Source organism: Phocaeicola acetigenes, assembly GCF_027529745.1.
Taxonomy (GTDB): Bacteria; Bacteroidota; Bacteroidia; order Bacteroidales; family Bacteroidaceae; genus Phocaeicola; species Phocaeicola acetigenes.
This window is the reverse complement of the sequence record NZ_JAPZVM010000006.1, coordinates 1-57,671: the sequence shown is the minus strand read 5'-3', so window position 1 is coordinate 57,671 and position 57,671 is coordinate 1. Positions and strand designations below refer to the sequence as shown.

The following is a 57,671-nucleotide window of genomic DNA, read 5'->3' as shown; positions in this document are numbered from 1 at the left end:
TATAAGCTTCATCAATTTTGTCTGTTTTGAATAAGTCTACAAACGTTGGAATTTCAGCGAGGAAAAATGTTCCTTCTCCTGTGCAGTTTCCTGTAATTGTGATTTGGTCGGAAGATACATCGATATTAGTAATACGACAAGGATAATCTTTGGTCAGATAATCTTTGATAGCCTGTTCATATTTCGATTTTTCGTTCTCAGCATTATCCTCTTCTTCTTCCGCTTTTTTCTCTTCTTCGTTCATTGCGCGGAGTTTCATGTCTTTAATCTGCATTTTTGTACGGTCTGTACTTCCGATGTCAAGGCGCAGTTTTTCGTCAATGAATCCCCAGTTGAATTCTTTACGTTTCTTTTTTAGCCGGAGAGCATATGTGGCCCACTCGTCAGAGGATTTAATGATTCCGAAGCTGGATGAACGGGCTGGTTCTATGTTACCTGTTTCATCAATAAAAAATATTTCATAATTATCGATGTCTTCGGTTAGCGTATAGGTAAACTCCAGAACACAACACTCTTCCGGTGCATCTGACTCGAGTTTATTGATGAAAAAATAAGGGTCTGTATTTCCTGTCTTACCGGTAATTGTATAAATGCTGTCTTCGGATACTGATAAATTCAACTGACTATCCTGTTGGGTGTTGATACTAAGCGTTACCGGTGGTACTTGTGGCTCTTCAATAGAAGGTACATCTGGAAAATTTTCATGGTCCTTACAGGAAGGGAGTAATAGAAGCAATAATAATATATTTGCCATACTCCATAGTTTACATCTCTTTGTTCTAGTCATAAGTTTTGTGTATAAAGGGTTAATATTCAAAAAGGTTCAATAATATTCCAATTGGGGATACCTATCACGTTTAGCAAAGGAGCAAATGCTTCATCTTCTTTTTCTGTTCCTGCTTGTCTGTACAATTCCCATACGGGTTTAGTTTCCCCATTGTTTTTATCAGGATATTTACGCAGTCCGAGCATGGCACCCTCTCCGTCGCCTTCGTTGTCGAGCCAGTTGTGCCATTGAAGTCCGTCTATTCCTTCCAATCCGTTCAATTTTTTCCATGCATAGGCAAATCCGGCTGCTTGTTCCTGAAGATCCTCATCCGAGTAGCTACGTGAATTAATTCCTGCCTCCGACAGCCATATCGAACGCTTCTTTGTTCCTAAATACATATTTTCTTTTGTCAGTGCCCATCGGTTTAATACTTCTAAGTTTTTAAAAGTAAGAAACTGTGTGTTTATGGAAAGAGTGGCTAACGGGTCTTCCCAAGAGCGTGGGTTCAGTAAATCGTACGGATAGCTGTGATAAGCCAATCCCCACAGAAAATCACCTTCTACCTGGCTGTATTGTGTCAACAATTCGATAATGTCTTGGGCGCTGTTCCAGTTGGGTTGACAGGGGGATGCCCATGAATGTGTGAATGAAGCAAGTACCTCGCTGTGCATATCGTATTGACGAGTGATATTATAACACAAGCGGAGTGATTTCATATAAGCATCGGTGAATACAACTACCGGCTTATTACCCATATTGGTCCATTGCACGGAAGCATCTACTTCATTATGTAAAATCCAGTGTGTAATACGTCCATATTTATTGTCTGTTCTACAATATCGAGAAGCAAGATAATTGATGATGGCTGCATAGGTATTTACAGCTTCCGGTGTAGTCATGTTGGGCATCGTATATATACCTCCGTTATTGTCAGGATGTTGCATTAGCTTTCCAAAACTAGGGTCGGAGCAGTTCTCAGCCCGTTCGAATAAGATAATAGCTGCAACCGATATCTTTTTTTCTGCTGTCAGAGTCAAGATCTTATCAAGTGTTTCTCTTAAATAAGATTCATTTACATAATAAGTTTTACCTGAATATTCATAAGGTGTATCTCCTCCCATTTGCTGTAAATGAAAGAAATGACTTACCACTACATTGACGGTGGCACTGCTGATGTCTAATTTATCTATATCAGATACAAACTGATTGTAGAAAAGTCCTCCAATCCCCTTTTTATTACGTAGTTTTAAAAGTTCAAGTGTTTGTGCTGCATAAATCTTATCTGGGTAATGTGCGGCCGAAACAATTTCGTCTTTAGTTTCTCCTTTGGCAAATAATGCCCATTTGGATAATATCCGGTCGTGTTTAATACCGTCTTTTTCATAAAAACGATCGAGCTTTACGGTAAAGTTACTTTCGTTGATAGGTACGGAAAATTTGAATCGGTCAAGAGCAACAACATCTTCATACGGACAAACTTCACCTAAGTAGACAGGAGTAGAATCAGAGGATGTATAACCTTTGATGATTACAAATTTATCTGTAATTTCTATGTTGGATATTTGGCAAGGGTAGGATGTGGATAGATAAGTTTTTAACTGGTTTTCAAATTGAATATCTTTTTCTGGGTAAATAGCAGATTGTTCTTTGGGGATGTCGTCGTTGCAGGCTGTTGTAATTAAAAATATGCTGCAAAAGAATAAGGTAGAAAGTCTTTTTACATTTAGCTCCATTGGATAAAGTTTAGTTTAGTAATTTTTCCTATTGTTAAAATGAGAAGAGTGGGGAAATACTGCATCTCATTTTTTCATGAAAAGAAAATAAATGTATAGGAAACGTATAAAAATAATACAAAAAAGAAGAAAACTTTATCTGGTGAAAATAATATGAAAACAAAAAGAGGCTGTCCCAAATAAACTTTGAACTATTCCCCTAAAGTCGTATGTATAGCTTTTGAGGACAGTTTCTTATGAGACAGTCTCTTTTTCCAGCCTATCCTGCAAGTGGTCTACATCGAACAAAAGAAAGTAACCAGAAACGGTACACTGAAATCGACCACAAAACCATGGAATACCGATACAATTACAAATTCCTGTCCGGCACAACGGGTAATAATAGGCAGTGTGGTATCCATGGTAGTCGCCCCACCCGATGAAATAGGAGCCAAATTGCCAAACCAGCGCACCAGTAAAGGAGCACACAGCAAAGTGATAATTTCCCGTGAAATATTGGAAAGCAAGGCAATGGTGCCTAACTCTGCTCCCCTGTACTCCGTAATAAAAATACTCGAAAGAGAATAATATCCAAAGCCGGAACCTACTGCCATACAGTCGGTCAGGCTCCGGTGAGGCAACAACAGACTGACTGCTGCCGCTCCAGCCAATGTTCCCAATATTGTCATCAGCGGAAGGAAAACCAGACGAGGATTCAGGGCACAGAAATTACGTATGGTCTGCGGATCGTTGCCTATACTTAAGCCCACACTGAACATCAGAGCACACAACGCATAAAAACTCAAGTTGCTCTGTTGAAAAGATGCAGGAATCCAGCCACACATACCGGCTATTGTACCCAGTACAAAAAAGCCGACAATAATCAGACTTCCTTTCATTGCTCTGCCCCCTTTCTTCCATAGAGTACCTTCCACAGTCCCCATGCGCAAACACAACTTCCCAATACACAAGCCAGGGTAATCACTACAGCCTCTACTCCCAAAGTATGCAGATTTTCCATAATACGGCGATTCCCGCCTACTTCTGTCCCTAACAAAAACAGCAACAGCCAGATCAGTGCCGTAATAACCCGATGCACTCCCGTCATCCGCTGTTTCCTCAAGAGGAAGCCCAATGCAATCCCCCCTATCATGATACTAATCACTGTAAACATGCCTTCTACCGATTCGTTTAAACTGAAATGCAAAGATAGAAGAATAAAACGAGAGTTACGCTGCTCTACTTTATAAGTTACCGCCAGTCCTTACAGGTAAAAACTCCAGTACTCACCCGATAGTACTGGAATTTTTTCATGGAAAAAGTACAGTACCGATTAGAAAGGAGTATTTAAAGTAAAAGCAGGAGTAAAATACGGTACAAACAATAAAGAGATAAATCTACATTATTTGCTTTACACCCCACCTGTCACATCTTCCTGCAAAATGAAAGAAAAGACCTTCCCTTTTCAGACAAAATGCTCCCTGTCTATCCTATTTTTTCTAATTTTGCTGCAAAAATCGTAAAATGAGAAAGATAACCCACTATATTCTGTACATCCTGATTGCTTGTACAGCCCTTTTGAATATCCAATGCAGCGGAAACGGCAAGGAGAAAACTCCGCTTCCGGAACTGGTTCATGCGGAGTCCGTGATGTTTGATCACCCGGACAGTGCGCTTCATATCCTGGAGGATATGCCGATGCCTTCAGCACGCTGGGATAAGGAGAACCATGCGCTGTGGTGTCTGCTGGTGACACAGGCAAAAGTAAAACAGCTGATGAAAATATCCTCTGATTCCCTCGTGAGAATAGCATACGATTATTACAAGCCAACAAACAATGCCCGTAGAAAGGCTATGTCGGCTTTATATATGGGAGGCGTGAATTATAATCTTGGTAATATTGAAGAGTCTATCAGATTTTATTTAGAGGCCAAGACTGAAATGGAGAAGACCAATGATTATAAATTGGGCTATCTGGTTATGTCAGGATTAGGAAGAATATATTTATATCGTAATCTTATTGAGTATGCGTTTGAAGCTTGTCAAAGTGCATATAATTATTCTGTTAAAGATTCGAATTTGCGCTATCAGATGGTTTCTTTACAATATTTAGCAAGATGTTATTGCTTATTGAATAATTTGGATAAAGCTGAACAGGTATATGAACAAAGTGCAGAGCTGGCTTTAGAATTAAAGAATAATGATTTTTATGCTGTTGTACAGCAAGAATTGGCTTTGGTTTATATTGCTCAAAAAAGATTTTATGAATCTCTTGAGGTAGTACAAACATTACAACCTTCTTTTCAAACCTATTTGTTGCGAGGACAAATATATTTATGTCTGTCTAAGGCAGATTCAGCTTTATATTATTTAAAAAAATCATTAAGAACCGATAACGTATATACGAAACGTTCTGTCTATAAAACGTTGTATCAGTTATCTTGTGATTCAGAATTTAATATATACATGAAAGAGTTTTGCGATTCACTTCTTTTCTATACCGACTCTGTCATGTCCTTAGACAAAGGCAAAGAAATTATCGCCTACAAAGAGAAGTACGACCACCAGAAACTCATTACCGAACAGCAGCGTCTGAAGCTGGAAAAGGCAGATGCACAGCGTTTGTTGTTTATCATCACAATATGCCTGATAGTGGTTATAGCTGTCGTAGCATACCTCTATCAGAAACGGCTTGTGAGAAAGGAAACCACCATCCGCAAACAGTCGGAACAGCTACAGGACTACATGCTTCAACTGCACGAATACGAGACACGGCTCATGCAGAACAACCGCTACATGGAGGAACTGAAGGAACAGCTGTCCGGTCAGGAAATGAACTCTGAAGAACTGCATGAATACCGTGAACAGATAGACAGCCTTCAGGTTGAGAACAGCAGGCTGTCTGAAAAGATAAACTCTCTTCAACATCATATTAACGACTATTCTTCCAAACTGGATAAGGCCAGACGGGAGGCAGATAAGTTCCGCAACTTATCGGAAGAAAATCTCTACCTGAAGCAGCGTGAACGTGTGCTTGCCGACTATGTGGCAGACAACGACAGACTGGTGAAGGAACTGAGAGAGAAATGCCGAGTGCTGGAGAACAAGGAATGGGAGGCATTAGAAGATGTGTGCGAAAGTGTATACGGCAATTTTGTAACCCGCCTGCAGAGTTTCTGCCCTACACTGACGAAGCAGGAGCTTCATCTGTGCGTGCTCATCCGCCTACGTTTCGGCAATGCCCAATTGGCAACTATTTTTGCAGTATCACCTGCTTCCATCTCACAAAAAAAATTCCGGCTGAAAAAGCACATCAGCGAATCACTTAAAAACGGACTCCCGGAAGAAATGACACTCGACAGATGGATAACAGAGTTCTGAACAGACTGTTTATCAGCCTCATCAGGCAGAAAATGTCATCATCACTTCACGTAATAGGTGATAACTTTTTTTATGAAATCTTCTCAATATTATATTATACATTTGCACAAAGAAATCAATTCAAAAGCTTATGTATAAATCAATCTTTCGTCCTTTACTCTTCCAGATCGACGCGGAAGACATTCACAACAAAATCGTTAAATCACTTCAATTTTATCGTCATCTCACTCCGGTAAGAAAGATTGTCAGATCATCATGTCACACCGAAACAGCCGGATGGAAATGGAAAAATCTCACTTTCAAAAATCGCGTCGGATTATCAGCCGGGTTTGATAAAGCAGCCAACTGCTTTGATGAACTTAGTGATTTGGGCTTCGGTTTTATAGAAGTAGGTACCGTAACACCGAAAGAAGTAAAAGGAAATCCATGCCCACGCATATTCCGCTTACCTAAAGATCAGGCTCTTATTTCACGAACCGGATTTAATAACCCCGGGAAGACTGTATTCTTACAAAACCTAAAAAGGAAACAATCCGGGAAATATATTCTGGGTATTAATATCAATACCAACCATCCGGACAATACAGAGCAGGCAATGACAGATATCTTAGATTTATACCATACATTCGACAGATATGCCGATTATTACACCATAAACTGGGGAAGTATTGCTCCGGAAATCTTAGGACCGATACTTTCTACTCTATTACAAGATAAACAAGCATACAAGAAGCCGGTTTTCCTGAAATTGCCAGCCGATCTTGCTCTTGAGAAAGTAGACGACATTATCAGCTTTACCATCCAACATCATATCGACGGCTTTATTGCATGTGGCCCCAGTCAGGACCGTTCCTTGTTCACCCATTCAACCCAAACTGAGATAAAGAATATAGGTGCAGGAGGTATCAGCGGATTGCCGGTTTTACAGAAATCGACAAGAATAGTAAAATACCTGTCTGAACATGCTCCCAAAGAGATGTTGATAATCGGTGCCGGTGGTATCATAACTCCTTCGGATGCGCAAGCCATGCTGAAGGCAGGAGCTCATCTGGTACAGATTTATTCTGCATTTATTTATGAAGGTCCCTACATTGTAAAACAAATTGCCAAGGCTTGCAGATAAGATATTTCCATTCTGTCAAGAAGGCTATATAGTCAATCGGATGAAAATCATTTCATCGGAGATTTGACACCGAACCAACGGATAATAGCGCACTAAAAATGAAATTGTAGAGAGACTGTGGCTGTGATCTATCCTATAAACCACGGATAATCAAAGCAGTAGCAGCAAATGGCAAGAACTGGTTTGTAGAGGTGATTTTTTATCTTGTTCAAATAATTCATTCTATTTTTGCGAATGAAAAACATAGGTTTGAGCTACAGCAGGGGCATCACACGTCCTTCGTACGATATGCTGAGAAGCAATACATCTTATAATTACCAAAGCCGACCAAAGAATTTCATGAATATACGAACACTACAGACATTTATATTATAAGTTACTGATAATAAGTCTCTATTTATAATATAAATAAAAGAATATATTTCTGATTATAAACACTATATTTGCGATATTAGTAGAGTTTTGTTGAAAAATGCAAAATATAAGAATTAATACATAACTATAAATCAATATGATATGAATATAAGAATGAGAAGTATTACGATTAAAAAATGTCTTATCATGTTACTTTTGATAATCTCAAGTAACATTTCTATTGCGCAAGATTGTCTTGACACAGAATCTTATTATCAATACATTAAAAATAACGGACAACCACATTTGGAATATGTACTTGATAAAATACGTTCACATTCAGTCGTTGCATTAGGGGAAGATCATTGGATAGATGTACATCCTCAATTCTTGTGCGATTTGATAACTGCTTCGGCACAGGATTCAACGGCAAATATTGATGCAGTTGCAGTTGAGTTTGGTTCCGAAAGATATCAGTATCTCGCTGATAGCTTGATAAAATCCCCTGTTTACAGAGAAGATCTAGTCTTTAAGATATTGCAATATACACCTGATGATCTGGGGAATCCATATAAAGAATATGCAGATGTTTTCAAATCTGTATGGGAAAACAACCAAAAGAAACCTGAGAATTTCCGAACACGTATCCTTTTAGTGGACCCGGCATATATACAAGATTATTTTGATGGCAAAGACTATGTATATACGGGCTCACGGGATGATAATATGTTTGATATCATAAGAAACTATATCATTAAACGCTCGCACATTGTTTTTTATGCTGGAGCATCACATACCTTGGCACGTATAAATGGTACACGTCAAGGCGATTACTACTACAATTGGCCTTCAGCCGGCTTTTTACTTAAAAGTTGTTACCCGCAAGATGTATTCATCATTAATTTATGGGGTGGTCAAATGGGAAGCAAAGGCTATATAGAAAATAATCAGACACGGTGGAATCTTATAGCTGACGGTGTAATAGATAAAGCATTTCAGAAAAATGGCAATAAACCTGTTGGATTTGATTTAAAAGATGATTTCCCTCTATTAAGAACAGAAACATATTTTGCTAATCCTACAATAAAACTGTCAAATTATGGGGAGAAAGGTTCACCTTACGCTAAAGAGCAAAAACTTAGTGATATATGCGATGGCATTGTATTTATTAAACCTGTATCAGAATTTAATGGAATTCAACTTATAAATATTTATGATAATGAATTTATTGAGAAGGCAAATAAACGTACTAAAGGTTCTTGTAAAACAGCAGAAGATATATTGAAAACTGTAAAGGAATGGCATCCTATTCTGCAATTTTAATGCAACTAATATAATAATGAAGCCTCCGGATGGGTAACTTTCCGGAGGCTTCGTACATCTCTATCGGCAAAGAAATTTAGAAAACCTTGCAGAAAAGCCTCGGTATCACCTTTCATACATCCTTCACAAAACTCATAATCTCAAAAGAGGGGTTTCCCGTGTTCAAATGCACATAGAAGAGAAGCAGGAATTTGGTAAAACCGCCCTCAATCTCAAGACAACTAAACTCTTTCCAAACTCCTATTCACAGGAGCAGTCAATAACTTATTCATAACTTCCCGTTATATCCGACCTCTCTTCCGGAGAAAAGACGTACCTTTGCAGCCCGAAATTAAAAAGCGACGAACGATGCTGCTACCTTATTTACATCCTGAACTGATAGAAGCTGGCTGTGATGAAGCCGGAAGAGGTTGTCTGGCCGGAGCTGTGTATGCAGCAGCCGTGATTCTGCCTCATGATTTTCACAACGAACTGCTGAACGATTCCAAACAGCTGAGTGAAAAGCAACGCTATGCACTGCGCGAAGTGATAGAAAAAGAAGCTGTAGCATGGGCTGTGGGGGTAGTTACTCCTGAAGAAATTGATAAAATAAACATTCTGAATGCATCGTTTCTTGCCATGCACCGAGCTATAGACGGACTGAAAGTACGCCCGCAACATTTGCTGATAGATGGAAACCGTTTCAACAAGTATCAGGATTTGCCTCATACTACGATTGTAAAAGGAGATGGAAAATATCTGTCGATTGCAGCGGCTTCGATTCTGGCAAAAACATACAGGGACGACTACATGAAAGAGCTGCACGAAGCTTATCCGCAATACGACTGGAAAGGCAACAAGGGGTATCCTACTCCCAAACATCGGGCAGCCATTGCGCAATATGGCATTACGCCTTATCACCGCAAGACTTTCAACCTGCTGGGCAACGAACAACTTTCTTTTGACTTCTGATTTCTCTGTTTTATTCACAATACAGAGAGTTATTCACAGCACCTGTTAATAACTTTGCAGTTATGAACAGGCTTGCCTTGTTTTCAACAAGGATAAAATTCCTAAAAAATGCACTTAAGCACAAGATATTTTGTATTTTTGCATGTTGTAAAGCATAGAAATATTAACTCTTAAAATACAAATAACAGTATGGCTAAAAAAGCGCTTTTAATGATTCTTGATGGTTGGGGATGTGGCGACCGTCAGAAAGACGATGTAATCTTCAACACCCCGACTCCGTATTGGGACAGTCTGTTGGCTAACTACCCTCATTCTCAGTTGCAGGCAAGTGGTGAAAACGTAGGTTTGCCTGACGGACAGATGGGTAACTCTGAAGTAGGCCACCTGAATATCGGTGCCGGACGTATCGTATATCAGGACTTGGTAAAAATCAACCGCGCTTGTGCAGACGGAAGCATCCTTCAGAACAAGGAAGTGGTAGCTGCATTCTCTTATGCAAAAGAAAACGGAAAGAACATCCACTTCATGGGATTGACTTCAAACGGTGGTGTACACTCTTCTTTGGACCATCTGTTCAAATTGTGCGATATCGCTAAGGAATACGGACTTGAAAATACATTTATCCACTGCTTCATGGACGGTCGTGATACAGACCCGAAGAGCGGTAAAGGATTTATCGAACAGCTTTCTGCTCACTGCGCACAGTCTGCAGGAAAAATCGCTTCTATCGTAGGACGTTTCTACGCTATGGACCGCGACAAACGTTGGGAACGCGTAAAAGAAGCTTACGACTTGCTGGTAAACGGTACAGGTAAGAAAGCTACTGATATGGTTCAGGCTATGCAGGAATCATACGATGAAGGAGTTACTGACGAGTTCATCAAACCGATTGTAAATGCAAACTTCGACGGTACTATCAAAGAAGGTGATGTAGTAATCTTCTTCAACTACCGTAACGACCGTGCAAAAGAATTGACTATTGTTCTGACTCAGCAGGATATGCCGGAAAACGGTATGAAGACTATACCGGGCTTACAGTTCTACTGTATGACTCCGTACGATGCATCATTTACAGGTGTACACATCTTGTTCCCGAAAGAAAACGTACAGAATACTTTGGGAGAATATCTGGCTGCAAACGGAAAGACTCAGTTGCACATTGCAGAAACTGAAAAATATGCACACGTTACTTTCTTCTTCAACGGTGGACGTGAAACTCCGTACGATAACGAAGACCGTATCCTGGTACCAAGTCCGAAAGTTGCTACTTACGACTTGAAACCGGAAATGAGTGCATACGAAGTAAAAGACAAACTGGTAGAAGCTATCAACACTCAGAAATATGACTTCATCGTAGTAAACTATGCAAACGGTGACATGGTAGGACATACCGGTATCTACGAAGCAATCGAAAAGGCTGTTGTAGCAATCGACAACTGTGTGAAAGATACAGTAGAAGCTGCAAAAGCTAACGATTATGAAGTAATCATCATTGCAGACCACGGTAATGCAGATCATGCATTGAACGAAGACGGTACTCCAAACACTGCTCACTCACTGAATCCGGTTCCGTTTGTATACGTAACTGCAAACAAGGATGCAAAGGTAGAAAACGGTGTATTGGCCGATGTAGCTCCTTCTATCCTGCACATCCTGGGTATGGCTCAGCCTGCAGAAATGTCTGGTAAGGACTTGATTAAATAAGATATACATCTCTAATAGAAGACAGCGTGTCTGTATTCCGGCATCACTCCGGACAGACACGCTGTTCTTTTTTTATGTCATTATCTTTCTTTATACAAAGAACGGACAGACACTCACCAAATCTCTACACCCACCACTTAGAGAAAAGTGAAATGAAGAATCTGATAGCAGCATAGGGATAGATGGGAGTTATTTCGTATCTTTGCACGGATAAAAAGAAATCAGTATGGTACAAATAGACGATGTAGTAGTAAGCCTGGATGTATTCCGCGAAAAGTTTCTTTGCAATCTGGATGCCTGCAAAGGAGAATGCTGTATAGAAGGAGATGCCGGAGCTCCGGTAGAACTGGAAGAAGTAGCACAGCTGGAAGAAGTACTTCCGATTATCTGGGAAGAACTGTCGCCCGAAGCACGTGAAGTGATTGACCGGCAAGGGGTGGTATATACAGACCAGGACGGCGATCTGGTAACTTCTATTGTAAATGGAAAAGACTGCGTATTTACATGTTACGACGAGAAGGGATATTGCTATTGTGCCATAGAGAAAGCTTACAGAGAAGGACGATGCAATTTCTACAAGCCTATTTCCTGCCATTTATATCCCATTCGTGTGGGAAACTACGGACCTTACAAGGCTGTGAATTATCACCGCTGGGATGTATGTAAAGCTGCTGTCCTGCTTGGAAAGAAAGAAAATCTGCCAGTCTACAAGTTCTTGAAAGAACCGCTGATACGAAAGTTTGGAGAGGTATGGTACAAGGAACTGGAAAGTGTAGCAGACGAACTAAAAAAACAGCATATTATTTAATTACATAAACATTGATTCTCTCAAACGTATTGAAGCATCCTCGTATGTATCTTTTCGGATACAATCGGGATGCTTCAATGTTTTTATCTAATACTGAATACCAACTGTTCTACCTGAAAAAGCAACTATTATTCTTTTCGTAAACGTACTTCTTTCACCGGACGCAGATAATATTTGGGAGTGGCTCCGGCATCGAGTACACGCTTGTTGTAAAAACAGAAAGTAGATTTTCCTTCATTGCACAAATAGCGGGCTCCATCTGTATAATAGAATCCATCCAAACCTTCGGCCACCAGAAACTTGTTCAGTTCTTCCATCGTAAAGCTGTAGAACTGGTCACGAAAAGCTTCTGCCTCATCTTTGGAAAAGACTCTCCAACCTTGTATACCATCTACATCGTAAGCAGACAATATGCTCTCCGTACCCGATGCAACGGTATAATACTGGTCGGGGGCAATCAGAAAAGCCTCCACTTCCTTCGATGAAATGGTCTCTACCTTCCAGACATAGAAAGGCCCCCATACAGCATCGGCTTGCGGTAATGTATTCACAGAAATGACTTCATCGTCATCGCCTTCCCCTCCGGAAGGATTGCCTCCTCCCCCTTCACCCCCTCCTTCATCGGGCTGGATTTCATCGAAACCAAATTCAATATCCACTCCCGGATGCCAGCCCTCTATCTGAAATTCGCCGTCAAGAGAAACCCCATCGCTATAATTTCCCGTAAAATGATAAGGGTATCCAGGCTTAAGGCTGGCATTATACGTATAGCTGTACACTTCATCTTTATCGGGCATACGTACCGTCACAGACAAATGGGTCTGTGTATCCTTACAAGGAAATACATAAACTGCATCCGACTTCCATACATGCCCTTCTTTGCGACAGGAAATGACACTGGATTCAGAATCGTTTTTGTAATTTCCGATAAAAGAGACCGATGAACTGACCGGTGATACGGCTACTTGCACGGCTTTAGCTTCTTCGGGTACAAGATTGAATGAGAAATGCAAAGCAGATACCATATAAGAAAGAGTAAGATTGACTAAGGTTGACTGATTTAAACTGACACGTGCCTGTCCCATCTGAAGCGGAAGAGTACAGCGGTTCTCATTTTTCAGACGGATGTAACTATCCGGAATCACTTCAAAGGGAAAGGCAAAATCGTCGGATGATAAAGCAGAGAATACCGATACCGTATATTTTCCCTGGGGAAGAGAAGCAGAGAAACCGGCATAAGCCGATGCTATACTTTCCCGAAGTACACAGTTATTTGCCCCATCGAACACATAAACCGATAACGGATAATGCAATTTTGAATTATTCTCACTCTGCCAGTTCAATTGCAAAGTACAAGTAGTATTCACCTCTCCTCCCTCTGAATCCAGTTCTTCCTCCGGTTTATATTCCCCACAAGAGGCCAAGAACATAAACAAACCAAATATTTGAAATAGTTTCATAATGAATATGTTTTATCGCTATAAAACATATCTTTTACACTATTCTGTACTTTTATACAGTACTTTTTTCCAGAAAGGTTGATTTTTATCACTTTCAGGCTTCCTCTTGCCCTACCTTACGACATTTTACAAGAACTTTCTGCCCATCTCCCAGCGTTGTGGCAAACAAATAGATTTCTCCTCCTTCTTTTATTTTCAGTTTCTTCCGCAGGTCTGCTACCGAAGAAGGGAAATTACGCACTGTAAGATTAGCCTTCTCTACTCCTTCCAAGAATGTTTTCAACTCTTTTTTCCCGAAACCGGATATTCCTACCACTTTAAAACAACGTCCCGGAAAATCGACGAACTGAGAAGAAGTATACAGATGACTATTGGAATGCAGCTTTTTTACCCCATAAGCCGATGCAAGCAAACGGAAAGGAGAAGCCTTCAGCAATGCAGCTCCCGGCTCATACAAATAGGTTTCCACTTGCTCCGATATAGGACAAATCGCTCTTTTCTCCTGCTCGTAGGAAAAACTGAAATGCTGCGACGGTGCATGAGAAAAAAGTTGCACACAATGAATCTGTACCTCGCTTGTTTCTTTCTTAACAGAAGCAGCTTCTTTCCGGAGAATCAGCAACAACTCCTTGCACTCGTTCTGAAGCGAAATGACATGAATCTCCCGAATATACTTCAAATCGCGCAAGGCAGAAGCAATATCCAGCATAGGAGAAAGCTTTATCAGTACCGTTTTCCCTTTTTCTACCAATAAAGGCTCAAGCGCACACACATCCGGTTCGCAATCTGTAATGGCTACAGTCTTTCCTCCATTCTTATCGCGACGTGCCGGATCGAGAAAAAGACAGTCTACAGGCTCCATCTTTGCCAGAAAATCAATACCGTCGGCATGATTTACACGGATATGATTCAACCCCAACAAAGGGAAATTATGCGTCGCCAACTCACACAGTCCTTCTTGACGCTCCACATAGTCAGCCTGTGCAAAGTTTCGGGAAATATAAGCACAGTCCACTCCGAATCCGGCTGTAAGGTCTGCAAAAGAATCCCCCCGAACCAGCGATGCCTTATAAAGAGCGGTCTGTTCCGACGAACACTGCTCCATAGACAGATGGCCCGGATAATATATCCCCTCTACACTTCCCCATGAAGGTAACTTCTTCTCCGCAATTTGCCGGGCTGCAATCTGTATTACAGCCTCAGCCATATCGACCAAAGGATATTTCTTACCCTGAAGTGCCAGATTACGCACATCATCCTCACGATGTTCTTGTATGAAACGCCATGTTTCGGGAGATAAAGTTTTCATTTACCGATTTTAGAAAAGAGAATACATAGATAAATACCACAAGGGAACATAGTTAAGAAAAGGATAAAGACAGACAAACAGTCCTAAAAAACAAGAAGGTAAAGCTCCCACAACATGATTGAGCCTTACCTTCTCTATCTCCTTTGCCTTCTTTAACCACTCAACAGGCAGAATCAATATTCTTCCTCGTTGAAAAAGAAATCTTCTTTGCTGGGATAGTCAGGCCAAATATCTTCAATACTTTCGTATATTTCGCCTTCGTCTTCCATTTCCTGCAAGTTTTCAATTACTTCCAATGGAGCGCCCGAACGCATCGCATAATCAATCAATTCATCTTTTGTTGCCGGCCACGGAGCATCTTCCAGCTTAGAGGCTAATTCCAATGTCCAATACATAGCATTTCCTGTTTTTTAAATGTTTGACTCTTTTTTATTGTCGCACAAAAGTATAACAAATTCTTTCATATGCAAGTTTTATCCCAATAAATTTCATCATGATGTGTTAATTGATTTAACTTTCGAGATAAAATAAACAGATAATCGGACAATCTGTTGACAAATTGTTTCACTTCGGCATCTATCACGCATCCTTCTTCTGCCTCAAGTGCCAATATTCTGCGTTCTGCACGCCGGCATACCGTACGGCATACATGACACACGGAAGCTTCCTTCGATCCTCCCGGCAATACAAACTCAGTAAGTTTAGGCAGAGAAGCATCTATCTTGTCAATAGCCACTTCAAGTTTCCGTACTGTTTCTTCCGAAATACGGCTTTCTATGCGCAGTTCGGTCTGCGACTGATCGGTAGCCAGATAAGCTCCTACAGAAAATAATTTATGTTGTATGTATTGTAACAGAGTCCGGTTCTCTTCGTCATCCATCATAGTTATCAACATCCCGAGATGCGCACTCAGTTCATCGATTGTGCCATATGCCTCTAGTCTTATATGAGTCTTTGACACACGCACACCTCCGACCAATGAAGTCGTACCTTTATCGCCTGTACGGGTATAAATCAAACTTTTTTTCATAATACTAAGGTTACTTATTTATTATGCTAAATACTTACTCTGCAAATTTAGGAAAATAAAGGAGAGTACAAAATTGTCATTTTATGGATTTACACTCCATTCAAACTTTTTATAACAAGCGTCAAACAAATTCTGAGCTATTCTTATAGCTGACTGATAAGTTCTCTTAAATATAAAGACATGAATATTTCTCAGAAAAAATCAGAGAATGAAGATATCTCATTACAGTGGTACACCCGTCTCATTGTCGTGAGACGGGTGTACCATTAGAATGAGACGAGCATCTCCTTATAATGAGACACCTTTACCTATCCATGAAATGACTATAGGAAATTCACAATACGGTGTTCTTTAATACGCTCTTTATCAAAGAAAACAATACCTACATCATACAAATCGAAGGTAACCCCTGTACGCGAATCGGCAATTACCGAGTTCCACCATTCTTTTTTTTCTTTCGTGGCATAAGGAGAAGCAATTACAAAGCAGGTACGCGAACCGGCTTTACTGCACAAAGCTTCGAATACTTCTTTATAATAAGGGGTATGAGCAATATGAACAAGGTCGGCAGAAAAGTCAATCGTCTTTTGCCAGGCATCCTCTGTGTGATATACAATCTGAGGATAAGAAGCCAGCAGGTTTTTCACGTCCTGGTGCAGACAACAGTCATAAGTATGAACTGGTACCTGTTTAGCCTCAGCCATATAAACAGTCGACAAGCCACTTCCTGTTCCTATTTCGAGTATAGAAGAAGGTTGCCAGTAGTTGGTAAACCGGAATAAAAATTTATCGACCTTTTCACGATAATGCGGTAAAGACAGCACAGCCTTTCTCTTATCATGCAAAGTACGGTATGCATAAAATGCCATACGCTCGTATACCACAAAAGTAATCAAGAAAAAATCAGAGGGAGAATGAACTCCGTACCCGCAACGATGACGGAAGCGACGACACCAATTCCAACCGCGAAAAAACCAATTTACCATCTCTATTCAACCTTATTAAGTAAAGGCAAAGATAGCGAAAGGCAAGAGCAGAGGAAAACGAAAACAACGTTTCCAGATTTTCCTTTGCCGAACCGTATCCTATCTTCGCGCAAACAAAGATAGTGAAAGGCGAGTGCAGTACCAAGCCAAAAGCTTGCTTTTAAGCGAAAGTAATGCCGAGCCGCACCCTATCTTCTGAAAAGATTGTGAAAGGTAAGAGCAAAGGCAAAGAAAAAACAAAGTTCTCGCTCATTGACGATGCCAAGCTGCCTCCTATTTTCTGAATAGATATATACAATGTAGAGTTATCTAAAGAAAAAGGCTGTAGTCAACCATAAAATAGTTACTACAGCCTGTCTCTCTCAAAAAAATGAGAGTTTATTTACGTTGTCCCAACTGATCGTTCAGATACAAGATACCGGCACCATCACCACATCTTCTCAGTTTTTCTACAATACCCTGAGCAGTAGCTTCTTCTTCTACCTGTTCGCGTACATAGCCCCACAAGAAATCTTGAGAAGCCTTATCTTTTGCTTCAGAAGCTACATTTACCAAACTATCAATCAGTTCAGATACATGACACTCGTGCTGATATACATGTTCAAACACTTCAACAACACTTCCCCATCCTTGAGGTACTACATCAATTTTACCAACCTTAGCAGTACCACCACGTTTTGTCATATAGTCTGCCAAATCGTATGCATGCTGCAACTCTTCTTGAGACTGCTTTCTCATCCAGCTTGCAAATCCGTCGAAACCTTCACGCTGCAAATAGAAAGACATTGAAAGATAAAGATTAGATGACCACATTTCAGCAGTAATCTGATCGTTGATGGCATTTTGTAATTTTTCTGAAATCATAATATTATAATTTTTAATGAATAACCTTTTCTTATAAGCATACAAATAAAATGCCAAAAAGCTTTCTTCTCACAGGAAAATCATTGTCTGCCACCCTGTCACGAGTTTACTGCAACATACGTTCTTTTCCCCAGAAAAAGCGAGACACTTTACACCGGTCCATACACCAGGCTATCAGAAAGCTTCCGGCCAGCACAAAACCTACCGAAACAATCAAAAAGCACATTCCTGAAGTATCAAAATTGAAGAAAGATACAAAAGATTTTGTAATTACCGTGAAAATAGGGGAGAAAACCAATATCACAAACGTATTTCTGCCAATATACAGACATGCGTCTCTCAACTTTCCCGAAAGAAAAGGATAAACAGTCAGTCCCATGCTAATAGCCAAATATACCATGGCCATTCCTCCCCACGTAAAGCAATTCAAATTCTGTTCATTGGCAGACAACCAGATAAAAGGCAGTATTCCCCACCAGGAAGTCTTGAAGAAAGCAGTAAAAGAAAGATTGCAGCGACGCAACATAATTCCTCCCCAGAAATAAAGTACATGAGGCAGAGAACTGATATGAAGTACTGTAGATTCGACTGCCAGGCATAAAGCCAACACAATGGAAAAAGAAAGCGTATTTTTCAACCATCTCCTTCCTACTCTGTCGAGCAGATAATAAGTCGTACTACATAACATAAGTGTATGCAAATACCAGTAAGGGCCCAATGGATGGAGAAAAAGTTTATCGGCCCAAACCGTCAGACTCAGTTCATCCACTCCGTCACGTACCGGCAGAATAGACGACATCACCATATATCCGCTTTCCATCACGGCATAAGGAACAAAAATCCAACCCATGGTGCGGAAAAAAACAAGCGGCTTTTTGGAAATACTGACAAGATAGCCGGAAATAAGAAGAAAGGCCGGCATATGAAACGTATAAACCAGCTGTTTGGCATATGGATACTTATCACCGATATAGACCAGATGAAACACAATCATCAGGATAATGAATACACACTTCAAAAAGTCGAGCTCTTCTATACGTTTTTTCATGGGAATTACAGTTAAATAAAAAAAGCGGAGAGGTTATTTCTAACTTCTCCGCTTCAGTACCCAGACCCGGGGTCGAACCGGGATGGATGTTACTCCACTGGTGTTTGAGACCAGCGCGTCTACCGATTCCGCCATCTGGGCATTTCTCTTAATGCGCTGCAAAGATAGGGATTTATTTTCAACCTCCAAAATATTTCTGCATTTTTTATCGAAAATATTAGCGATCCATTGAAATACGCCTGATACTTACAAACGACATTTGTCTCTACCCGCAGTATCTATCATAATCTTCAATCTTATGCTGGAAGAAGAAAATATCAATATCATAATTACAATAGGAGCTGTCTGGTTCTTGCGGAAATATACTTTGCCAGAAAAAAGGACATAAAAAAAGAGAACTAAGCTAACTTAGTCCTCTTATCGTACCCAGACCCGGGGTCGAACCGGGATGGATGTTACTCCACTGGTGTTTGAGACCAGCGCGTCTACCGATTCCGCCATCTGGGCATTTCTCTAATGCGCTGCAAAGGTAAGAACTTTTTTCATTCCTGCAAAACAAATCGGGACTTTTTCTTCCAAAAGAATAAAAATATCCTCATTTTCTTCATCAGAAAGACAAAACACATCACTTTATATAAAAAAGAATCTGCAAACCATTGAAAACAGTCTGCAGATTCCTTATTTATATTTTAAAGCTAAATTACTTTTCGATGCTCAGCAATTCTACTTCGAAAATCAATGTAGAGAAAGGTTTGATGTTACCAGCTTCTCTTGAACCATATGCCAATTCCTGCGGAATATAAAGTTCCCATTTAGAACCTACAGGCATCATAGTCAAAGCTTCTGTCCAACCTTTGATTACCTGATTAGCACGGAAAGTTGTAGGCTCCTTACGGTCGTAAGAGCTATCGAACTGAGTACCATCAATCAAAGTACCTTTATAGTGAACTTTTACACGAGAAGTATCGGCAGGCACTTCACCCTTACCTTCTGTAATCACCTTATACTGCAAACCACTTGGTGTAGTCTTAACTCCTTCTTTACCTTTGTTTTCTGCCAAGAAATCTTCGTTCTGTTTCTTGTAGTCAGCATATTTTTCTGCCAATGCTTTTTCTTTGATTGCTTCTGTACGTTCCTGAACATACATTCTTGCAGAATCAGCAGATACAAGTCCTTTTTCTTTTACTGCAGAAATAAAACCTGCCAAGAAGTTTTCTTTGTTCAATTTGTTTACAGAATCACCTCTGAACACCTGATTATTAATAGCATCAAACATATCACCGCTAATCTGCAAACCAATCTGCATACCAGCCAAATATGCTTTCTGTTTAGCATCTTCTACAGTAGTACCCTGTTCGATACCTTTGATAAAGTCTGCTACATAAGCAGAATCTACTCCCAAACGTCCGGTAGCATAGTCCATCAATCCCTGAGAGTTAGTCATACCCAACATATAAGACAAAGTATCTACATCACTTTTCATATTTGCCTTTGGGCCCTGAGAGCTACATGATGCCAAACCTGCTGCTGCAGCCAGCATCATTATTACTGTACCTTTTTTCATTACCTTTTATTTTTATATTTTTAATTATAATACTTCAATCAATTCAACCTCGAAAATCAGTGTGCTGTGAGGAGGAATCATTTCTCCGGCACCTTGTGCACCATACGCCAGATCAGAAGGAATATACAATTTCCATTTTGCACCTTCCGACATAAGCTGCAAAGCTTCTACCCATCCCTTGATTACCTGATTTACGCCAAATACAGCCGGTTCGCCACGCTTGATAGAACTATCGAACAATGTTCCGTCGATCAAAGTACCTTCGTAATGACAACGTACGCGGTCTGTAGCTTTCGGTTTTTTACCGTTTCCCGCAGTAATCACTTCATACTGCAATCCGCTTGGCAATGTTACAATATTAGGATTCTTCTTGTTTTCTTCGAGGAATGCTTTTCCTTTAGCAATATTCTCCGCATTCATTTTTTCTTCCAATTCTGTGAAATACTTATTTACAATTTCACGAGCTTCTGTATGCGTGATAGCTGTCTGGTTTCCCTCTAATACGTCTTTGATAGCCTGTGCAAAGTCGTTTACTTCAATACCGCGAGCACCCATGCTCAGTAAGTTCTGGCCTATTCCCAGACCAATGGCGTAACTGAATTTATCCATGATTGAATTTTATTTAATATATCGTTCTTTTTAACAAACGTGGCAAAGGTATCTTTTTTCTTTGAATATGAGCCGCTTTAAGCGATTAAATTTTCTTATTTTTGTGTATTATATAAATAAAGGTATAAAGATGAAAAACTTAGTTGTATTAACAGGAGCCGGTATGAGTGCCGAAAGTGGTATCAGTACATTCCGCGATTCCGACGGACTGTGGGAACGATATCCGGTAGAACAAGTCGCCACTCCCGAAGGATATGCAGCAAATCCGAAACTGGTAATAGACTTCTACAACGAACGGCGTAAACAATTGCTTGAGGTGAAACCTAACCGGGGACACGAGTTGCTTGCAGAACTGGAACAAAACTTCAATGTAACCATCATTACACAGAATGTAGATAATCTGCATGAACGGGCCGGAAGTACACACGTAGTCCATTTGCATGGTGAACTGACCAAAGTCACTTCGAGTTATCAGCCTAATAACCCGAACTATATTAAAGAGCTTAAGCCCGAACAGTATGAAGTCAAAATGGGCGATACAGCAGAAGACGGATCACAACTCCGTCCGTTTATTGTATGGTTTGGCGAGGCCGTTCCTATGATTGAAACAGCTATTCATTATACCGAGCAGGCGGATATCTTCGTTATCATCGGCACCTCACTCAACGTATACCCGGCCGCAGGATTACTGAATTATGTTCCTTATGGAGTACCGGTGTACCTGATCGACCCGAAAGAAGTAAAAATCAATTCCGGCAGACAAGTCAATGTGATTCGAAAAGGAGCTTCGGAAGGAGTTTATGAGTTAAAAAAGATTTTATTAAAAGATAGACAGTAAACAAATTCTTTCTATATTTGTTTTTAGATAAGACAGTATTATTAATATTAACTCAAAAATAAAGATAGATTATGAAAAAGTACATTTGCACTGTATGCGACTGGGTATATGATCCTGAAACAGGTGATCCGGAAAGCGGTATCGCACCGGGAACTGCATTCGAAGATATTCCAGAAGATTGGGTATGCCCCGTTTGCGGAGTAGGCAAGGAAGACTTCCAGGTAGTAGAAGAATAAATTGCATTATACCACGAAACAAGGCTGTTTTCATATGAAAGCAGCCTTGTTTTATTTTATACCTTTCCCCTTCTCCTATTACATAAATACAGCACAAACAAGAATAAAATAATTCGGCATTGCTTGCATTCTATAAACAGCGGCGTCGGCTACAAATTCAGCGACATCGGCCATACAGCCGTCGCCGCCGTTTGTAAAATCGGCGACGACGATTATAACACTCATCAGCTACCATTGAAATTGCTCACAAGCAAAATTATCCGAGACAATAGAAACAAAAAAAGATTCCCTAATCGAATACCGATCAGGGAATCTTTACTATACCTATATAAACAAAAGTTTATTTCTGCTCTTTGTTCTGCTGAGGACGTCTTTCACGTTTAGGTTGTCCTTCACCCGCATTCATACCTTCCGGTTTAGGTAACAACACCTTATGAGAAAGTTTGAATTTACCGGTCTTCGGATCGATATCCAGCAACTTCACATCAATTTCGTCACCTTCTTTCAGACCAGATTCTTCGATTGTTTCCAGACGCTTCCAGTCGATTTCAGAGATATGAAGCAAGCCATCTTTACCCGGCAAGAATTCTACAAATGCACCGTAAGGCATTACAGAACGTACCTTACCTTTATATACTTCACCGATTTCAGGCACTGCAACGATACCCTTAATCAAACGCATTGCATCGTCAATAGCCTGTTTATTGTTACCAGAAACTTCAATGCGTCCTACTCCATCTACTTCTTCAATGGTAATAGTAGCACCGGTTTCTTCCTGCATACCCTGAATGATCTTTCCGCCCGGGCCGATTACAGCACCGATAAATTCTTTCGGAATAGTCATTGTTTCAATACGTGGAGCATGCGGTTTCAGTTCTGCACGTGGTTCAGCAATACATTCGGTCAGTTTACCCAAGATGTATTCACGACCTTGTTTAGCCTGAAGCAATGCTTTTTCCAAAATATCGTAAGTCAAACCGTCGCACTTGATATCCATCTGAGTAGCAGTGATACCGTTCTTAGTTCCGGTTACTTTAAAGTCCATATCACCCAAGTGGTCTTCATCGCCCAAGATATCAGACAATACGGCATATTTTTCTTCTCCAGCATTCTTGATCAATCCCATTGCAATACCAGATACCGGGTTCTTGATAGGTACACCGGCATCCATCAGTGCCAATGTTCCGGCACATACAGTAGCCATAGAAGAAGAACCGTTTGATTCCAGGATATCGGAAACCACACGTACACTATAAGGATAATCTGCAGGAATCTGTCCCTTCAGCGCACGCCAAGCCAAATGGCCGTGACCGATTTCACGACGGCCTACACCGCGCTGTGCTTTTGCTTCACCTGTAGAGAATGGAGGGAAGTTATAGTGCAACAGGAAGCGTTCCTTATGCTGATCGAGTACATCGTCTACAATCTTTTCGTCCAACTTAGTACCCAATGTTACAGTACTCAAAGACTGAGTTTCACCACGTGTAAAGATAGAAGATCCGTGAGGACCAGGCAGCGGACTTACTTCGCACCAGATAGGACGGATTTCTGTAGTAGTACGGCCGTCAAGACGTTTGCCTTCGTCCAAGATGCAGCGGCGCATTGCTTCTTTTTCTACATCATGGTAGTAACGGTCTATCATGCCTTCTTTTTCTTCAAGTTCTTCTTCAGTAAACTGAGCCTTGAATTCTTCACAAATAGCATCGAAAGCATCCTGACGTTCGTGTTTGTTCTTGTTACCAGAAGCTGCAACTTCGTATGCCTTTGCATAGCAAGCTTCGTGAACCGCCTTGCGCAAATCTTCGTCGTTTTCTTCGTGGCAGTATTCACGTTTTACAGTCTTGCCCACTTCTTCCATCAGTTCCATCTGTGCTTTACAGTGTACTTTGATTGCTTCGTGTGCGAAACGCATTGCTTCGAGCAGGTCTTGTTCAGAAACTTCGTTCATTTCACCTTCTACCATCATGATGTTATCATAAGTAGCGGCTACCATCAAATCCATATCAGCTTTTTCCAATGCTTCGAAAGTAGGATTGATAACGAACTGTCCGTCGATACGTGCCACACGAACTTCTGAAATCGGACCGTTGAATGGAATATCTGATACAGCCAAAGCTGCAGAAGCAGCCAGACCAGCCAAAGCATCCGGCATATCCACTCCATCTGCCGAATACATATTAATTGTTACATATACTTCTGCATGGAAGTTGTCCGGGAACAACGGACGTAATGCGCGGTCTACAAGGCGGCAAGTCAGAATTTCATAATCCGAAGCTTTTCCTTCACGTTTGGTAAAACCTCCAGGAAAACGTCCGAACGCTGAATATTTCTCTTTATACTCCACCTGAAGCGGCATAAAATCTGTACCGGGAACTGCATCTTTTGCTGCACAAACAGTAGCCAGCAACATGGTGTTACCCATGCGTAGCATAACAGCACCATCTGCCTGTTTTGCTAGCTTTCCCGTTTCGAGCGTAATGGTTCTTCCATCACCCAACTCGATCGTCTTAACAATAGGATTGATCATAAAAAATGTTTTAATGTAAATTCATCATAAATACGCGCAAAGATAGGCATTTATATATTAACAAAGGAGGGAATTAGATAAAACTTTCATTTATAATCTGTTTTTATACATTTATTGATGATTTTCAAGGCAAAAACAGAGGAGAAAAGCAAGAAGAAACAGTAAAAACTTTGTGAAGTCATGAAAAGCCGTATCTTTGCAAATCGAATATAATGAGAACTGATAATGAAGAAAAATGCTTATATCGCAGCCGCATTGCTGTCGGCAGGGCTGGTTGCCTGCAACAACGAACCTGCTTTTAAAGTAGAAGGTGAAGTAGCACAAGCTACAGACAAAATGTTGTATTTTGAACAAACAGGTCTGGAAGGTATCGTAACCATCGACTCCGTTAAACTTAATGACAAAGGTGCATTTTCTTTTTCAGGTGCACGTCCCGAATCACCCGACTTTTACCGTTTACGCATCGGAGAGCAGGTAATCAACTTTACCGTTGATTCTACGGAAACCGTCACTATTCATGCCGACTTCAATAAATTCGCAACCGATTATCAGATTGAGAATTCAGAAAATAACGAAAAGATTAAAGAGCTAGTCCTGTTGCAAGCAGACTTACAGCAGAAAGTCAATCAATTAGGAAAATCAGGACTTCCTATCGGAGTGGTACAGGACAGCCTGCAACAAATGGTAAATGCCTATAAGGAAAAAGTAAAGAAGAATTACATCTTTATCGGTCCTAACAAACCGTATTCTTACTTTGCCCTGTTCCAGCAGCTCAACGGACTGATGATTTTCGACCCGTTGAACGACAAAGAAGACATCAAATGCTTTGCTGCTGTAGCTACCAGTCTGAACAACATGTACCCTCATGCAGACCGTTCCCGCAATCTGTATAACATGGTAATCAAGGGAATGAAAAATACCCGTATTCCACAAGCCAAACCTTTGGAAATTCCTGAAGACAAAATACAGGAGGCCTCTATCATTGATATTCCTCTTATGGACATAAAAGGAAATATCCGACATCTGACCGATTTAAAAGGAAAGGTCGTGCTGATAGACTTTACAGTGTATGCCAACGCGGCATCGGGAGCACATAATTTGGCACTTCGCGAATTGTATCAGAAATATGCTTCACAGGGCTTGGAAATCTATCAGGTTTCATTGGATACAGACGAACACTTCTGGAAAACAGCATCCGATAATCTGCCATGGATTTGCGTACGCGACCCACAAGGACCATACTCAACTTATGCAAACATATATGGAGTAACACAGCTTCCAACAGCTTTTCTTGTGAACCGTGAGAATGTGTTAAGTGTAAGAATCGGCGAAAAAACCAATTTGGAAGAAGCAATTAAGAAATTATTATAATATGTTGAAAAGCATGCTAAAATAGCTCGATTATATACTTGACAGATATTATAAAAAGACCTATCTTTGTCAAAGATACAAAATAAGAAAGGGTTCCGGCATTGTTTACATGTCGGGATTCTTTTTTGTTTATAGGATAGAAAAATTAGTAATAACAAATAAAAAAGGAGAAAATTATGGCTTACATGTCAGAAGAAGGCTACCAGAAACTGGTTGCCGAATTAAAACACTTAGAATCGGTAGAGCGCCCGAAAATCGTAGCTGCTATTGCCGAGGCTCGTGACAAAGGAGACTTGTCGGAAAATGCAGAATACGATGCAGCAAAAGAAGCACAAGGCTTATTGGAAATGAAAATCAACCAACTGAAAGCAACTATCGGCGACGCAAAAATCATCGATACTTCCAAGTTGAAAGCCGATACTGTACAGATCCTGACTCGTGTAGAGTTGAAGAATGTAAAGACCGGCATGAAAATGGCTTACACTATCGTATCAGAAAGTGAAGCAAATCTTAAACAGGGTAAGATCTCTGTTACTACTCCTATTGCACAAGGTCTTTTGGGCAAAAAAGTAGGCGATATTGCAGAAATCACTATTCCACAGGGTAAAATCAGCTTGGAAATTACAGGTATATCATTTTAATCAATAAAGGCAAGTCTGCTTTATGCAGGCTTGCCTTTTTAATACCATACCACTATGGCAACAATATTCAGTAAAATCATTGCAGGTGAAATTCCCAGCTACAAAGTAGCAGAGAATGAAAATTTCTACGCATTCTTGGATATCAATCCACTGGTAAAAGGACACACACTCGTAGTTCCTAAAAAAGAAGTCGACTATATTTTCGACTTGAGTGATGAAGAGCTTGCAGCTATGCACATCTTTGCCAAACATGTTGCAGCAGCCATTCAAAAAGCATTTCCATGCAAAAAGGTAGGCGAAGCTGTCATCGGACTTGAAGTTCCACATGCTCATATTCATCTGATTCCTATACAAAAAGAGTCGGATATGATCTTCTCTAATCCGAAACTGAAACTGAGCGACGAAGAATTTAAAGCCATCGCTCAAGCTATTCAGCAAGCATGGACAGATAATGCCCAATAATTTTTCCTCCTTACTATATATGAAAGCCATCCCTTACCGTTTGGGATGGCTTTTTTCGTATCTTTGCAAAAAAGATTCACTATGAAAAAGAACTACTTCCTTCTGTTATTTATTCTTCTCATATTCTGGCTCCCTTCCCTAGCACAGACTTACAAAATACAAGGTAGTGTGATAGACAAACGAACACGCGAGCCGTTGGAATTTGTCAATGTATTGGTGGTAGGACTAAACTCCGGTGCCTCTACCGACTCTGAAGGAAATTTTACTATAGAACAGGTACCTCCCGGCATTTATCGTCTACAAGCTTCCAGCCTGGGATACAAAACCGTACTTACTCCAGAATATCGGGTAAATCATATTACCCCACATGTTCAAATAGAGATGGAGGAAGATGAACTGACCTTAGATGCCGTAACCATCACTGCTTCTCCTTTCCGTAGAGTAGCAGAAAGTCCGGTAAGTCTACGCGTCATCGGGCTAAGAGAAATAGAAAAAGCTCCAGGAGCTAATCGCGATATATCCCGTGTTGTACAGAATTATCCGGGAGTAGCCTTTTCTCCCATCGGATACCGTAATGATTTAATTGTCCGTGGTGGAGGTCCCTCTGAAAACCGTTTCTATCTGGACGGAGTAGAAATACCTAATATAAACCATTTTAGCACACAAGGAGCCTCCGGAGGTCCGGTTGGTTTGATTGATGCCGACCTGATACGAAGCGTAGAGTTTTATAGCGGTGCCTTCCCGGCCAACAGAGGAAATGCATTGAGTTCTGTACTCGATTTCAGTCTGCGAGACGGAGATATGGAACACAACTCCGTAAAAGCCACATTAGGAGCTTCGGAAGTAGCCCTGACCTCGAACGGACATTTAGGCAAAAAAACATCTTATCTGGTATCAGTACGCCAATCCTATCTGCAAATGCTGTTCAAAGTTCTGGGATTACCTCTCCTTCCGGCTTATACAGATGCTTCCTTTAAGATAAAAACACGCTTCAATCCGCACCATGAGCTGACAGTTTTAGGCCTGGGAGGTATAGACCGAATGAAACTGAACTTTGATATTGAAGGTGAAGATGCCGAATATATATTGGGATACTTGCCTAAAATAGAACAGGAAACATTTACATTGGGAAGTGTCTACCGCCACTATGGTGGTCCGCATATACAGACCATTACTGTCAGTCACAGTTATCTGAATAACCGTAACCTGAAATACCGGGATAATGATGAAAGTTCGGAAGACAACCTGACATTACGTCTCCGCTCCATAGAACAGGAAACCAAGATAAGAATGGAAAATACTTCAAACTGGAGTGTATGGAAAGTAAATCTGGGAGCCGAACTGAATTATTCACAATATGACCAGAACAGTTATCAGCAGTTATTCACAGACCAAATTCATGTGTTCGACTATAAGACCAATCTGAATATGCTACGCTGGGGAATATTTGCTTCAATAGATTATACCTCGGCAGACGAGAAGTTTACAGCTTCACTGGGAGTCCGGGCCGATGGCAATAATTACAGTGATAAAATGAAAGAAATGTGGAAGCAGCTTTCTCCACGCCTTTCTGTTTCTTATCGGCTGGCAGAAGGTCTGTTCTTAAGTGGACATCTGGGACAATATTATCAACTTCCGCCATATACTGCTTTAGGATTTAAAGAAGACGGACGGGCTTACACTAATCAAAATCTAGACTATATATCTGTTTCACAAAAAAGTCTCGGACTGTCTTGGAATCCTAACGAAACAATGGAACTGTCTATAGAAGGATTTCACAAACAATACAAGCATATGCCTTTCTCCATAAACGATGGAATCCCTCTTTCCTGTAAGGGTAACGACTACGGGGTAATAGGAAACGAAGCACTGCGATCGGATGCAGAAGGACGCTCCTATGGGGTAGAAATGATGTTCAAGTGGTTAGTGGCCCAGAAACTGAACCTATCTTCTTCCCTCACCCTCTTTAAAAGTGAATTCAAGTCGAAAGAAAATGAAAGCTATATTGCATCGGCATGGGATAACCGTTTCATCTTCAATGTGAGTGGTACCTATAGTCTTCCCAAACAATGGAGTATCGGAATGAAAGCAAGCTGCATAGGAGGAGCTCCTTATACTCCATATGATGAAGAAAAATCGTCACTGGTAGAAGCATGGAATGCACAGGGAAAAGCATACTATGACTACAGCCGGTACAATACAGAACGCCTTCCTTTCTTCGGACAGCTGGATGTCCGTGTAGATAAAACTTTTTACTGGAAGAAATGCATGTTCGGAATCTATCTGGACATACAGAATATTACTGCCAGCAAACTGAAACAACCCGACGTACTGATGAGTACAGGTACTATAGAAAATCCTTCGGCTGCTCCATCCGAACAACGCTATGTAATGAAATACATCAAGCAGGAAAGTGGCACATTGCTTCCCACTTTAGGCATCACTTTTGAATACTAATCTACCCAATAGATAACAAGATACTTTAGAAAGGCAAAGGGACTATTCCGGCAGCAAGCTGCGAAACAGTCCCTTTGTCTTTTCTTACATATAAAGAATCAGGAGAACTTTTCTCCAAACTTCATTTCCACATCATTTACAAACTTACGGATGGCATTATGATCATCTTTCTTACAAATGAGAAGCACATTATCGCGAGCTGCAACCAAATATCCTTCCAATCCCTGTATCACAGCCAATTTACCTTCCGGCATCAGAACTACATTATCTTTACAATCGTACAGTAATGTATTACTATTGATTATCACATTCTTATCGTGATCTTTAGGAGACGTTTCATACAGCGATTCCCATGTTCCTAAATCAGCCCATCCAAAATCGCAAAGTTGTACATACACATTATTAGCCTTCTCCATGATACTGTAATCAATAGAGATATTAGGGCAAGAAGTAAAGTCGGGTACATCGCACTCCACACGTGGACAGATTTCGGACATCATTTCATGAAATGCTTTTAGAATGGTATTCACATGCCAGATAAAAATGCCTGAATTCCAATAGAACTCATTGCTTTGCACAAAAATCTCGGCAAATTCTTTTGCCGGTTTTTCTATAAAGGTCTTTACCTTGAAGAAATCACCCTCTTTCTCTTCATCAATTTGTATATATCCATATCCTGTTTCTGCCTTTGCCGGCTTTATACCGAGTGTAATCAGTTTATCCGTACGCGAAGCAAACTCAAGTCCTTTCAGAATAGCTTCCCGAAAGCGTTCTACATTTAATATCAAATGATCAGCCGGCGCCACTACAATTGTAGCATCAGGATTAATCTTCTGTATTACATGAGAAGCGTAAGCAATAGAAGGAGCAGTATTTCTTCTTTCTTCTTCAATAATCAACTGATTTTCTTTTATTTCAGGAAGCATTTGCAAAACCAAATCCTTATAATCACGATGTGTAGTGATATAAATATTCTCTACCGCTACAATCTGTTTATATCTTTCAAACGTTTGCTGCAACATCGTTTGTCCGGTTCCGAAAAAGTCAAGAAACTGTTTAGGTAGTGATTTACGGCTATAAGGCCAAAAGCGTCGCCCCATACCTCCAGCCATAATTACACAATAAAAATTATTATTGCCCATGATAAAAGAATCAGTTTTAAAGTTTATGCTAAGATAAGTTTTATTTTAGAAGAATCCAGCATAAAGGCCTTTAAATAGTGTTAGAAAATTGCTTTTTTAAAAGAAACGATATGGCTCCTACTATATTATAACTCTCAGCAAAGTACTTCGTATGCTTTCATCCACAATCATACAAGCACTATACGAAAATAATATGCCCACACCCCAGGAGGCTATAACTTTCGGACAAGACACAAATAAATAAAAAGTTTATCAGTATTTATTTCTATAGAAAACTAAAAAAGCCACAGAAACACAATAGAACATGTTTCTGTGGCTATGATATTGAAAGCTATATTATAGCTGTACTGTTTTCATGATTTTATCCAATGCGCCAGCATGGGCTGATACATAGTTTCCGGCATTTTTCCCAGAAGCAGCAAGAGAAGCAGGATCTTTTATCCAATTATCCATTAAGGCATTAAATTCTTCAGCTCCAGTTATCTCAAAACCACCTTTGCATTGTTTCAACCCTTGTGCTTCGAGAAACTTTTTATTGTTAGGTCCAAAAACAACAGGAATACCGTAAACGGCAGCTTCCAGTGTATTATGAATACTTACGCCAAATCCTCCTCCTATATAGGAAACTTCTCCGTAACGATAGATAGAAGAAAGAAGTCCAAAACAATCGATAATCAAGCAATCTGCCTGTTTCACATTTTCTTCTGTCGCCTCAGTATAACGCACCACAGGACGTTTCAATTTCGCCATAATTTCTTTCAAATGGCTTTCACTGATTACATGAGGAGCTATTATCAGCTTCATCTCCGGATGACTGTTGAAGTAAGGTATAAAAATATCTTCATCCGGTGCCCATGAACTACCAGCCACAAGGGTCAGCGCATTTCCTTTGAATTGCTCTACCAAAGGAAGATTTTTGGCTTGATTACAGATTTCCAGTACACGGTCGAAGCGGGTATCTCCCACTATTGTGGTATTGGATATGCCAATCGTTTTCAACAAATGTACCGACTCTTCGTTCTGTACAAAAAGGTGAGTAAAACTTTTCAAGGCATCCTTATAGCATCCTCCATACCAGCGGAAAAAGATTTGTCCCGGACGGAAGATAGAGGATACGCTATACACCGGAATCTGGCGGCGATGTAATTCTTCCAGATAATTTTTCCAAAACTCATACTTAATAAAGAAAGCCATGTACGGATGTGCCAGGTCGATAAACTTCTTTACATTTCCCGGTGTATCAAGTGGCAGATAGCAAACCACATCGGCTCCTTTGTAGTCTTTTCTCACTTCATAGCCTGATGGAGAAAAGAAAGTCTGCAAAATCTTGTAGTCCGGATATTGTTTCCGGATTGCTTCTATAAGAGGACGCCCTTGCTCAAATTCACCTAAAGAGGCAGCGTGAAACCATAAATAGCGGGCAGAGGGGTCTATATGCTGTTTCAAGATGGAAAAGGACTCTTTCTGTCCTTTCACCATCTTTGATACTTTTTCACTGAAAAGTGCAGCCAAACGGACTGCACTTACATAAAGAAATATAATCAGATTATAAATCATCACACTTGGTTTTTATTTGAGTACCTCTACAGCACGACGCATACGTCTTACGGTCTCTTCCTTTCCCAATACAGCAGAAATATCAAACATATGAGGTCCCTTACCTTCACCAACCAATGTAAGACGGAACGCATTCATAATGTTACCCAAATGATAGCCTTTGTCTTCAATCCACTTCATCACAACTTCTTCCTGATGAGCCAATGAGAAATCATCTAATGATTCCAGTAAGTCGGCCAATTCCAACATACGTTCTGCAGAATCTTCTTTCCAACGTTTCTTTACGGTCTTCTCATCGTATTCTACAGGAGCAACAAAGAAGAATTTACAAGTTTCCCACAATTCCTTCACAAAGCTGACACGTCCCTTCATCAATCCTACTACAGTTACCACTGTTTCCATAGGAGCTTCTATTCCATGTTCTTTGAGAATTGGCATAAACAATCCGGCAATCTCTTCATCGCTCTTCATCAGGATGTATTCGTGGTTAAACCATTTACCTTTTTCGTAATCGAACTTAGCACCAGCTTTGCTACAACGATGCAGGTCGAACAATTTGATCAGTTCATCCATCGACATCAGCTCCTGGTCATTACCCGGATTCCATCCCAGCAAAGCAAGGAAGTTGATTACTGCCTCCGGCAAATAACCTGATTCACGATATCCCGAGGAAACTTCTCCAGTTTTCGGATCATGCCATTCCAATGGGAATACAGGGAATCCCAAACGGTCACCATCGCGCTTACTCAGTTTACCATTTCCATCCGGCTTCAGCAACAGAGGCAAGTGAGCAAATTCCGGCATCGTATCTTCCCAGCCAAACGCACGATACAACAGCACATGCAAAGGTGCAGAAGGAAGCCATTCTTCTCCACGAATTACATGAGAAACTTCCATCAAATGGTCATCTACAATATTGGCCAAGTGATAGGTAGGAAGTTCATCTGCCGATTTATACAGCACCTTATCATCCAAAATAGATGAATTAATCACAACTTCTCCTCGAATAATATCGTGTACATGTACATCTTCATTCGGTTCAATCTTGAAACGAACTACATACTGTTTACCTTCTGCAATGAGTGCATCCACTTCTTCCTTACTCATGGTAAGAGAGTTGCGCATACTACCACGAGTAGATGCGTCATACTGGAAGTTAGGAATTTCCTTACGTTTTGCATCCAGTTCTTCCGGAGTATCGAAAGCAATATAAGCTTTTCCGTTATCCAGCAATACCTGTACATATTTCTTATAAATATCGCGACGCTCCGACTGGCGGTATGGACCATAATTTCCTCCGAAACTTACCCCTTCATCGAAATGAATACCTAACCATTTAAAAGATTCGAGAATGTATTCTTCTGCTCCCGGAACAAAACGGTTTGAATCCGTATCCTCGATACGGAAAATCAATTCTCCACCATGCTGGCGGGCAAACAGATAGTTATACAAGGCAGTACGTACACCGCCGATATGCAATGCACCAGTAGGGCTAGGTGCAAAACGAACTCTTACTTTTCTTTCTGACATAGTGGTTTCTATCTAAAAATACAGTGCAAAATTAAGCTAATTTTCCCGTTTTTTTCTTATTTTGCACCCAAAATATACTTCATTATGAAAAGTTTCCAGACCGAAAGGCAGTTCTCATACAAGGAACTGCTATATAAAAGCATTATTTTTCTAGCTACAGTAACCCTGCTCGTCTATTTCCTGCCACGGGAAGGGAAATTCAATTATCAGTTTGACATTAACAAGCCTTGGAAATATGGACTGCTTCAAGCCTCATTCGATTTTCCAATCTACAAAGAAGAGCAACAAGTACAACATGAGCAAGACAGCATAATGGCTGCCTATCGTCCTTATTATGGACTAGACAAAAGGATTGGTGATGAAATGATAAAAAAATTCAAAGATGACTATGCCAGCACTCTCTATCGTATTATCCCCAATCCAACATATAGAAATCACATTGAACGACTATTGAAAGAAATATATGAACAAGGAGTAATCGGCGTCAATGATTTGTCCAATTTGCGGAAAGACAGTTTTTTCCATATACGGATTGTGGACAGAAACATATCAAGTCAACGAGATATAAACAATCTGTATACAATCAAACAGGCTTATGAAGCACTTATCAAGTCTGATACAATCCATTACAACAAACGGATGCTACAGCTCTGTAACCTGAACAATTACATTGCTCCTAATTTGATTTACGATGCAGAGAAATCGGAATCGGCGAAGCAGGATTTGCTGTCAAACATTTCCTGGGCCAGTGGTTTCGTCATGAACGGACAAAAAATTATTGACCGAGGAGAAATTATCAACCAGCAAACCTACAACATCTTAAAGTCACTCCAGAAAGAATGGAGCAAACGAAGCGAGACCACTACCGAGAAACGTCTTACTCTCTTCGGACAAATCTTGTTTGTAGCGATTCTCATTGGTATTTTCTTTACCTATCTGGAACTTTTCCGCAAAGATTATTACAGCCGGAAACGATGTCTATATCTGCTCTTCAGCATTATCGTCATCTTCCCCATCATATCGTTTATCATGGTAGAACACGCTTTTCTTAATGTATATATTGTTCCTTTTGCCATGATACCGATTATTATACGTATTTTCCTCGACTCCCGCACCGCTTTTATGGCACATATCACCTCCATATTACTATGCTCTATTGTACTGCGTACGCCGCATGAGTTTATCTTACTTCAAACCGTAGCAGGTATGGCAGGTATCTATAGTCTTCGGGAATTATCACAACGGTCGCAACTTCTGCGAAGTGCTTTTATCGTAACACTGTCTTATGCGATTCTCTACCTGGCACTAGACCTTATTCACGTCAGTACGATAGCACAACTCAGCACGAATATGTATATCAATTTTATCCTGAATGGAATTCTGCTTCTATTCACTTATCCGTTGCTGTTTATATTGGAAAAGACCTTCGGATTCACTTCCAACGTAACATTAGTAGAGCTCTCCAACATCAACAACAAACTAATGAGGGAGATGTCGGAAGTAGCACCTGGTACTTTCCAACACTCCTTACAATTGGCTAACCTCACTGCTGCTGCTGCTAACCGCATCGGAGCCAACAGCCAACTGGTACGTACCGGAGCTATGTATCACGATATAGGTAAGATGCTCAATCCCGCCTTTTTTACAGAGAATCAATCAGGTGTCAATCCTCATGACCAATTGACTTATAAACAAAGTGCTCAGATTGTCATCAGCCATATTACGGATGGAATGAAACTGGCGGATAAGTATAATCTTCCTACGGTTATAAAAGACTTTATCTGTACCCATCATGGAGCAGGGCTTACCAAATATTTTTATATTTCATATCAGAACGAACACCCGGATGAAGAAGTCGATAAAACAGCTTTCCAGTATCCCGGTCCCAATCCGTTTACCAAAGAGCAGGCTATTCTGATGATGGCAGACTCGGTAGAAGCAGCTTCACGCAGTTTACCGGAATATACAGAAGAAAGCATTTCGGCATTAGTCGACAAGATTATAGACAGTCAGGTACAAGAAGGCTATTTTAAGGAATGTCCGATTACTTTCAAAGACATAGCCACTGTAAAAACTGTATTCAAGGAAAAACTGAAAACAATGTACCACACACGTATCAGTTATCCGGAACTTAAGAAATAAAAGAAATGCCTTCATACTCTATTTGCTTCAAATAAAGCATATCAAAAAGTATGAAGGCATTTTTATTTAAAAGTAATTCATGCTGTCTGATAGAGTTTTAAATGCCCTGTTATTACATTCGAAAACGTGACTTGTATCATCAGCATTCGATACTTGTATCGTTAGCTTACGATACTTGTATCATCGGCCTTCGATACAAGTAACGTAAATCAGCCCTTATTTTCGTATAAACAGTTTGTTTAAAAACTTGCCCTAAAATGCAAAAACTATTGTTTTACAGCATCCAATAAGCCTTCGCAGGCATCTTCCAAAATATCGAGTACATTTTCGAATCCCTGCGCACCGCCATAGTAAGGATCGGGGACATAATCCACAACCTTTACCCGACAATAATCAGTCATTCGTTGAATTTTACGTTCTGACTCAATATCCGGTGCTTTTTCACGCAACGCATCGATATTGCGATCATCCATACCAAGAATCAGGTCAAAATTATAGAAATCTTCTGTGCGTACCGGACGGGACAAATGAGTAATGTGATAGCCACGCCGTGCAGCATGTGCCCGCATCCGCTCGTCGGCCGGCTCACCGTGGTGAAAGCTGCTGATACCAGCCGAATCAACTTCAATATCATGCTCCAGTCCGGCTCTTTTAATATATGTACGCATAATTTCCTCTGCCGATGAAGACCGGCAGATATTTCCTAAACAAACAAAGAGTATTCGCTTCATGCTTATTTTATATTCAGATAATCTTCAAACTTTTCTACACTCAGGTTCATTATCAGTTCTTCCGGGAAACCAGTTTCATCCACCAGTTGCCACACATAGTCATAAGTGGCAATATCAAAAGAAATATGTGCATCGCTTCCTAAAATAACCGGTACTTCATATTTCTTACAAAGGCGAAGTATCTCTAAATTATTACCTCTCGCCTCTGCTTTATTCCGGCAAGGTTTCAATGAACTATTGTTGATTTCCAACAAAGTACGATGTTCTTTTGCAGCCAGTACGATAGGCTCAAAATCGAGTTGGGCTGTTCCGTCACCCGGATGACTGATAATATGAGTATATGGATTAGCAATGGCATTTATCATACCTTGCGTATTTTCTTCTCTTGTACCCTGACTGTAACACAACGAATGAATACCGGCAATACGGATATCAAGCATTTGCATGGTCTTTTCATCCAAGTCGAGTGTACCTTTTGCATCTATAATATTAATTTCTGCTCCTAATAATAATTCAATACCATACATCCGACGAGGCACTACATGCAAATTACGGAAATAAATAGGATTGCACGTTCCTGGAATACCCGGCGAATGCTCTGTGATACCCAATACTTTCAATCCTTTCTCTGCAGCAGCCTGTGCCATTTCCTGCAAAGTACTGAAAGCATGTCCACTTGCTACTGTATGTGTATGTACATCTAATTCTACTTTTTTCATAAACTATATTTTACATCGGGTCTACATCATAATAAACCGTCAGCGAGCGGAAGCGTTCATCTTCCATAATGCTGCGCTGTACTTGAGTTAAATAATCACGCACTTTTTTCATCGAAGCAGTCTGTTCCACCTTGACTATTATTTTTCGGATAAATAAGGTCTGTATACGCGATACAGGAGGCTTGTCAGGTCCTAAGACTCGACTTCCCAGCCCGCTTCGCAGATAAGCAGCCATCAAATCGGCAGCTTGTCCAAGCACATCTTCTTTACGGTGCTTCAGATACACATATACCAAGCGGTAGAAAGGTGGATAATGAAATAATTCCCGTTCATCAATCTGCTCCTGATACATTCTGGGATAATCATTCGTCATCACTTCATGAATGACAGGCAACTCCGGCGACTTTGTCTGTAACACGACCAGACCTTGTTTATTCTTTCTTCCGGCACGCCCTGCTACTTGCGCCATCAACTGGAAAGCACGTTCATAAGAACGGAAATCGGGATAGTTCAACATCGAATCAGCATTCAATATACCTACTACACTCACCTTATCGAAATCCAGCCCCTTCGATACCATTTGTGTACCAATCAGAATATCTGTGCGCTGCTCTTCAAAATCGGCAATAATCTTTTCGTAGGCCGTACGGGTACGTGTCGTATCCAAATCCATCCGGGCAATACGGGCTTCGGGAAACAGGACCTTCATATCATCTTCTATCTTTTCGGTTCCAAATCCCCGGTTTACCAGTTCCGTTCCTCCACATGCCGGACATGATTTCGGTACGGTTTCCGTATAGCCACAATAGTGACAAGTCAACTGGTTTAATCCTTTATGATAAGTAAGACTGACATCACAGTTCTTGCACTTGGGCACCCATGCACATGTACGACATTCTATCATAGGAGCAAAGCCTCTCCGATTTTGAAATAAAATGACTTGTTCTTTCTGTTCCAGTGCCTCACGTACTTTTTGCAAGAGTAAAGGAGAAAACTGAGCAGTCATCCGTTTCTTACGAGCAAGTTCCTTTATATCTACTAACTCCACATGTGGCAAAAGAATATTCTGATGACGTTCCTTCAGCTCTACCAGACCGTATTTTCCATTCAGGGCATTGTAATAAGTTTCAATAGCCGGAGTAGCCGTTCCCAACAAAGTTTTCGCACCAAACATGGATGCAAGCATGATGGCTGCATTGCGTGCATGATAACGGGGAGCAGGATCCTGCTGTTTATAAGTTGCTTCGTGTTCTTCATCTACAATGACCAATCCTAACCGGCGGAAAGGTAAAAATACAGATGAACGCACTCCCAAAATCACATCATAATCGTGTTCCGACAATTGTTTCTTCCAAATTTCCACACGCTCGGCATCCGGAAATTTGGAATGATAAATGCCTAAACGAGAACCAAACACACGCTGCAAACGTTCGGTAATCTGTGTCGTCAAAGCTATCTCAGGCAATAAATACAAAACTTGCTTTCCTGCCTTCAAAACCTGTTCTATCAGATGAATATAGATTTCGGTCTTCCCACTGGCAGTTACCCCATGTAACAGACATACACTTTTCTCGCAAAAACAATTCAGTATTCCGGTATAAGCACGCAGCTGTGCTTCACTCAATGGATTCAATGCCACCAGTTGACGGGAAGTTTCAGTCAACCGTCCTATTTCCTGGTTATATACTTCGAGAACCTGTTTATCTACCAGACCATTCAATACAGCAGGAGAAACACCGGCTGCCTGCAACAGGGCCTTTTTGGAAACTTCCTTTAATTCTGTTCCATCCTGCGTCCATCCGGACAACTCAATGTACTTCATCCACAAAGCCAACTGCTTCGGGACACGTGCCAATTTATCGAACTGAAGACGTACAGCCTCCTCCGTCCGCATTTGCTCCGTCAGCCTTACACGTGCTTCTGTACGAGGCTTATAATGATGTTTTAATTCTTCTTTTACACGAATCGCCTGTTTATCCAACAACGATTTTATAACCGGAAGTAATAATTTGATTCCACTAGCCTTTTCCAGTTGAGTAACATACTGCTCCGGATCGTTACTGAGCAAATCAAGTATCTGTTGTTCTTTGAGAGGAAGAGGGATTTCCGATTCGAACTCCGGATTATACACAACCAAAGTTTCACTTTCTATCTTCAACCCCGAGGGTAACGCTGCCTTGTATACATCACCCAGTGTGCACAAATAGTAATCTGCCATCCATTGCCAGAAATCATATTGGCGCTTCAACAATACAGGAGTTGTGTCCAGCACTTCACTGATAGCTTTGGTTTCATACCCCTCAGGCTTTTCTTCATGTACACGAGTCACAATTGCCGTATAAAATTTCTTACTTCCAAACTGCACAATAACACGGCAGCCTGGTTGCACACGGCTTTCCCATTCCTCCGGAAGCGAATAGGTATACTGTCCGACAACAGGTAAAGGCACTATGACATCCACGTACTTCTTCATGCTACAAAGGTACAAAAAACACTTGCTTCCGATTGCCCGTTTATCAAACTTTTATAGCTTTGCAAAAGAACAATTATACAATACAACTTATGAAAATATACAAAATCGGTATTATCGGTTGTGGAGGCATTGCAGCAAAAATGGCAGCCACATTGGGAGGGATGAAAGGAGTCGCCCGATACGCTGTTGCTTCCCGTTCGATAGACAAAGCACAACAGTTTGCAAACGACTGGCAGTTCACTAAAGCTTACAGCTCTTACGAAGCACTGGCAGACGACCCGGAAGTAGATTTGATTTACATTGCTACCCCACATGCCATGCACTACGACAATGCACGTATGTGTATTCTGAAAGGCAAACCGGTGTTGTGTGAAAAAGCATTCACGGCCAATGCCCGCCAGGCAGAGGAATTGCTTCAACTGGCAAAAGAAAAAGGAGTATTCATCACAGAGGCAATCTGGACCCGCTATATGCCACTGTCCCTCACTATACAGGAACTAATTCAATCGGGTGTCATCGGCACTCCCCGTACCTTATCTGCCAACCTAAGCTACGTCATCGACAACAAGGAACGCATCATCCGCCCGGAACTGGCAGGAGGTGCCTTGCTGGATATCGGTGTTTATACACTGAACTTTGCAGCTATGGCATTTGGCACAGAGATTGAACAAACACACAGCGTATGTCAAAAAACCGAAACCGGTGTCGACTCACAAGAAAGTATTACCCTTTTCTATAAAGACGGTAAGATGGCTACGCTCCAAGCCAGTATCCACGTACAAAGTGACCGTCAGGGAATCATTGCAGGAGATAAAGGATTTATGGTAGTAGAAAACATCAATAATCCGCAATCAGTACGTATCGTAGACCGCAAGTATAATACCACTGCTATATATTATGCACCTCAGCAAATCACGGGATACGAATATCAGGTATATGCCTGTATCGAAGCACTCGAAAAAGGATGGCTGGAATCGCCTTATATGCCACATTCCGAAACCTTACGCATCATGCATCAAATGGATGCACTAAGACGAGAGTGGGGAGTAGTTTATCCATGTGACTAAATAAAGACTAGCCTATAAACAAATACCAAAATCCTCTCTTGTACGAATCTATCGTACAAGAGAGGATTCAATTTATTGATAACCTTTTAAAAATAATATCGGTATATTCAACATTCAAGAAGAATCAGAACAGATAAGCCAATGATATCTGCCAAGTATTTTTCTTCATATCAACAGTCGGACCTTCGTATTCGTCGGATACAGCTTTAGCAAGCTTACTGATACCAAAATTGTAATTTAATCCTATCTGGATATGACGGATCAGTTTCACACCTGCTCCTACATTGAATGTAGTATAACACGTCTTCATATCAAAAGCCTCTGAAAAATGTCCACTACCTACATTGAAACCAAACTGTGGACCAGCAGCCACATAAGCGCCTAATGTACTTCCCAATCCAAACGACCATTTCAGATTAACAGGAACTTCAACAGACTTCAATGTCTGGCTTTCGCTATAACTCTCTCCTTCTACATTTACCGTAGCTTTCGCCCCATCTTGGTTATACAGAGCAGCCACATCAAATCCTAAACCAACAACCGGTAAGGTAAATTCAACCATCGGACCTACAAAAAATCCGGTACGGTTATCTCCCTTCACCACATCCTGTGAGAAAGACAAAGTAGAAATATTCAATCCGCCCTTCAAACCAAACTTCACTTGAGCTTGTGCAGGCAATGCAATCCATAAACAAGCAAAAATCACAAATGTGGATAAAAATTTCTTCATATAATCTTATTTTATTGGTTATAAAAACAAATGTAATAAAATTCCACAAAAAAAGAAATATATTACATTTTTTCCAGTATGCAATCCAAGCTTTTCACAACGAAAAAAGGAGTCCAGCGAAAGTATATTAAAAATGAATGGGATTTCTATCAAAAAAGGCTGAACCCACTCTTGGGTTCAGCCTTTTCATCAGACTTACTTTATTTGCCAACAATTGATATACAGACACCTCGTGTCCTTTATTTTATTACAAGGTCCATCCTGCAGTCCAGTCTTCACCTTCTTTTACGGCACCTTTATAGTCTGTAGCTGTAAAGAATGAATCATCTGACAAGTCTTTACCACCGCTAACTGTACCTACATAGTTATTCTTCCACTGGAATACCTGATTAGTCAAATTACTTGCTACAGCTGTAAAATCTGTATTGGTATAAATACCTTGTTTTGAAGAAACTTCCCCATCCAAAGCTACATATTCCAATTTAGAAGTACCATCTTTCAATGCATTTTCTGTTTCGTTTGTTTCTACAGTCAGGGGTTTTCCTTTACCTGCAATCAACGCATTATACAACTCAACCTGAGTACCTGCACGCAAACGTACTCCCTGTTCTGTACCTCCATTTCCAATCAGTGTTGCATTGGCAATAACAGGATGAGCAACCGGAGTAGCAGCATTGTTATTTCCGTTGTTGTCACATTCCATCAAACAGTCACAGTCATATCCCAAGCTACCTTCAGCTTCCTGATAAGCAACAACAAACTGAGCTTTACCATTCCATCCTTCTGTCCAGTCGAAAGAGTCGTCACTACAACTGGTAGCAACCATATATTTCACATTTACAGAACCACCGAAGAACTCAAAACCATCATCCGATCCTTTATATGCCTGCAAATGTTCTACCGTAGTACCATTTCCAACTCCATAGAAAGAAACACCATTTGCTTCGTGTTCTTCATCAAACGCATATCCTGTATATTCCAAACGGATATATTTTAATGTACCTGAATTATCATTATCATTTGAACCACCATAAGCAGCGTTACCGATTTCAGAAAGTCCAGATCCGTTATTGGTATGAGCATAACCACAGATGTGCAATCCTCCCCACGCACCAGCTTCCTTCTTTTCAGAAGTCATTATAATAGGATTTTCCGCAGTACCTTGTGCATTGATCTTTGCTCCCTGTTCTACCAAAATATAGTCCACAACCTCATCATACTTTGCAATAAGAGTTACTCCCGGTTCAATCGTCAATGTTACGCCTGGTTTAACATGAACACCTCCAGTCAATGTATATGTTTCTCCTGATTTCAATGTCATGTTTTCAGTAATATCCTTATCAATTACATTCTGGCCACCTTCTTCCGGTCCTGACGGAGTTGTATTATCACTACAAGAAGTTGTACACAATGCCATACCTGTAAACAATGCCATAGCAGCAGATTTCCAATACTTTTTCATAATAAAATGTTTTTTAGTTTAATCGTTTTTTACCTTAACTATAAATTATATGTTACTCCAATTTCAAAATTAGTACCTCGTTTAAATCGTTCCACCTCTACTTTTTCTCCTGTAGACGGTACTTCCTGTTTAAATATCACAGGCTGATTCAACAAGTCATTTACCTGTAGTTTAAAAGCTATTTTTTCGTTCAGTTTAAAGCTGGTCACCCAATTCAGAGTATGTACAGGCTGCTGCTTCACATCTCCCAATCCAGAAATACCGACCGACTGAATACGTGGTCCTTGTAAATTATATACTAATGCAGCACTCAACTGTTTGACTTCTCCAAATCGCGGGCTATATGTAATATCCGCATTAACCAGATAAGGTGATGCCCCTTGCAGTGCACGCTGTGTATTGGTGTAAGCTCCTCCTTCCGGCAGTTTTACGTCGGTATACATAAAGGAAGCATTCGCACCGAAACGCAAATCGCGAACAAGTTCTTTCCGGAATTCTACCTCCAATCCTGTAGCCATACCATTGCTGGCATTTTGGAAAGAATGTACAGTTGCACCTCCCGCCAGAGTCTGTATCTGTTCAATCGGATTCTCCAAATGTTTATAATAAGCAGTAGCAGAAAACATATCTCCATTATCAAAGAACCACTCGTAACGCAAATCTATATTGTAATTATAACCATTCTTCAAATCTGCATTACCTCGAATCTGTGCAGAACCATATGATTCCTGATAAAGGAATGGAGCCATTTCAATAAATGATGGACGAGTCACTGTACGAGAGAATGAGAAACGAAGATTCTGCTGTTTGTTAAACTGATAACGTAAATTCATTGCAGGAAAAAGATCGTTTGTCTTCAACTCTCTTCGATGACGTTTTCCTCCATCATCCGCATAGTCCACCCACTGGTTACTGCTTTCATAACGAACCCCCACATTCACCAATAAAGCTTCCAACGGGTAAATATCAGCCAACACATATCCTGCATAAATTTTGTTTCCTGCAGTATAACTGTCCTTAGGTTGCTGAGAACGTGAAATAGAAACTTCTCCATTTTCTATTGCTTCCTGATTTAAAAAGCCTGAAGGATTATAAATATCCTCCTCTCCATTTATTGTAGGATTCAGTTTGTTCAGGTTATAATAAAAACGGGTAGAAGCATAATCTCGTGTTTTATCCTTATAAGTAAATCCTGCCTGAAGTTTGTTTTGTGCTCCAAATTTGTATTCCCCAGACAGATTTCCTACCCATTCCTTTTCATCCAATACACCGAAATAACGCATAGTTTCCTGACGGTTTAGTTTGAAAAGATTGATGCTGTTACCCTCACGTATAAACATAATCTGACGACGATCGGGTTCATCACTGGCGGTCTTACTATAAGAACCTCCCCAATTCAAGCTCCATTGTTCTCCAAAAAAGTGTTTTCCATTGAGCTGATGATTTTGAAGACTATAAATATGAGTCACACTATTACTACCTATCAAATTATGGTCTTCATAATCGTACCCTTCCCGGTACATATAAGTATCCACAGCATTACGTGCATAGAAAAAAGTATAGCTCAACTGATCTTGTGTACGGAAACGATATCCCAAACTACCAAGTCCTGCTATTTTCAATTCATTTGAATAGCTGTCATAGCTAAAGTCGTTCAAGGTTGTACCGGTAGCCTCCAATGTACGTACGCTCGAATCAAACATAGCCTGTTGTTCATTACTAATACCTACAGATGCCAATAAACTAAGTTGATTACCATTTACATCGAAGTTCTTGCCAAAGCCAATATTTCCACCAAACTCCGGTAACGCTGTCTTTTTAGATACATCAAAAGTAGTACCGAACAATGAGTTTTTCTTCGCATACTCCTCAAACTCCAACAATTCCATATCACGCAGTTTCTGATCCAAAGAAGGAGTTTTAAACAATGTTCCATTCTGATCCATGCGATACATATCTTTTCCCAGTGTATTAAACTTTCCACCTACATTGAAAGAAACACTGAAAAAATCCTCACCAGTCTGCTCTTTAGTACCAATATCAATATGAGCTCCAGAATAATCAGCAAATGAATTTGCCTCATAAACTTTGCTCACTGTAATATTCTTAACTGTAGAAGTTGGAAACAAATCCAGCGGAATCAATTTATTATCCGGATTCGGAGAAGCAATAGGAAGTCCATTCAATGTCGTCGTGCTATATCGGTCACCCAACCCGCGTACAATAATCTGTCCGGCAGAAGCAACAGATACACCTGTAATCTTCTTCACCCCTTCCTCAACATTGGAGATACCTTTAATACTCATTTCCTTGGAACCAATGTTTTCAATGGCTACACTCGACTTCTGCCGTTCTACCATCAATGCTCTTTCATTTTCCAAGTTTTTTCTTGCCACAACTGTAACTTCCCCCAATTGTTGTTCATCAGATGTCAAGGCAATAACCAATTCCTCTTTATTTCCTTTTTCTACTACAATTTCCTGTGATTTGTAAGATACATATTGTACAAGCAATGTACACGATTTCCCTTTTATATCTTTAATTTCAAAGCAACCGTCTATGTCAGTAATTGCACCAGTAGAAGTTCCCACAACCTGTACCGTAGCTCCAATAAGCGGTTCCTTGGTTGTATTATCTATTACTACACCTTTTACCGTAAATGCCTGAGCACTGACACTTATCATCATTGCCGTGGCTGCCAAACACATTTTACTTGCACCAATCATTCTTTACTCTTTTTATTTTTCTGTCGCAAAAATATTCCGAGTATATTTCTTACAGATTGCATACTGCTGATAATTGGCTTACAGGTTAATTACAATTTCATTACACACCAAATCCTACTAACTCATTAGTAATTAGAAAGTAACAAGAACAAAACAGATGTAACAAAAACAAAACAATTATATTAAAAAAGAAAGAAGGGAAACAAGATAAACTTGCAATCGAAAAAGTAGACATAAAAAAAGAGACTATCAAAATAAAATTTGACTATTATTTTGTCATCTTGAACAAAATGACAATCTCGTTATACTTTCGAGATAGTTTTTGCCAATGACAACCTTTTTGATAGCTAAATTTTATTTTAATAGTCTCTTCCTTCAATACTAATAATATGTGACAGTTTGTTATTTCTTGGAATAATGGTATCTCATAGAGAATATATAAACCTCTATTATATCATCATGCACGGAATAAACGATTCTATGCTCTGCATTGATTCTTCTTGACCATTTCCCTGCCAGTTCATATTTAAGCGGTTCTGGTTTTCCTATTCCTGTGTATGGATGTGCAGCAATATCTTCCAATAAGGTTTTGATTTTATTTAAGATAGCCTTATTCCGACTTTGGGTAAAGTATAGGTATTCTTTTCGTGCCTGTTCTGATAATGTTATTCTGTACATGCTACACGTTTTAAGAAATCCTCTATGCTTTCACCTTCATTCTGAGATACAAAGTTACCGTTCTTAATATCTTCTTCGCCTTTATGTATTGCTTCCATTGTATCGGGTGACGACATGATGTATTCCGTTTCCTTTAGAGAGTTATATTCATCCAAAGAAATCATCACTACTCCTTTGCCATTCCCACGATTGACAACTACAGTATCATAATCGTCAATAACCGCATCAATGTAGCTTTTCAAATTGGCTCTTAAATCTGTGTAATTGGCTGTTCTCATAAACCCTCCTTCGTTATAGTGCAAAGATATGTACTTATTTGCGTACTTACAAATATAAATGGTTAATTATTGGATATTTAAGAAAAGGACAGCCATTTAAGAATGCCCTATCCTTCTCAATCAATAAAGTTTATTTATATCTTTCATCACCATGTAAAGCAGAGTTGATTCCTAAAGCCATTTCTGTAGCACTGAAACAATAGTGAAACAAATGCCTTAAAAGAGGATAAAAACAGGCAAAAGCAACAGCTTGTAATCGGGAGGTTGCACACGAAAAAAAGGTTGTAACAACCAGTGTTACAACCTTTTTCTTTGTGGGCCAGCTAGGGCTTGAACCTAGGACCTCCAGATTATGAGTCTGTTGCTCTAACCAACTGAGCTACAAGCCCTGGAAATTTTAAACATTTCAAAACTGATGCAAAAGTAATGGATTAGGATGAAACCTGCAACATTTAGCAAGGAAAAATTAATAAAAAAAACTAATGCGACAAGACTTATCAATATATGTTGTATTTTTGTTCCACTTAATAATTTAATAATTAGGCATATGTCACAACAGTCAAAAGAAAATCACCTTACAGGCTTGTCAGAACAAGAAGTCCTTGCAAGTCGTCAGGCACACGGCAACAACTTATTAACACCTCCCAAACGCCCTTCCATGTGGAAGTTATATTTGGAGAAATTCCAGGATCCGGTAATACGGGTATTGCTGGTTGCAGCATTTTTTTCTCTGATTATTTCCTTTATAGAAAGCGAATATGCTGAAACCATTGGTATCTTTTTTGCCATCTTTCTGGCTACCGGAATCGGTTTCTATTTTGAATACGATGCCAGCAAAAAATTCGACTTACTGAATGCAGTTGGAGAAGAAACCCCCGTTACAGTTATCCGTGACGGGAAAATACGCGAAATTCCCCGTAAAGACATTGTAGTAGGCGATATTGTCATATTGAATACCGGCGAAGAAATACCTGCCGATGGAATTCTGATAGAGGCTGTATCACTCCAAGTGAACGAATCAAGTTTAACAGGAGAGTTAATGGTCAACAAAACAACAGATGAAGCTCATTTCGATGAAGAAGCCACCTACCCGTCGAATACTGTTATGCGCGGTACTACCATTACCGACGGACATGGAGTGATGAAAGTAGAACGAGTAGGAGATGCAACCGAAATTGGGAAAGTAGCCCGTCAGGCAACCGAACAAAGCGGAGAACAAACCCCACTCAACATCCAGCTTACCAAACTGGCCAATCTGATAGGAAAAGTAGGATTCACCATTGCGACCCTTACCTTTCTTACTTTTACAGCCAAAGACCTTTATGCCTATCTGACTACGACTCAAGTCACCGGATGGCACGAATGGCTGGAAATAGCCCGTATCGTACTGAAATACTTCATGATGGCTGTTACCTTAATCGTAGTAGCAGTTCCCGAAGGATTACCGATGAGCGTTACCCTCAGTCTGGCACTCAACATGCGCCGTATGCTGAAGACCAATAACCTGGTACGCAAAATGCATGCCTGCGAAACCATGGGCGCCATTACCGTAATCTGTACAGATAAAACCGGAACACTGACACAAAATCTGATGCAGGTATACGAAGCACAGCTCGACGAGAGTCATCCGGAACTGATAGCAGAAGGTATTGCAGCCAATTCAACCGCCTTTTTGGAAGAAAAAGGCGAAGGCGAAAAACCTTCGGGTGTAGGAAACCCTACAGAAATAGCTCTTTTGTTGTGGCTCAACAGCAAAGGAGAAAACTATATGCAACTTCGTGAAAATGCCAAAGTAGTCAACCAACTTACATTCTCTACCGAACGTAAATACATGGCTACCTTAGTAGATTCTCCTATCCAGAAGAAGCGAGTACTTTATATTAAAGGAGCTCCCGAAATCGTCATGAGTAAATGTAATCTGACTTCTGACGCTATCAATCAGTATAATGCACAGCTATTGGCTTACCAGAACAAGGCAATGCGTACCTTAGGCGTAGCTTATAAATACATTCCCGATGGGGCCTCAGAAGATTGTGCCGAACTGGTAAACGAAGGAGGAATGACCTTCATTGGTATTTTCGCCATCAGCGACCCGATTCGTCCCGACGTTCCCGAAGCAGTAAAACGCTGCCAGTCTGCCGGAATCGGTATTAAGATTGTAACAGGAGATACTCCGGGAACAGCTACAGAGATTGCCCGCCAGATTGGTTTGTGGAAACCGGAAGATACGGAACGTAACCGAATAACCGGAGTCGAGTTTGCTGCCCTAACCGACGAAGAAGCATTAGAACGTGTACTCGACTTAAAAGTCATGAGCCGTGCCCGTCCGATGGATAAGCAGCGTCTTGTACAATTGCTCCAGCAAAAAGGAGCAGTCGTAGCTGTTACAGGTGATGGTACAAACGATGCCCCTGCCCTTAACCACGCCCAGGTCGGCCTGTCTATGGGTACCGGAACGTCAGTTGCCAAGGAAGCCAGCGACATTACCTTGCTCGACGACTCGTTCCACAGTATCGCTACAGCTGTAATGTGGGGACGATCACTCTATAAAAACATACAGCGCTTTATCGTGTTTCAGCTTACTATCAACGTAGTCGCTCTACTCAGCGTACTGTTTGGTGCATTCTTTGGTACAGCACTTCCTCTTACTGTAACCCAAATGCTATGGGTAAACCTGATTATGGATACTTTTGCTGCCATGGCATTGGCATCCATCTCACCCAGCATGGATGTCATGGACGAAAAGCCACGTCGCCGAAGCGATTTCATCATTACCCCTGCCATGCGCAACAACATTTTCGGAGTAGGATTGGGATTCCTTGCTATCCTAATGGGGCTTTTGGTTTATTTCAATCATCTTCCAGGAGGAATGGATACACATCACCTCACCATATTCTTTACCATCTTTGTCATGCTGCAGTTCTGGAATCTGTTTAATGCCAGTGTATTCGGAACCAACCATTCTATTTTCCGCGATGCCAGTCATGCATTGGGAATGCTGAGTGTAGCAGCTATTATTCTGATTGGCCAGATTATTATCGTCACCTTCGGTGGAAAAGTATTCCGAACAGAACCGCTTCCAGCGATAGAATGGCTCTACATTATAGGAGCAACTTCTGCTGTGTTGTGGATAGGTGAATTATGGAGAGGTATCAAACGTCTTACTAAAAAATAATACAGCGATGAATTCAAACATCCGAAATATTATCTTCGACTGGGGAGGCGTTTTGCTGGACCTTGACGTAGAAGGTTGCATCCGTGCTTTCGAAAAAGCCGGAGCAACCCACATCAAAGAACTGCTGAACGGAACCAATGAACTTGGTGTATTCAAAGACTATGAATGTGGCAAGATAGATACTCCCGCTTTCCGCAAAGAAATCTGCCAACTCATAGGAACAGAATTGCCAAACGCAGAAATAGATCGTTTATGGAACAGTGAACTGCTCTCTATTCCTCAAGAAAAACTGGAACTATTACAGAGCCTGCATTCCCGTTATAACCTTTACCTGCTCAGCAATACCAACGAACTGCATTGGGAACATGGTTCAGCTTATGCATTTCAGCATCAAGGGAAAGACCTTAAAGACTGTTTCAAACAGATTTTCCTATCATTCCGTATGGGATTGGCAAAACCCGATCCTGCCATCTTCCGTACAGCACTGCACGAAGCCGGATTATCTGCCGAAGAAACTCTTTTTATTGATGATGCAGAAATAAACTGTCAGGCTGCAGCTTCAGTAGGCATACATGCAGTTCATTATATACCCGGAACAGATTTAAACAAAATATTCGAATAATTACAGTACAATGCAAATTATCACAGACGCCATACAGTCCTTCTCTTTTCCTCCATGTGCAGCCACTATCGGCTGTTTCGACGGTGTACACCGCGGCCATCAGTACTTGCTCCAACAGGTAACCGAAGTAGCCCGGCAAGAAGGTCTGTGTACGGCGCTGATAACGTTTCCGGTTCATCCACGCCAAGTAATGCAAAGTGACTATCAGCCTCAACTACTATCTTGTCTTCCACAAAAGACAAATCTCATACAGTCACTTCCCGGAGATTATTGCATCATGCTGCCTTTTACTCACGAACTCTCTTGCCTCACTGCACGCGAATTCATGCAGTTTCTTCACCAGCAATACAACGTACGTACCCTGGTAATAGGCTATGATCATCGTTTTGGTCACAACCGAAGCGAAGGTTTTGAAGACTATTGCCGCTATGGTGAAGAATTACACATCAAGGTAGTTCAGGCACAAGCTCTGACGGAAGAAAACATATCCATCAGCTCTTCTGTAATCCGTGCCTTACTAAAAGAAGGAAACATAACACAAGCCAACCACTACCTAGGTTACTCCTATTATTTAGACGGTACAGTAGTAAACGGGTATAAGGTAGGCCGTAAATTAGGATTTCCTACCGCCAACCTTCTTCCCTCCTGCCCCGACAAACTGATTCCAGCCGAAGGGGTATATGCAGTATATACTTATATCGAAGGACAACGGTACAAAGGAATGCTCAATATCGGCTGCCGACCAACAGTTCATAATGGAACAAACCGTTCCATAGAAGTCAATATACTCGATTTCTCGGGTGATATCTACCATAAACAAATGCGTATTGAGTTTCAGCACTTCATCCGTAAAGAGCAAAGTTTTCCCAATCTTGATGCCCTGATTGAACAACTGAAAGAAGACAGAAATACAGTTTCAGAACTGCTCACTCTGTAAATTTCATTTCTACATTATTTTTACAAAAAGTGCTTTCATCCTTCTTACAGGCAGGATGAAAGCACTTTCTGCATAATAAAAGTTCTATATGTAATTCATATCCATTAGTAATTCTATAAAAAAGGTGTGCAGCCGCTTTTTCACAAAAACGACTGCACCAATATGTAAACTTTATATAAGAGAGAAAATTATCTTATTACATTTTTATTATTGAGCTGGATATCCAAATAATGTTTCTTGATTTGTAACTACAATCACATTACTTTCATTACCAACTTCTGTCATAGTCATAACTGTAGGTTCATCTGGATCATTGGGCACAACCTTCCAATTCATTGGGGCCCCCATTCCTGCTACAGTTGTGAAAAGCTTAGATCCACCTCCATTCCAACAAGCTACACCAAATTGGTCACCAGAACCTGTTAAAGTCAAAGACACCTCATCATTACTTATCACTTTAGTATCCAATAACAAAGCTCCATATCCTTGTCCTGCCAAAATATTCAAAGCATTATCAGTATAAATATAGCTACCTATAATAAACGCCATTGGATATGCTCCAACTACACTCTTTATGGCTTCACATCCAGCACTTGCATTCTTCTGATTTGCTGTTCCAAGCCCTTCATAAGTTACAAACCAAGGACCATTGGATACAAACAGCTGAGCAGGAGGTGTAACGGCCTTTGTCAATACAACTTTACCATCACGAGACTTCAACGATTTTGTATCTCCATCAAAAATCAGGTCATGTACCTCTATTCCTCCTAAATTCATTGAAGAATACATTTTTACTCCTTCTAAAGTCTGTATATAAGGATAAGACTCTGTAACAACCTTACCTTCCTCTTCGTAAGAATATACGAAAGTTCTATAAGAACGAGATATAGAATAAACTTTTCCATCTACTTCATACTCATAAGCCTTGCTCATCTTTCCTTCTGAAGCCTGTACACCATTCAAATAAGTATCCCATACAGTTTCTTCGGACAAAGGAGTCATCACAATTTTATTTTTTGTTTTCTTCCCTTGCAAAATAATTTCTTCTTTTGAAGCAGACATTATAGTAAATTCAAAGTCGCCTTCCATTCCGTCACCATCTTTACCCACATTTGCCGGATTATCAGGATCAGAGAAAAAATGAAATACCTCATTATATGTATCCACACTTAATATAGTACCTGAGCTTTGGTATAACTTATAAGTACTTTCCGATACCTTTCCACTGCCATAGACATCACTTGAAGCCTGCATCTTTCCATCTTTCGTAAAAGATACCAATATATTATAGCCTCCATAAGCCTGTAAAGCATTGGGATAATATTCCATTAACCAACCATTTGATGCACCTACTAATATTTCTTGATAGGATTTCATTGCAGCTTCAATTCGATTGGCCGAAGAATCATCAAAAATATCATCTTGTTCAGGGGCACATGCACTGAGTACAAACATAAGACTCAGTATTCCCCATAGTATATTACTTAACTTCTTCATAATTCCATCAATTTAAGTTTTTTAAATCCAATGTATATATTTCCTGAGTACGCCGCTGTACCACGTCACGTAAAGTCGTCAGGTCAATATTCCATTTAGTAAGGAAATATTCCTTTACAATATCAAACTTAGCTTCAATTGTTTCTTTTCCAGTCGAATCATATTGTCCTGTAGGATTACCCTCATTATCTAAAACAGGTACAACACCTAAATCAAGTTGTGCTTGCCAGGCTTCTTCTGTACTGGTTACATAGATACTGGTCAACTCTGCAAAATCTTCTCCTTCTTCTTTACTGGCATAACCGGAAATAAATCCTAAAGCAGGAGCATCATTATCATTCAAGTTAACCCAGTCAGCAGCTTTATACTTTCCCTGTGATACCAGATTAAAGTCTGTAGTATATTCTTTCAGCTGATTTAAGATATGACAAAACTCATGATGCATTGTTTTAAAAAACCAATAATTCAATACATCCAAATCAATATTGTCTACGTCTATTTCATTTACATTATACAATGTTACTTTTATACCTCCTTCAGCAACTCCCAATGTCACAGACTCATCTTCATTATATGCTTTTGAACCAATCAACTGCATGACACGCAAACAGTTTTCTTTCATAAAGTTTTCTCCTGCAACCTCATTATAAGAATCCAGCCATACATGCTGAATCAATTTTGCCAAAGCGATAGATTTATCATAGTCGGCAGGAATCAAATTATAAGTCATATCTGATTCCTTATCATCGTAGCGATATTTAAAATCTATATTATAAGGTATTACATAATTCTGTACTAACCACTTGTCGAACTCATTCTGTTCAGCAACTGTCTCACTTTCAAAGATACTCTTTGAATCAAGATCGTCTTCACTACAAGACCATACAAATAAAGCCGTAGCTAATACTAAAAACAATTTTATATTTTTCATAACCTTCTCTTTTTAAAGTTTATCTTGGATTAGGAGTCAATCCACCTCTAATTACATCTTTAGGCAACTGAATAGCACGACGTGGATCATCTACTTTCAAAATATCAGCACTCAATCCATCACGATTATGACCTACCTCAATTCCGTAACGTTTGATATCAAACCAACGAGAACCATCATGTAAAGTTTCCAAACGACGGAAATGTAATACACAATGAATGAAATTCTCCTGTTCACCTGCCTCCACCATAAAACCTTGTGGATGTAAAGTTTTCTTAATGGTTCCGACAGATTCACCATTTACAATAGCTTCAATTGGAGAATAAGGAATATCAGTAAAGAAATCATTAACTCTTTCTCTTGTCAGCTCTGGTAAATATCTCAAAACTCCCCGATTATCACGATAGGATGCATAGCAATGTCCACTCTGCCAAATATTCAAATCGGCTGCTGCCTTATCATATTCCTTAAGAAAAGCATAGGCTTCTGCACGACATAATAATGTTTCATCAGCAGAAAAAGCTACATGGACAATATGTGGATAACCAGTACCATTAATTTTATCCGTTTCTTCCCAAAACTCAGTAATCTTTGGGAAACGTACACACTGATTACCGCCATACAAAGTAGAAATATAAAATCCACTTGATCCACCTGTTCCCCATGGTCCTGTAGCCCAATAAGTTTCATTTGTACAAATAGGACGAGCATGGTTATAGCGTTGTTCCATACCAAGCATACAGCGCCCAGCAGCTGAATAAGCTGGCAACATTAAAAAGTTTGCTGTTTCACTAGTTCTTATATATTCATTAGAAATATCATCGGCACCAAATGCAGTATATTTTATCATCTGACGAGTTAAAGAAGCAGGAGAAGCTCCCAACGCCTTCGTTGCATACTCTACCACTTTATTATAATTTGACTTATCGGCCTTCACATAAAATAAGTTGAAACGAGCTGCAAATGCATAAGCTGCTTTGACATTAAAATGATACTTAGGTACCGTATAAATTCTATCATCAACATAAGGTAAAGCCGCTTCAATATCTGCATTGATTTTGCTATACAACTCTTCCAGAGTTCCACGCTCATAAGTTTGTTCAGGCTTCGTTTCAGGAGCACTTGCATAAGGCAAACCCATATCTTTACTTGCTGTCTGCGGATTATAAGGCAGACAGAAAACATTAGCCAGCATAAAGTGTCCATACGCACGGCAAAGCAAAGCTTCTGCACGTTGTGGGGCCAATCGCTCTGGATTTCCCATCTCTTCAATAGCGACCAGTGCTTGATTGGCTGCAGCTATCGCACTATAATATCCCTGCCAAACAGAATTTGGATCATCATTTCCCGAACTCTCAGAGCTTGTTTCCCACAAATAAGTTTCTTCTGTAATAGGATAATAATGATAAATATTATATGCTTTTCCATTATCCATCACATTATCTGTTCCGTATTCTGTAAGCAGAATGGAAGAATGTGTAGGATATGCAGAAACCAATATGGCTGTAATCTTTTCATCTGAGTTCAGCTCTGCACGATTATCTGGCATTGTATCCAGAAAATCCTCACACGATGTTAACCCTAATGCGAGTCCTATTGCAGCACTATAAATATATGTCATCTTCATATTTAAATCTCCTCTCTTTTAAATTAAATACCCAATCTCAGCGTTAAAGTAAATTGCTTTGGTACAGGAGCAGCTACTCCACCGGTATTAAAGAACTCAGGATCTTGTCCATTCAATTTACTATCTGCATAAATCAAGAACAGGTTAGTAGCCTGAAGTTTCAAAGACAGATTACTGATTTTTGCTCCGGAAATCCATTTTTTCGGGAAATCGTACGATAAAGAGATTTCCTTCATTCTAATAAAATCACCTTTGGCAATACGATCTGTAGAATAGTTATATGCATTATAAGCTTTATTCAAATAGTTATCATCTTGATTAGTACGTTTGTCTGCGATAACAGGAATTGTAGTATAAGCTTCATCTCCTGTATTAGTCCATCTGTTTTTAAATTCTTTTGGCATAGCATCCATATCAGAATATTCATTACTAAATGCTGGATCCAAACGAATTACATTTCCAAATGAATAGGTCATAAAGACATTCAACTTCCAATTCTTATATCTGAAAGTATTACCAAAACTACCAGTAAATGTAGGATCTGTAGGTCCTTCATAAACCAAATAATCCTTTATATCTGTCTGGAAATCAATATCACTTACTGTCAGCTGCCCCATTTCATTAATAAATGTCGGAAGTCCATTTTCATTCAGACCACGATAATCGATTGAGAACAAAGAACGAACCGGATAACCTTCCATTGCAAATCCCTGTCCAGTAATCATATCAATAACTTGTTTGGAACTTTCAAGATCTGTTACTTTGTTTCTTGCATGAGAAAAGATGAAATCTGTATTCCAAGTAAAATCCTTAGTTACAATATTTTTAGTCGACAAAGTAAACTCCTCACCACTTGATTCCATACTTGCCACGTTAGCATATTTGGCTATTTGTCCACCTACACCCATCGTATTCAGTATACCAATCAAATCGTAGTTATTACGCTTATACCAGTCAAAAGCAAAATTGATTCGATTATCAAGGAAACCGATTTCAGCACCGATATTCAACTCATGTTTCTTTTCATAAGTCAGTTCACTATTTTCTGAATCATAAATTTCCAATCCAGATTCTTTTACATCTGTGAAGGGACGCCAAGGGTTATAACTCTGAATAACGACACGTGAGTTTGTTACATTAGTAGGACCTCTGTCGGCAGTCAAAGAATAAGAAGCTTTCAATGTCAAATTAGACAATGCCGGTCTCAGATTTTCAAACCAACTTTCTTCATGCATGTTCCAAGCTGCAGAAATATTCCAAGTCGGAAGCCAGCGTGCGGCACGACTCTTACCTAATTTATTAGAACCTTCATAACGAATGGTTCCATTCAACGTATATTTTCCTTGATATGAATAAGTAGCAGTTCCAAAGAAAGCAACTTCACGAGAGCGAGTATATTCTACTGTATAATAATCTGTATTGGCTTCATTTCCCTGTTTAAAGAACAAGTAATCGTATGCAGGAAGCATACCCATACCATATTGCATACCCACACCATTAAACCAGGTTTGAGAACGATTCAATGCATTTACCTCCATACCACCAAAGAAGTTGAATATATGTTTTTCATTGAATACATCATTATAACTTGCAGTAGCACGGAAATCCCAACTATTCATACTATATTTTGTTTCACGGTAGAAACCACCGACTGGCAGTACAGATACAGGTAATGAGTTTGCTTTATCAGGATCCGTATACAGCCAAGGGTTTGCATTACGCATGGTAGCATCATCCATAGCACGATAAGCCCATGCTTGATTAGAATAATCTGTAATAGAATGAGATTGAGTAGTAGTAGAAAACTTATAAGCACCCAATGCTGATAATTCAATCTTCTTAAACGGTTTCCACTTCAACTCACCTTGAAACTTCATATCAATTACATCCAAATTCATATTATTATTGTCCAATTCATGCAAAATATTAAACGGTGCATAGTTACGAACATAATATTCATTCGGATCCAATGTACGAGAAGTATTCAATGCATAAGAATATGGATTAATATCAAACTCGCGTGTTACTTCACCAGTCACAGCATTAGCTTCTGAGCTCATTGCTCCAGGAGCTTTCTGCTTACGATAAGAAGCATTACCTATCAAATTTAATGATAAATT

General features: G+C 40.1%; 46 protein-coding genes and 3 tRNA genes (1 of these 49 running past the window's edge). 17 read left to right on the top strand and 32 right to left on the bottom strand.

Going from position 1 to position 57,671, the window contains the following annotated elements:
* The 4 genes from O6P32_RS08555 to O6P32_RS08540 form a co-directional block, all read right to left on the bottom strand.
* Nucleotides 1–754, bottom strand: partial view of a DUF5722 domain-containing protein gene (locus tag O6P32_RS08555; RefSeq protein WP_269878012.1) — the beginning only. Its footprint begins 1,400 nt before the window's first position; 754 of the gene's 2,154 nt are visible here — the first part of the coding sequence; the start codon lies at nt 752–754; its stop codon lies beyond the left edge, outside the window.
* Nucleotides 755–813: 59 nt separating this feature from the next.
* Entirely contained in the window at nt 814–2,502 is a 1,689-nt protein-coding gene (locus O6P32_RS08550; RefSeq protein ID WP_269878011.1) for a DUF5722 domain-containing protein, read from the bottom strand.
* Nucleotides 2,503–2,777: 275 nt separating this feature from the next.
* Nucleotides 2,778–3,380, bottom strand: a complete 603-nt coding sequence (locus O6P32_RS08545) for a lysine exporter LysO family protein (RefSeq protein ID WP_178266969.1) — start codon at nt 3,378–3,380, stop codon at nt 2,778–2,780.
* Nucleotides 3,377–3,655, bottom strand: coding sequence for a LysO family transporter (locus O6P32_RS08540; protein ID WP_269878010.1), 279 nt, complete (start codon nt 3,653–3,655; stop codon nt 3,377–3,379). Before O6P32_RS08540 ends, O6P32_RS08545 begins: the two co-directional genes overlap by 4 nt.
* Before the next feature lie 350 nt (nt 3,656–4,005).
* On the opposite strand from O6P32_RS08540, the gene O6P32_RS08535 reads away from it, so the two are divergent.
* From O6P32_RS08535 to O6P32_RS08510, 6 genes are all read left to right on the top strand, one after another.
* Complete coding sequence (locus O6P32_RS08535; protein WP_269878009.1) at nt 4,006–5,862, top strand: coiled-coil domain-containing protein; 1,857 nt, start codon at nt 4,006–4,008, stop codon at nt 5,860–5,862.
* A 130-nt stretch (nt 5,863–5,992) separates the two neighbouring features.
* The gene (locus tag O6P32_RS08530) at nt 5,993–6,985 is read left to right on the top strand and encodes a quinone-dependent dihydroorotate dehydrogenase (RefSeq protein ID WP_269878008.1); all 993 of its coding nucleotides are present in this window, start codon (nt 5,993–5,995) and stop codon (nt 6,983–6,985) included.
* Between the two features lie 516 nt (nt 6,986–7,501).
* Nucleotides 7,502–8,662, top strand: a complete 1,161-nt coding sequence (locus O6P32_RS08525; RefSeq protein ID WP_269878006.1) for a TraB/GumN family protein — start codon at nt 7,502–7,504, stop codon at nt 8,660–8,662.
* Nucleotides 8,663–9,010: 348 nt separating this feature from the next.
* Entirely contained in the window at nt 9,011–9,613 is a 603-nt protein-coding gene (locus tag O6P32_RS08520; RefSeq protein ID WP_178266974.1) for a ribonuclease HII, read from the top strand.
* A 189-nt stretch (nt 9,614–9,802) separates the two neighbouring features.
* On the top strand, nt 9,803–11,317 hold the full coding sequence (gene gpmI, locus O6P32_RS08515) for a 2,3-bisphosphoglycerate-independent phosphoglycerate mutase (RefSeq protein WP_178266975.1): 1,515 nt from the start codon (nt 9,803–9,805) through the stop codon (nt 11,315–11,317).
* Between the two features lie 226 nt (nt 11,318–11,543).
* On the top strand, nt 11,544–12,125 hold the full coding sequence (locus O6P32_RS08510; protein ID WP_178266976.1) for a DUF3109 family protein: 582 nt from the start codon (nt 11,544–11,546) through the stop codon (nt 12,123–12,125).
* 128 nt (nt 12,126–12,253) lie between these two features.
* On the opposite strand, the gene O6P32_RS08505 is transcribed toward O6P32_RS08510, so the two are convergent.
* The 11 genes from O6P32_RS08505 to O6P32_RS08455 form a co-directional block, all read right to left on the bottom strand.
* Nucleotides 12,254–13,585 carry a FimB/Mfa2 family fimbrial subunit gene (locus tag O6P32_RS08505; protein ID WP_269878005.1) on the bottom strand — a complete coding sequence of 444 codons (1,332 nt, stop codon included), beginning with the start codon at nt 13,583–13,585 and terminating at the stop codon, nt 12,254–12,256.
* Nucleotides 13,586–13,679: 94 nt separating this feature from the next.
* The gene (locus O6P32_RS08500) at nt 13,680–14,894 is read right to left on the bottom strand and encodes a THUMP-like domain-containing protein (RefSeq protein ID WP_269878003.1); all 1,215 of its coding nucleotides are present in this window, start codon (nt 14,892–14,894) and stop codon (nt 13,680–13,682) included.
* 173 nt (nt 14,895–15,067) lie between these two features.
* On the bottom strand, nt 15,068–15,289 hold the full coding sequence (locus tag O6P32_RS08495) for a DUF2795 domain-containing protein (protein ID WP_002558131.1): 222 nt from the start codon (nt 15,287–15,289) through the stop codon (nt 15,068–15,070).
* 65 nt (nt 15,290–15,354) lie between these two features.
* Nucleotides 15,355–15,924, bottom strand: coding sequence for a cob(I)yrinic acid a,c-diamide adenosyltransferase (locus tag O6P32_RS08490; protein ID WP_269877934.1), 570 nt, complete (start codon nt 15,922–15,924; stop codon nt 15,355–15,357).
* Nucleotides 15,925–16,247: 323 nt separating this feature from the next.
* Entirely contained in the window at nt 16,248–16,910 is a 663-nt protein-coding gene (locus tag O6P32_RS08485; protein ID WP_269877933.1) for a class I SAM-dependent methyltransferase, read from the bottom strand.
* A 378-nt stretch (nt 16,911–17,288) separates the two neighbouring features.
* Nucleotides 17,289–17,774 carry a ferritin gene (locus O6P32_RS08480; protein WP_178267085.1) on the bottom strand — a complete coding sequence of 162 codons (486 nt, stop codon included), beginning with the start codon at nt 17,772–17,774 and terminating at the stop codon, nt 17,289–17,291.
* Nucleotides 17,775–17,880: 106 nt separating this feature from the next.
* A complete protein-coding gene (locus tag O6P32_RS08475; protein WP_269877932.1) occupies nt 17,881–18,822 on the bottom strand; it encodes an acyltransferase family protein in 942 nt (313 codons plus the stop codon).
* A 57-nt stretch (nt 18,823–18,879) separates the two neighbouring features.
* Nucleotides 18,880–18,963: transfer RNA gene (locus O6P32_RS08470), tRNA-Leu, on the bottom strand.
* Nucleotides 18,964–19,245: 282 nt separating this feature from the next.
* A tRNA-Leu gene (locus O6P32_RS08465) sits at nt 19,246–19,329 on the bottom strand.
* A 193-nt stretch (nt 19,330–19,522) separates the two neighbouring features.
* Entirely contained in the window at nt 19,523–20,386 is an 864-nt protein-coding gene (locus tag O6P32_RS08460; RefSeq protein WP_269877930.1) for an FKBP-type peptidyl-prolyl cis-trans isomerase, read from the bottom strand.
* A 24-nt stretch (nt 20,387–20,410) separates the two neighbouring features.
* A complete protein-coding gene (locus O6P32_RS08455; RefSeq protein ID WP_269877928.1) occupies nt 20,411–20,995 on the bottom strand; it encodes an FKBP-type peptidyl-prolyl cis-trans isomerase in 585 nt (194 codons plus the stop codon).
* A 130-nt stretch (nt 20,996–21,125) separates the two neighbouring features.
* On the opposite strand from O6P32_RS08455, the gene O6P32_RS08450 reads away from it, so the two are divergent.
* Both O6P32_RS08450 and rd read left to right on the top strand, forming a co-directional pair.
* Nucleotides 21,126–21,833 (top strand): SIR2 family NAD-dependent protein deacylase, encoded by a 708-nt coding sequence (locus O6P32_RS08450; protein WP_269877926.1) that lies wholly within the window; start codon nt 21,126–21,128, stop codon nt 21,831–21,833.
* A 71-nt stretch (nt 21,834–21,904) separates the two neighbouring features.
* Nucleotides 21,905–22,069, top strand: a complete 165-nt coding sequence (gene rd / locus O6P32_RS08445; protein WP_269877925.1) for a rubredoxin — start codon at nt 21,905–21,907, stop codon at nt 22,067–22,069.
* A 340-nt stretch (nt 22,070–22,409) separates the two neighbouring features.
* Here rd and pnp read toward each other — a convergent pair whose 3' ends face one another.
* Nucleotides 22,410–24,596, bottom strand: coding sequence for a polyribonucleotide nucleotidyltransferase (gene pnp, locus O6P32_RS08440; protein WP_269877924.1), 2,187 nt, complete (start codon nt 24,594–24,596; stop codon nt 22,410–22,412).
* Between the two features lie 225 nt (nt 24,597–24,821).
* On the opposite strand from pnp, the gene O6P32_RS08435 reads away from it, so the two are divergent.
* The 4 genes from O6P32_RS08435 (at nt 24,822) to O6P32_RS08420 (ending at nt 29,527) form a co-directional block, all read left to right on the top strand.
* Nucleotides 24,822–25,967, top strand: a complete 1,146-nt coding sequence (locus O6P32_RS08435) for a DUF4369 domain-containing protein (protein ID WP_269877923.1) — start codon at nt 24,822–24,824, stop codon at nt 25,965–25,967.
* Between the two features lie 176 nt (nt 25,968–26,143).
* Nucleotides 26,144–26,608 carry a transcription elongation factor GreA gene (greA, locus tag O6P32_RS08430; protein ID WP_269877922.1) on the top strand — a complete coding sequence of 155 codons (465 nt, stop codon included), beginning with the start codon at nt 26,144–26,146 and terminating at the stop codon, nt 26,606–26,608.
* A 54-nt stretch (nt 26,609–26,662) separates the two neighbouring features.
* A complete protein-coding gene (locus O6P32_RS08425; protein WP_269877921.1) occupies nt 26,663–27,070 on the top strand; it encodes an HIT family protein in 408 nt (135 codons plus the stop codon).
* An 81-nt stretch (nt 27,071–27,151) separates the two neighbouring features.
* A complete protein-coding gene (locus tag O6P32_RS08420; protein WP_269877919.1) occupies nt 27,152–29,527 on the top strand; it encodes a TonB-dependent receptor in 2,376 nt (791 codons plus the stop codon).
* 98 nt (nt 29,528–29,625) lie between these two features.
* Here the strand turns inward: O6P32_RS08420 and O6P32_RS08415 are convergent, their stop codons facing one another.
* The 3 genes from O6P32_RS08415 to gltX all read right to left on the bottom strand — a co-directional run bounded on the left by O6P32_RS08415 (nt 29,626) and on the right by gltX (nt 33,756).
* Nucleotides 29,626–30,669, bottom strand: a complete 1,044-nt coding sequence (locus O6P32_RS08415; RefSeq protein WP_269877918.1) for a mannose-1-phosphate guanylyltransferase — start codon at nt 30,667–30,669, stop codon at nt 29,626–29,628.
* Between the two features lie 336 nt (nt 30,670–31,005).
* Nucleotides 31,006–32,226, bottom strand: coding sequence for a 3-deoxy-D-manno-octulosonic acid transferase (locus tag O6P32_RS08410; RefSeq protein ID WP_269877917.1), 1,221 nt, complete (start codon nt 32,224–32,226; stop codon nt 31,006–31,008).
* A 12-nt stretch (nt 32,227–32,238) separates the two neighbouring features.
* Nucleotides 32,239–33,756 carry a glutamate--tRNA ligase gene (gene gltX, locus O6P32_RS08405; protein ID WP_269877916.1) on the bottom strand — a complete coding sequence of 506 codons (1,518 nt, stop codon included), beginning with the start codon at nt 33,754–33,756 and terminating at the stop codon, nt 32,239–32,241.
* Nucleotides 33,757–33,840: 84 nt separating this feature from the next.
* On the opposite strand from gltX, the gene O6P32_RS08400 reads away from it, so the two are divergent.
* Nucleotides 33,841–35,898 carry an HD family phosphohydrolase gene (locus O6P32_RS08400; protein ID WP_269877914.1) on the top strand — a complete coding sequence of 686 codons (2,058 nt, stop codon included), beginning with the start codon at nt 33,841–33,843 and terminating at the stop codon, nt 35,896–35,898.
* Nucleotides 35,899–36,164: 266 nt separating this feature from the next.
* Here O6P32_RS08400 and O6P32_RS08395 read toward each other — a convergent pair whose 3' ends face one another.
* Genes O6P32_RS08395 through priA form a run of 3 tightly spaced genes read right to left on the bottom strand, consistent with a single transcriptional unit; the run spans nt 36,165 to nt 39,821 of the window.
* Nucleotides 36,165–36,629, bottom strand: coding sequence for a low molecular weight protein-tyrosine-phosphatase (locus tag O6P32_RS08395; protein WP_269877913.1), 465 nt, complete (start codon nt 36,627–36,629; stop codon nt 36,165–36,167).
* Nucleotides 36,630–36,631: 2 nt separating this feature from the next.
* Nucleotides 36,632–37,348: a phosphatase gene (locus tag O6P32_RS08390; protein WP_269877912.1), complete on the bottom strand. Its 717-nt coding sequence runs from the start codon at nt 37,346–37,348 to the stop codon at nt 36,632–36,634.
* A 10-nt stretch (nt 37,349–37,358) separates the two neighbouring features.
* Nucleotides 37,359–39,821 (bottom strand): replication restart helicase PriA, encoded by a 2,463-nt coding sequence (gene priA / locus O6P32_RS08385; RefSeq protein WP_269877911.1) that lies wholly within the window; start codon nt 39,819–39,821, stop codon nt 37,359–37,361.
* Between the two features lie 89 nt (nt 39,822–39,910).
* Between priA and O6P32_RS08380 the strand changes: the two genes are divergently transcribed.
* Nucleotides 39,911–40,888: a Gfo/Idh/MocA family protein gene (locus O6P32_RS08380; RefSeq protein WP_269877909.1), complete on the top strand. Its 978-nt coding sequence runs from the start codon at nt 39,911–39,913 to the stop codon at nt 40,886–40,888.
* A 124-nt stretch (nt 40,889–41,012) separates the two neighbouring features.
* On the opposite strand, the gene O6P32_RS08375 is transcribed toward O6P32_RS08380, so the two are convergent.
* From O6P32_RS08375 to O6P32_RS08350, 6 genes are all read right to left on the bottom strand, one after another.
* The gene (locus O6P32_RS08375) at nt 41,013–41,618 is read right to left on the bottom strand and encodes a porin family protein (RefSeq protein WP_269877908.1); all 606 of its coding nucleotides are present in this window, start codon (nt 41,616–41,618) and stop codon (nt 41,013–41,015) included.
* A 247-nt stretch (nt 41,619–41,865) separates the two neighbouring features.
* Nucleotides 41,866–43,080, bottom strand: coding sequence for a hypothetical protein (locus tag O6P32_RS08370; protein ID WP_269877907.1), 1,215 nt, complete (start codon nt 43,078–43,080; stop codon nt 41,866–41,868).
* A gap of 38 nt (nt 43,081–43,118) precedes the next feature.
* Nucleotides 43,119–45,806, bottom strand: coding sequence for a TonB-dependent receptor (locus O6P32_RS08365; RefSeq protein ID WP_269877906.1), 2,688 nt, complete (start codon nt 45,804–45,806; stop codon nt 43,119–43,121).
* Between the two features lie 402 nt (nt 45,807–46,208).
* Complete coding sequence (locus tag O6P32_RS08360; protein ID WP_269877905.1) at nt 46,209–46,484, bottom strand: Txe/YoeB family addiction module toxin; 276 nt, start codon at nt 46,482–46,484, stop codon at nt 46,209–46,211.
* Nucleotides 46,472–46,762 carry a type II toxin-antitoxin system Phd/YefM family antitoxin gene (locus tag O6P32_RS08355; protein ID WP_269877904.1) on the bottom strand — a complete coding sequence of 97 codons (291 nt, stop codon included), beginning with the start codon at nt 46,760–46,762 and terminating at the stop codon, nt 46,472–46,474. Before O6P32_RS08355 ends, O6P32_RS08360 begins: the two co-directional genes overlap by 13 nt.
* Nucleotides 46,763–47,077: 315 nt before the next feature.
* Nucleotides 47,078–47,151 (bottom strand) — tRNA-Ile (locus O6P32_RS08350).
* Nucleotides 47,152–47,309: 158 nt separating this feature from the next.
* Between O6P32_RS08350 and O6P32_RS08345 the strand changes: the two genes are divergently transcribed.
* The 3 genes from O6P32_RS08345 to O6P32_RS08335 are packed head-to-tail and all read left to right on the top strand — an operon-like array spanning nt 47,310 to nt 51,496.
* Complete coding sequence (locus O6P32_RS08345) at nt 47,310–49,937, top strand: calcium-translocating P-type ATPase, PMCA-type (protein WP_269877902.1); 2,628 nt, start codon at nt 47,310–47,312, stop codon at nt 49,935–49,937.
* Between the two features lie 7 nt (nt 49,938–49,944).
* The gene (locus tag O6P32_RS08340) at nt 49,945–50,559 is read left to right on the top strand and encodes an HAD family hydrolase (RefSeq protein WP_178267056.1); all 615 of its coding nucleotides are present in this window, start codon (nt 49,945–49,947) and stop codon (nt 50,557–50,559) included.
* 10 nt (nt 50,560–50,569) lie between these two features.
* Complete coding sequence (locus O6P32_RS08335; RefSeq protein WP_269877901.1) at nt 50,570–51,496, top strand: bifunctional riboflavin kinase/FAD synthetase; 927 nt, start codon at nt 50,570–50,572, stop codon at nt 51,494–51,496.
* A 207-nt stretch (nt 51,497–51,703) separates the two neighbouring features.
* Here O6P32_RS08335 and O6P32_RS08330 read toward each other — a convergent pair whose 3' ends face one another.
* The 4 genes from O6P32_RS08330 to O6P32_RS08315 form a co-directional block, all read right to left on the bottom strand.
* Nucleotides 51,704–52,993: a DUF4302 domain-containing protein gene (locus O6P32_RS08330; RefSeq protein WP_269877899.1), complete on the bottom strand. Its 1,290-nt coding sequence runs from the start codon at nt 52,991–52,993 to the stop codon at nt 51,704–51,706.
* Nucleotides 52,994–53,000: 7 nt separating this feature from the next.
* Nucleotides 53,001–53,924, bottom strand: a complete 924-nt coding sequence (locus O6P32_RS08325; protein WP_269877898.1) for a zinc-binding metallopeptidase — start codon at nt 53,922–53,924, stop codon at nt 53,001–53,003.
* A gap of 19 nt (nt 53,925–53,943) precedes the next feature.
* On the bottom strand, nt 53,944–55,551 hold the full coding sequence (locus tag O6P32_RS08320) for a RagB/SusD family nutrient uptake outer membrane protein (RefSeq protein ID WP_269877897.1): 1,608 nt from the start codon (nt 55,549–55,551) through the stop codon (nt 53,944–53,946).
* Between the two features lie 23 nt (nt 55,552–55,574).
* A partial coding sequence (locus tag O6P32_RS08315) for a SusC/RagA family TonB-linked outer membrane protein (RefSeq protein WP_269877896.1) occupies nt 55,575–57,671 on the bottom strand: 2,097 nt, incomplete at its 5' end.

Bases quoted from the DNA above. Each gene is read 5' to 3' on its own strand.
- O6P32_RS08550 (WP_269878011.1), bottom strand. From the start codon at position 2,502: ATGGAGCTAAATGTAAAAAGACTTTCTACCTTATTCTTTTGCAGCATA.
- O6P32_RS08545 (WP_178266969.1), bottom strand. From the start codon at position 3,380: ATGAAAGGAAGTCTGATTATTGTCGGCTTTTTTGTACTGGGTACAATA.
- O6P32_RS08540 (WP_269878010.1), bottom strand. From the start codon at position 3,655: ATGTTTACAGTGATTAGTATCATGATAGGGGGGATTGCATTGGGCTTC.
- O6P32_RS08535 (WP_269878009.1), top strand. From the start codon at position 4,006: ATGAGAAAGATAACCCACTATATTCTGTACATCCTGATTGCTTGTACA.
- O6P32_RS08530 (WP_269878008.1), top strand. From the start codon at position 5,993: ATGTATAAATCAATCTTTCGTCCTTTACTCTTCCAGATCGACGCGGAA.
- O6P32_RS08525 (WP_269878006.1), top strand. From the start codon at position 7,502: ATGAATATAAGAATGAGAAGTATTACGATTAAAAAATGTCTTATCATG.
- O6P32_RS08520 (WP_178266974.1), top strand. From the start codon at position 9,011: ATGCTGCTACCTTATTTACATCCTGAACTGATAGAAGCTGGCTGTGAT.
- gpmI (WP_178266975.1), top strand. From the start codon at position 9,803: ATGGCTAAAAAAGCGCTTTTAATGATTCTTGATGGTTGGGGATGTGGC.
- O6P32_RS08510 (WP_178266976.1), top strand. From the start codon at position 11,544: ATGGTACAAATAGACGATGTAGTAGTAAGCCTGGATGTATTCCGCGAA.
- O6P32_RS08505 (WP_269878005.1), bottom strand. From the start codon at position 13,585: ATGAAACTATTTCAAATATTTGGTTTGTTTATGTTCTTGGCCTCTTGT.
- O6P32_RS08500 (WP_269878003.1), bottom strand. From the start codon at position 14,894: ATGAAAACTTTATCTCCCGAAACATGGCGTTTCATACAAGAACATCGT.
- O6P32_RS08495 (WP_002558131.1), bottom strand. From the start codon at position 15,289: ATGTATTGGACATTGGAATTAGCCTCTAAGCTGGAAGATGCTCCGTGG.
- O6P32_RS08490 (WP_269877934.1), bottom strand. From the start codon at position 15,924: ATGAAAAAAAGTTTGATTTATACCCGTACAGGCGATAAAGGTACGACT.
- O6P32_RS08485 (WP_269877933.1), bottom strand. From the start codon at position 16,910: ATGGTAAATTGGTTTTTTCGCGGTTGGAATTGGTGTCGTCGCTTCCGT.
- O6P32_RS08480 (WP_178267085.1), bottom strand. From the start codon at position 17,774: ATGATTTCAGAAAAATTACAAAATGCCATCAACGATCAGATTACTGCT.
- O6P32_RS08475 (WP_269877932.1), bottom strand. From the start codon at position 18,822: ATGAAAAAACGTATAGAAGAGCTCGACTTTTTGAAGTGTGTATTCATT.
- O6P32_RS08460 (WP_269877930.1), bottom strand. From the start codon at position 20,386: ATGAAAAAAGGTACAGTAATAATGATGCTGGCTGCAGCAGCAGGTTTG.
- O6P32_RS08455 (WP_269877928.1), bottom strand. From the start codon at position 20,995: ATGGATAAATTCAGTTACGCCATTGGTCTGGGAATAGGCCAGAACTTA.
- O6P32_RS08450 (WP_269877926.1), top strand. From the start codon at position 21,126: ATGAAAAACTTAGTTGTATTAACAGGAGCCGGTATGAGTGCCGAAAGT.
- rd (WP_269877925.1), top strand. From the start codon at position 21,905: ATGAAAAAGTACATTTGCACTGTATGCGACTGGGTATATGATCCTGAA.
- pnp (WP_269877924.1), bottom strand. From the start codon at position 24,596: ATGATCAATCCTATTGTTAAGACGATCGAGTTGGGTGATGGAAGAACC.
- O6P32_RS08435 (WP_269877923.1), top strand. From the start codon at position 24,822: ATGAAGAAAAATGCTTATATCGCAGCCGCATTGCTGTCGGCAGGGCTG.
- greA (WP_269877922.1), top strand. From the start codon at position 26,144: ATGGCTTACATGTCAGAAGAAGGCTACCAGAAACTGGTTGCCGAATTA.
- O6P32_RS08425 (WP_269877921.1), top strand. From the start codon at position 26,663: ATGGCAACAATATTCAGTAAAATCATTGCAGGTGAAATTCCCAGCTAC.
- O6P32_RS08420 (WP_269877919.1), top strand. From the start codon at position 27,152: ATGAAAAAGAACTACTTCCTTCTGTTATTTATTCTTCTCATATTCTGG.
- O6P32_RS08415 (WP_269877918.1), bottom strand. From the start codon at position 30,669: ATGGGCAATAATAATTTTTATTGTGTAATTATGGCTGGAGGTATGGGG.
- O6P32_RS08410 (WP_269877917.1), bottom strand. From the start codon at position 32,226: ATGATTTATAATCTGATTATATTTCTTTATGTAAGTGCAGTCCGTTTG.
- gltX (WP_269877916.1), bottom strand. From the start codon at position 33,756: ATGTCAGAAAGAAAAGTAAGAGTTCGTTTTGCACCTAGCCCTACTGGT.
- O6P32_RS08400 (WP_269877914.1), top strand. From the start codon at position 33,841: ATGAAAAGTTTCCAGACCGAAAGGCAGTTCTCATACAAGGAACTGCTA.
- O6P32_RS08395 (WP_269877913.1), bottom strand. From the start codon at position 36,629: ATGAAGCGAATACTCTTTGTTTGTTTAGGAAATATCTGCCGGTCTTCA.
- O6P32_RS08390 (WP_269877912.1), bottom strand. From the start codon at position 37,348: ATGAAAAAAGTAGAATTAGATGTACATACACATACAGTAGCAAGTGGA.
- priA (WP_269877911.1), bottom strand. From the start codon at position 39,821: ATGAAGAAGTACGTGGATGTCATAGTGCCTTTACCTGTTGTCGGACAG.
- O6P32_RS08380 (WP_269877909.1), top strand. From the start codon at position 39,911: ATGAAAATATACAAAATCGGTATTATCGGTTGTGGAGGCATTGCAGCA.
- O6P32_RS08375 (WP_269877908.1), bottom strand. From the start codon at position 41,618: ATGAAGAAATTTTTATCCACATTTGTGATTTTTGCTTGTTTATGGATT.
- O6P32_RS08370 (WP_269877907.1), bottom strand. From the start codon at position 43,080: ATGAAAAAGTATTGGAAATCTGCTGCTATGGCATTGTTTACAGGTATG.
- O6P32_RS08365 (WP_269877906.1), bottom strand. From the start codon at position 45,806: ATGATTGGTGCAAGTAAAATGTGTTTGGCAGCCACGGCAATGATGATA.
- O6P32_RS08360 (WP_269877905.1), bottom strand. From the start codon at position 46,484: ATGTACAGAATAACATTATCAGAACAGGCACGAAAAGAATACCTATAC.
- O6P32_RS08355 (WP_269877904.1), bottom strand. From the start codon at position 46,762: ATGAGAACAGCCAATTACACAGATTTAAGAGCCAATTTGAAAAGCTAC.
- O6P32_RS08345 (WP_269877902.1), top strand. From the start codon at position 47,310: ATGTCACAACAGTCAAAAGAAAATCACCTTACAGGCTTGTCAGAACAA.
- O6P32_RS08340 (WP_178267056.1), top strand. From the start codon at position 49,945: ATGAATTCAAACATCCGAAATATTATCTTCGACTGGGGAGGCGTTTTG.
- O6P32_RS08335 (WP_269877901.1), top strand. From the start codon at position 50,570: ATGCAAATTATCACAGACGCCATACAGTCCTTCTCTTTTCCTCCATGT.
- O6P32_RS08330 (WP_269877899.1), bottom strand. From the start codon at position 52,993: ATGAAGAAGTTAAGTAATATACTATGGGGAATACTGAGTCTTATGTTT.
- O6P32_RS08325 (WP_269877898.1), bottom strand. From the start codon at position 53,924: ATGAAAAATATAAAATTGTTTTTAGTATTAGCTACGGCTTTATTTGTA.
- O6P32_RS08320 (WP_269877897.1), bottom strand. From the start codon at position 55,551: ATGAAGATGACATATATTTATAGTGCTGCAATAGGACTCGCATTAGGG.